The organism is Novosphingobium sp. PASSN1 (assembly GCF_002278815.1).
In genome coordinates, this window is record NZ_NKIS01000005.1 from 230,686 (window position 1) to 288,356 (window position 57,671).

Genomic DNA, 57,671 nt, shown 5'->3' on the forward strand with positions numbered 1-57,671 from the left:
ACTGGCACCAGCTCATCGCCAAGTACGATTGCGTGCCGGTCGCCCACGATTTCATGCTCGACTACAAGCGCTACAAGGGCCGGGAAATGCCCTTCGAGGAGCAAGTCGCGAGCGTGAAGAAGGACATCGACTTCGGCGCCCGCCTCGGCATGAAGTTTATCCGCGCGCTTGTTTCGATCGCCCCCGAAGTGCTCGTCGCCGCCGCACCGCACGCGGAGGAAAAGGGCATCAAGATCCTCATCGAGGTTCACGCGCCCCTGCACTTCGATCACCCCTGGATCATCCGCCACGCCGAAGCCTTTGAAAAATCCGGCTCCGATGCGCTCGGCTTCCTGCCCGACATGGGCATGTTCCTCCACGCCTTCCCGCCGGTCTGGAAGGAAAAGTTCCTGCGCATCGGCGTGCCCAAGGCCATCGCGGACTACGTCGAGAAAGCCTACGCCGACCGCGTCCTCTCGGAATACGTCATCCTCAATGTCCAGCAGATGGGCGGCACTGGCCCCGCCATCGCGATGGCCGAAACCATGCGCCACAACGCTGCGTTCGAGCCGAAGCGGATGCTCGATTACATGCCGCGCATCCACAACATCCACGGCAAGTTCTATGAGATGACGGCCGGCCAGAAAGCTGATGAATTTGTCGAGCCCTCGATCCCCTACGACGCAATCATCAAGGTGCTGCAGCAGGGCGGCTATGATGGCTACATCTGCTCCGAATACGAAGGCAACCGCTGGATCGAGGACGCGATGGAGCCCGACAGCGTCGAACAGGTCCGCCGCCAGCAGGTCATGCTCGCAAACCTCCTCGGCGAGCCCGCCCCCCAGCTCAGCGCTGCTGCCTAAGGAAACGATCCCATGATGGACAACAAGATGATCGTCGAGGGCAGCCTCGAAACCTCCGACAAGGGCTTCGCCTTCTATGGCCGCCTCCCCTATTATCGCGGCCTTGGCCTCTCGATGATCGAGGACATCCAGATCACCGCCGATGGCGAAGTGATCCCCCGCGCGGACGTGCGCTTCCACGTGCGCGGCAAGACCTACACGCTCGACCAGATGGAAACGGTTTACGACGACCGCTGGAACTTTGGCGAGAAGGCCAAGATCATCGCGATGAAGCCTGGCGGCCTCCCCGGGGGCGATCACAAGATCGAATTCGCGGTGCGCATGCGCGTATCCTACTTGCCCTTCGTGCCGACCACGAAGGACACCAAAGTCCTGGCGCTCGCCGCCTGACATGACGCAGCTGTCCCTCGATCAGGCCGCGCTCCTCACGGCAGGGGCTGCGATGTGGGCCACCCCTGCGGTGCCCGAAGCCGGCATTCCGTCGTTCACCATGAGCGACGGGCCGATGGGCATCGCCAGCGGCAAGGTCGATGAACGCGATATCGCCCGGCTTTCCCCTTGCGCCACGGCGCTCGGGGCAAGCTGGGATGTCGATCTTGCCCGGCGCATCGGCACCCTTGTGGGGCAGGAAGCGGCGGCGCGCGGGATCGACATGGTGCTCGCCCCCAATATCAACCTCGCCCGCAGCCCGCTGGCGGGCCGCGCCTTCGAGTATTTTTCGGAAGACCCGCTGCTGGCCGGTCTGCTCGGCGCAGCATGGATCGGCGGCCTGCAATCCACCGGCACCGGCTCCTGCGCCAAGCACCTCGTGTGCAATGACAGCGAGACCGCGCGCGACAGCATGAATGTCGTGATCGATGAACGCACCTTGCGCGAGGTCTATCTCCTCCCGTTCGAATTTGCCGCGCAAGCTGGCTGCGCCGGAATGCTGGCCGCCTACAACCGCGTGAACGGCAGCTACTGCGCCGAGCAGCACCACGTCCTTACCGAAGTGGTGAAGGGCGAATGGGGCTATCACGGCGTCATCATGTCCGATTGGTTCGGCACCCACTCCACCGCGCCCACGCTGGCCGCCGGGCTCGATCTCGAAATGCCCGGCCCGGCGCGTTTCCTCGGCGCGAAAGCCGCCGTTGCGGTCGGCGAAGGCGCGCTGAGCGAAGCCCGCGTGCAAGACGCGGCGCTGCGTGTCGCCCATGCCGCACAGCGCGTCACCGGCCCCAAGTCCCAGCCGCTCGCCGAAGCCGATATCACCGCGCTGCTGGAGGAAGCCGCCGCCGCAGGCATGGTCCTGCTGAAAAACGAAGCCGCCCTGCTGCCGCTCGATCCCACCGCGATCAAGACCCTCGCCGTCATCGGCCCCAATGCCGCCGCCCCCTGCTTCCAGGGCGGCACATTCGCCAAGATCTCGGTCCGCCCGGACCTGCCCTCGCCCATCGATGCGATCCGCGCCCGCTTCGGCGCGCAGTGCGCGGTGTTGTTCGAACCCGGTGTCGATCCCGCCCCGCGCCTGCCGCTGATGCCGGTCACCCCCGCGCACGATATCGGCGATGGCTGCACCAGCGGCATGACGCTGGACTATTTCGCCACCCCCGATTGCAGCGGCGCGCCGCTCAACCGCGAAACGCGCGATACCAATTCGCTCGTCTGGTTTGCCGGAATGCACGATCAGGCCCCGTTTGCGAAAGGCGGCTCGATCCGCGCTGCGGGCCGCTTTACCGCTGGCAAGTCCGGCACCCACCGCTTCCACCTCGGCGCAACCGGCGTCTCGCGCCTCATGGTCGATGGCCGCGAAGTCCTTGCCACCACCGAATGCCCGCCGGGTGACACGATGGGCGTGCTCAAGGCGGGGGACAGCGAGAGCGCCCCTGTTGATCTCGCGGCAGGCCAAACGGTCACCGTCACCGCCGAATTCTCCTTCACCGGCGCGCGTGTTCACGGCTTGTGGTACGGCATCCGCGCGCCCGGCAGCGGCGAGGAACTGCTCGCCGCCGCTGAAACTGCCGCGCGCGCGGCCGATGCCGTCGTCCTCATCGTCGGCGAAACGTCCGACAGTTCGGTCGAAAGCAAGGACCGGCCCGATACCCTCCTCGCCGCGGGCCAGCGCGAGCTCATCGCCCGCGTCACTGCCGCCAACCCGCGCGTGGCCGTCGTCACCAATGTCGGCCACGCCTATGATGCCGCTTGGGAACGCGCCGCCGCAGCCCACCTCGCCACCTGGTATCCCGGCGAAGGCTTCGCCGCCGCGCTAGCCGCCGTGCTGGCGGGCGACCGCGAACCCGGCGGCCGTATGCCCGTCACCATCGCGCGCGAGGAAGCCGATTATCCCGCCTTTGCGCTTAAACCCACAGCAGACGGCGCGCTGCCCTATCGCGAAGGCACTCGCCTCGGCTATCGCGGCATCGCATCGGCGCACCACACGCTTGGCGCAGGGCAAGGCTATGCCCGCTTCGCATGGTCGCAGCCCATAGCCACGGCGGACGGCGTCTCACTCACCGTCACCAACCTTTCGAACCGCGCGGGCGCGGAGGTCGTGCAAGTCTATCGGGATGCGCCCGAACCGACGCTGATCGGCTTTGCCAAAGTCCATCTCGAACCCGGCAAGGCCGCAAGCGTCACGGTCCCGCTCACGCGCCGCCGCTTTGCGGTGTGGGGCGAAAGCGGTGGTGAAAGCGGTTGGCAATTGCTCACCGCCCCGAACCAAGTTCGCATCGCCCGCAATGCCGAAGATCCGGGCTTCGCGCTCGAAGTCGACGCTGCCGCGCTGCCGGACCTCGGCCCGTGATCGCTCAGCCCAGGGCGCGGTAGCGGAAGTCGCGGAACACGCCCTGCCCCTTGCCCGCCGCAAACAGCGCGGGCCGCAGGCTGGCGAGGTCGTCCATCGTGTTGGCATTGTAGCCTGAAACTTCCGAGCGCACGCCGTGGCGCGTCCAGTTCGTGCCATCGAGGCTATAGTAGAACGTCACGATCTGCCGTTCGTTGACGATCCTGAGGTGCATCGTGCGCGCTGCCGGTGCTGGTTCGCGCCAATACATCGGCATGCCGCCGCGATAGCTTGTCATGCCTGTGGCACTGATGCCCATGCCCAGAAACAGCCTCCGGTTGTAGAACAGCAGCAGGCCCGCCTCGCCCTCACCTTCCAGTTCCACCGTCACCGTGATCTCGTAAGCGCGGTCGCCCACCATCTGGGTCAGCACGCTGGCATCACCCGGCCCGCTGCCCTTGCCCGGCAGCACCAGCTTCCCGCCGCCCATCGCGATGCGCGCCGCCTCATCGGGCGATGCGCCATAAGCGCTCCAGCGCATGCCGAGCGAGGATGATGCAAACGCATCGGACCGCGCCATCCCATGCGGCGCGCCCACCTTGCCGCCCCCCGGCATCGGCAGCGCGCGCGACAAATCCCCGCCCAGCGCGCGCGGCCAGCCATCCGCCGTCCATGCAAAGGGTTCGAGCAAAGTCTGCCGCCCCAGCGTGCGATAGCCGTTCTCATAACCGTGGTAGACGAAATACCACTGCCCGCTCGGCCCTTCGACGGCCGTGGCATGTCCGCGCGACCACCACGCCTCGCTGGCATCGTGCGTGCGGATGATCGGATTGTGCGGGCAATGCTCCCACGGCCCTTGCACCGAGCGCGCGCGCGCCACCGTCACCATATGCCCTGTCGGCGGCCCGCTCGTACCGCCCACTGCCGTCACGAGGTAGAACCAATCGCCCCGCCGCGTCAGCTTTGGCCCTTCGAGCGCATAGGCCTCGGTTACCCAGTCGTCGGGGTATTTCCAGCCATCGAAGGCATGAACCGGCGCTCCCACTGCCGAGAGCCCGTCATCGGCCAGCTCGACCCGCATGCCGCCTGAAAGGAACAAATAGCGCGTGCCATCCTCACCCACGATGTGGCCCGGATCGATATAGCCCCGAATGCCAAGATCGACCGGCTCGCTCCACGGCCCCGCGATATGGTCCGCATGGATCACCCAGATCTGCGGCGCGTCCTTCACCGTGTCGGACCACGGCGCGGGGATGAAGGGAATATAGATGAAATAGCGCCCGCCATGCTTCACCAGATCGACTGCAAAACCGATTGCCGCAGGGTGCGCCAGCGCAGGGCCAATCGGCACCCAGTTCACCAGATCGCGCGAATGCCAGATCAGCAGGCCGGGCGCGGCATCGAAGCTCGAATGGGTGAGGTAATAGTCCTCCCCGTCCTTGAGGATAGAAGGATCGGGATAGTCCCCCGCCAGCACCGGATTGCGATAGGTGCCGTTGCCAAGATCCGCGCGGCGCTGCCCCTCGATGCCGCGGCCCCATGCGGCAGGAGCAGCTGCAGCCACCCCCGGCAGGCCTGCGCTCGCCAGCGCTACGCTGCCCAGCGCAAACAGCGAACGGCGATCGAGATCGTGGTCACCCATCGACAAATTCTCCCTTTGAGCGCTCTATCCAGCGCTTGAAATCGCAGATCTAACAAATTAGAACCAAGATTACAAATAAACGGGGAGAATGCAATTTGAGTCGGCTGCGCATGGCCATGATCGGTGGCGGACCGGGTGCGTTCATCGGCCCGGTGCACCGCATCGCGGCAGAACTGGACCGAGAGATTGAACTCGTCGCCGGGGTGTTCTCGGCCGATCCCGCGCGCAGCCGCGCGGGCGGCCTTGCCTATGGCCTCGATCCGGCGCGCGCTTATGGCAGCCTTGCAGACTTGCTCGCCGCCGAACGCGCCCGCCCCGATGGCGCGCAATTTGTCGCGGTGGTGACGCCCAACCACGATCACCTCCCTTCGGCCAAGGCGGCACTGGCCGCTGGCTTTCCCGTCATCGGCGACAAGCCGATGACCGCCACGCTGGCAGAAGCGCAGGACCTGGCCGAAGCCGTCGCCGCCGCTGGCCTGCCCTTCGCCCTCACCTACACTTATTCCGGCTACCCGCTGGTGCGCGAAGCCCGCGCCCGCATTGCCGCAGGCGCACTGGGCGCGGTCCGCAAGGTCGTCGTCGAATACCCGCAAGGCTGGCTCGCTGGCCCGGCGACAGGCAAGCAGGCCGAATGGCGCGTCGATCCCGCGCGCGCCGGGGCGGGCGGCTGCATCGGCGATATCGGCGTCCACGCGTTCCAGCTCGCTGAATTCGTCACCGGCCTTCACGTCACCGAACTGCTCGCCGATCTCGGCGCAGTCGTGCCGGGCCGCATGCTTGATGATGATTGCTCCGTCCTCCTCCGTTTCGAAAACGGAGCGCGCGGCGTGCTGCTGGCCAGCCAGATCGAAGTCGGCGAACTCAATGGCCTGCGCATCCGCGTCTACGGTGAAACCGGCGGCCTTGTTTGGCAGCAGGAAGCTCCGAACACGCTCACACTCCACCACCTCGATGGCCGCAGCGAAGTGATCCGCGCGGGCACCGGCCTGCTCGGCCCCGATGCTGCGCGCCGCACCCGCACGCCGGGGGGCCATCCGGAAGGCTATCTCGAAGCCTTCGCCAACCTCTACCGCGATTTCGCCGAAATGCTGCGTGGGCAGGCTGCCCCGCTGCTCCCCGGTGCGGCGGAGGGCCTGCGCTCCATGGCCTTCATCGACACCGCCGTCCGCGCCAGCGCCGCCCGCGCTGGTTGGACCCCGCTTACCGTCTGAGGACACCGCCCGCATGAAAACCATCAAAGGCCCCGGCATCTTCCTCGCGCAGTTCGCGGGCGATGCCGCGCCGTTCAACAGCCTCCCCGCCATTGCCGAGTACATGGCAGGCCTCGGCTACAAGGGCATCCAGATCCCCAGCTGGGATGCGCGGCTGTTCAACCTCGATCTCGCGGCGGAAAGCCAGACTTACTGCGATGAGATCACCGGCATGCTCGCCGAAAAGGGGCTGGAGATCACCGAGCTTTCGACGCACCTGCAAGGCCAGCTCGTCGCGGTCCACCCCGCGTTCGATGCGCAGTTCGATGGCTTCGCGCCCGCCGAAGTGCATGGCAACCCCGCCGCGCGGCAGGAATGGGCTGTCCGCCAGGTGAAGAACGCCGCCGTGGCCAGCCGCCGCCTCGGCCTTGCCGCCCACGCCACGTTCTCCGGTGCGCTCGCATGGCCCTATTTCTACCCCTGGCCCGCGCGGCCCGCTGGCCTTGTCGAAGATGCCTTCGCCGAACTCGCCCGCCGCTGGAAGCCGATCCTCGACGTGTTCGAGGACAACGGCGTCGATGCGGCTTACGAAATCCACCCCGGCGAGGATCTGCACGACGGCGTGACTTTCGAGCGCTTCCTCGAAGCCGTCGGCCATCACCCGCGCGCCAATATCCTCTACGATCCCAGCCACTTCGTGCTGCAATGCCTCGATTATCTCCAGTTCATCGATATCTACCACGAGCGCATCAAGTGCTTCCACGTGAAGGATGCCGAGTTCCGCCCCAATGGCCGCAGCGGCGTCTACGGGGGCTATCAAGGCTGGGTGGACCGCCCCGGCCGCTTCCGCTCGCTGGGCGATGGGCAAGTCGATTTCGGCGCGATCTTCAGCAAGATGGCGGCCAACGATTTTACCGGCTGGGCCGTGCTCGAATGGGAATGCGCGCTGAAGCATCCCGAAGTCGGCGCAGCAGAAGGTGCGCCGTTCATCGACCGGCACATCATCAAGGTTACCGAACACGCCTTCGATGATTTCGCCGCCGGCGGCGCGGACCGCGCGCTCAACCGCCGCCTGATGGGGATCGACGCATGACCGGCTGGAACAGACGCAGCTTCCTCGGCGCGGCCTCGCTCGTCGCCCTGCTCAGCGCCGCACCCGGCGGAGCAGAAGTGCTGCACGGGCTCGACCCCGCCGAAGCCCCCTCGCCCCACCAGCGCACGCTGATGCGCACTGCGGCCGAACACGTCATCCCGACCACCGAAACCCCCGGCGCTGGGGCACTTGGCGTAGACGACTTCGTGTTCGTCGCCCTCGCTCAAGGCCTTGAAGGCACGCGCCTCCCGCCCGCAGCTGACGCAACCTTCACGCCCTTTCTGCGCAGCGATGGCAGCCTCGATCACATCGCATGGCTCGAAGCCAGGCTCGGTCCCAAGTGGCTCACCCTGCCCCCCGCAAGCCGCCACGCCCAGCTCGCCGCGCTCGATGCCGCCGCCTTCAGCAACGACCCCGCCGCCGCCCCATGGCGCAAGCTCAAGGGATTGATCCTCACCGGCTACTACACCAGCGAGACCGGCGGCTCACGCGAACTCAAATATGAACTGGTCCCCGGCCGGTTCGATCCCAAGGTGCCGGTCACGCCAGAAACCCGCGCCTATTCCAGCGACTGGACAGCGGTGGACTTCGGCTGATGGACGAGACTCTCCACTTCGACGCAATCGTCGTTGGCTCCGGCATCACCGGCGGCTGGGCGGCCAAGGAACTCACACAGGCGGGCCTCAAGGTCCTGCTCCTCGAACGGGGCCGGAAGATCGAGCACCAGCTCGATTACGAGACCGAGATGAAGGCGCCGTGGGAAATGCCCTTCCGGGGTGATGGCGACGCCGACCTCTATGCCCGCGAATACGCGGTGCAGAGCCTCAACCGCCACTTTACCGAGTTCACGCAGGGCCACTTCGTCAACGACGCGCAAAATCCTTACCAGACCGGGCCGGACACCGCCTTCAACTGGTTCCGCAGCTACCAGCTCGGCGGCCGATCGCTGACCTGGGGCCGCCAGTGCTACCGCTGGTCGGACTATGATTTCGGCGCGAACAAGCGCGATGGCCACGGCACCGATTGGCCCATCCGCTACGCCGATCTCGCCCCGTGGTATGACCGGGTGGAAGAGTTCATCGGCGTTGCCGGCGCCGCGGAAGGCCTGCCCCAGCTGCCCGACGGCAAGTTCCTCCCTCCATTCGCGCTCAATGTGGTCGAACAGGCTGCGCGTGAGCGGATTATGGCTAAGTGGCCCGAACGCCGCCTTACCATCGGTCGCACTGCGAATCTCACGGCCGAAAAGGACGGGCGCGGCCCCTGCCAGAGCCGCTCGATCTGTGCGCGCGGCTGCTCGTATGGTGCCTATTTCTCCACCCAATCGAGCACGCTGCCCGCCGCGCAAGCGACCGGCAACCTCACCCTCGTCACCGATGCGGCGGTCGAGCATGTGGACTACGATCCCGCCACCCGCCGCGTGACGGGCGTGCGCTGGATCGACAGTAAGACCAAGACGCGTTTGTCGGCCAGCGCGCGGATGGTGTTCCTCAATGCGGGGGCCTTCAATTCGGTCCACCTGCTGCTCAATTCCGCCAATGAAGCCATGCCGAATGGCCTCGCGAACAGCAGCGGCGTGCTCGGTACGCATATCATGGACCACGCCAACACGCTTTCCGCTGCAGCAATCATGCCCGGCTATGAGCAGTGGACCACGTTCGGCAACCGTCCCACCGGCGTTGTCATCCCGCGCTATCGCAACATGGAGACGATGGACGGCACCGGCCACACGCGCGGCTTCTCGTTTCAGGGCGGCGCGCTGCAATCAACATGGACCGCAGGCAAGCGCGAGGCGGGCATCGGCGCGGACTACAAGCGTCACCAGCAAAAGCCGGGCGCATGGCGCATGGTATTGGTCGGTTTCGCCGATTGCGTGCCGCGCGAAAGCAACCGCCTCACGCTGGATCGCACCAAAACTGACAGCAACGGCATCCCCCAGCTGCGCATCGATTTCGCGTTCGGCGCAGAGGAAAACGCCGCGCTCGCGCAGGCCAAGGCCGATGCGGCCGAAATGCTCACCAAAGCGGGCGGCAAGGTCATCATGGGCTTCGATCGCCCCGGCCCCGGCGGCACCGCGATCCACGAAATGGGCGGCGCGCGCATGGGCAATGATCCGGCCACCTCCGTGCTCAACAAATGGAGCCAGGCGCACGACGCGGCCAACCTGTTCGTGACCGACGGCGCGCAGATGAGCTCGTCGGCCTGCCAGAACCCATCGCTTACGTACATGGCGCTCACCGCCCGTGCTGCCGCCCACGCGGTCGCGCTGCTGAAATCGGGCGCCATTTGATGCCGGATCGCCGCGAAGTGCTTCGGGGCTCGCTCCTTGCCGCTCTGGCTGGAGCCGCCCCCGCGCGCCTGCTCGGTGCAACCGCCGCGCCGCCTTTTTCCGGCGGGTCGTGGCAGCCTCTGTTCGATGGCAAGTCGCTCTCGGGCTGGACCTTCTATCAGGAAGGCAACGGCACCGAGGACCGGAACCGCGTTGTGCGGATCGAGCAGGGCATGCTCCATTTCCTCGGCCCCCGCTATCAAGGCAAGGCCCAGCCCGGCCATATCGCCACCACCACCGCTTGGCAGGACTATCACCTGCGGCTCGACTACAAGTTCGGCCCGCGCCGCTTCGCCCCGCGCGCGCTGCAGCGCCGCAACAGCGGCCTGCTCTATCACATGGGTCCGGAGCGCGACCGCCTGTTTCCCGATTGCGTCGAATTCCAGATCGAGGAAGGCGATACCGGCGATGCGATCATGGTCAACACGCTGGCGCTGCAAGGCCCCTTGCTGGGCGGCACCCCGCTCTGGCCGAACTGGATTCCAGCCTTCCCCAGCGAATACCAGACACCGATCAATGCGGGGGGCTATCGCCGGCAGTGGCACCGCCATTCCGGGCCGTATGAACGGCTGGACGACTGGAACACGCTCGATCTCTATGCCTTTGGCGATTCTGCGGCGCAGCTCGTCAACGGGCGGATCGTCAACACGCTGTTCAAGATGCTGCGCGAGGATGCCGGCGGCATCCGCACGCCGCTCACCAGTGGGCGCATCGCGCTCGAATTCGAATGGGCCGAAGTCTCGTTCCGCAACGTGATGATCCGCCCGCTGGACGCTGCCGCCATCGGCAACCTGACCCGCCAAGGCTCCGAATAAGGCAACTCCCCATGTCCGCTTTCATCAAGAACCTCTGGTACATGGCCGCCTGGGCCGATGAAATCGCGGGCGATGCGCTGCTGGCGCGCACTTTGCTCGGCAAACCGTGGCTGATCTGGCGCAAGGCGGATGGCACCTATGCGATGATCGCAGACCGCTGCCCGCACCGCTTCGTGCCGCTCTCGATGGGCAAGCGCGTAGGTGATACGGTGCAGTGCCGCTACCACGGCCTCGGCTTCGATGGCACGGGCGCCTGTGTCCACTCCCCCTTCCCCGATGGCCCGCCCGCGCATGTCAGCGCGCCCGCCATGCCGATTGCGGAAAAGCATCGCGGCCTGTGGTTCTGGCCCGGCGATCCGGCGCTGGCGGACCCTGCGAAGATCCCGGACTTCAGCTTCCTCGACGAGGATCGCGGGATGCATCGCGGGTGCTTGCGCATCGCAGGCAATTACGAGCTCATCACCGATAACCTGATGGACCTGACCCACGCCGAATTTCTCCATATCGAGACGTTCGGGGTCAACGGCTCGATCTTCCACGGGACACAGACCGTGCGCCACGACGCGGATGGCGCGATCTGGAACAACTGGGACATGACCGACGCGCAATCGCCCGAATGGTCCAAGCCGATGCTGGAGGCGGGCGCGAACATCGACCAGTGGCTCCACATGCGCTGGCACGCGCCTGCCGCCATGGCGCTCACCGTCGGCCTCGCCAAGGCGGGCACGCAGCGCGCGGACCTGATCGTCCCGCCGATGATCAACCCGCACATCATCACGCCCGAGACCGAGACCTCGTCACACTATTTCTACGATCACGAGGACAACGCTGAGGCCGCCGAAATGGCGCGCCGGGTGTTCGTGGAAGAAGACGAGCCGATGATCGAGGCCGCCCAGCGCGCGCTCGGGACACAGGATTTCTGGGACGCGCGCCCCGCCATCCTCAAGACCGATGCCGGCGCGATCCGCGCCCGCCGCGCGCTGATGCAGCTGCGAAAGGCCGAAGAAACCGCAGCGGCCTGAGCGATCAGGCCGCCGCCTTTCTTGCCGAACGCGACAGCACCAGCAGCAACAGCACCGCGCCCACCGCGCTGACGATCCCGGCGACGAGGAACGCGCCTTGCATCGTCCCCACTGCGCCGCGCAGCACCGAAACCAGCAGCGGCGAAGAGAACTGGCCGAAGAAGAACGTAGCCGTCCAGATGCCCATGCCGCGCCCCCGGTGCGCAAACGGCAGTTGGCTTTGCGCCCACGCAATCAGCGTCGGGATCGCCATGCCTGCGCCCGTCTGCTGCAGCGCCATGCCCAGAATCATGCTCTTCCAGTCCGCCGCCAGCCCCATCACGGCCAGCCCCGCGCCGAGGAAACTCAGGAAGATCGCGATCAGCGTCGGCGAACCCGTCCCCCGGCTGCCCAGCCACCAGAACAGCATCGCGCCGACCAGAATGAACAGCGTCGGCAAAGCCGTGATCTGGCCGATGCTCTGCGGATCGGTGACGCCCAGTTCCTGCCAGACGGTCGCGCCATTGACGATGAACACGTAGTAGATCGCCGAGGAGAACAGCGTGAGGCCCGCAATCCCCAGCATCGCGGCCCACGGAAAGCCCTCGCTGCGCTGCTCGTCCATGCCCAGCATCTGCCGCACGGTCGCATCGCTTCTGGGTTCGAACATCCAGCGCAGCATCGCCAGCCAGATCGGCAGGGCCAGCAGATAGAGCAGGAATATCCCGTTCCACCGCCACGCGGTCATCGTACCGGCGAAGAAGATCATGACCGACGACAGCGCCGGGCCGACCAATCCTTGCAGCGCCAGCCACTTGCGGCGGCCCTCATCGGGCCAGTAATCGGCAATCAGCGTGTTGACCGTGGTCAGGATCACCGCCTCGCACAGCCCCAGCAGCAGGCGCGAACCATAGATCACATCGAGGTTTTCGAGGAAGAACGGCGCCGCGCCAATCAGGCCATAGAAGAAGGTCGAGACCAGCAGCAATTTGCGCCGCCCGAACCGATCGACCATCAGCCCGGCAAACAGCGCCACGAGCGCGATCGTCAGCCCCGGCGCGGTGACCATCGAAGGCACCTTCGTCGGCGCAGTCGGATCGGTGGGGGCGAAGTGCCCGATGATCGCCGGGATCGCCGGAAACATCGTGACGATGGCCAGAATCGGCAGGAATCCGGCGATAATGACTGTCAGCCCCTGCGCCAGACCTGCCTTTGGCCCTGCCTGAGAGGCCGATGTCGGTGTGCTTGCCAAGGTATTCTCCCCAAACAACTTTTTTGCTGCAGGTGGGCTGTCATCCCCATGATATCCTGCGCCGTGCGCTTGACCATAGGCGACATGAGGGAATAATAGAAGCGACATTTTAATTTGACCGGGCAAACACGCGCGGCACGTATAGCCGCCACGAACAGGCGGGCGGGACATCGGACAGGCCATGACAGCGCATCAGGCAGCAGCACCTGCTGCCAAAACCGGCAGCAAGCAGCCGCACGAACTGGATGACCGGCAGCGCGCGCTTGCCTTCTTCACCGTGCTGACGGCCGTGGTGCTCGAAGTGGCCGACACCACCATCGTCAACACTGCCCTGCCAGCGATCCGCGATGGGCTCGGCGCATCTCCGGCCGCGATGCAGTGGATCGTGGCGGGCTACCTGCTCACGCTGGGCTCGCTGCTGCTGCTGGGCGGACGGCTGGGCGATGCCTTTGGGCACAACCGCATGTTCCTGGGCGGGGTGGCAGGTTTCGTCGCGGCCTCGGCGCTGTGCGGCCTGGCCCCCACACCCGGCATCCTCGTGCTGGCGCGCGTGCTGCAGGGGGCGGCAGGCGCGATGATGGGGCCGCAGACCATGGCCATCGTCCAGCTCCTCTACACCCCGCTCGAACGCGTGCGCCGCCTTGCCTTCTTCGGCATGATCATCGGCCTTGCCGCGATACTGGGCCCGATCCTCGGCGGCTTCCTGATCGAACTCAACCTGTTCGGCCTCGGCTGGCGGCTGATCTTCCTGATCAACCTGCCCGTCGGCCTGTTCGCGCTCGCCATGGGCCGCCTGACTTTGCCCCGCACCGGCGAAGAGCATCGCGGCCTTGCCATCGATCTGTTCGGGGCCGCGCTGTTCGCCATTGGGTTCGGCCTGATCCTGCTTGCCCTGATTCAGGCGCACGATGACCTCGGCGCCGGACGCGCAGCCGCGATCCTCGGCGGCGGCATCGCGGCTGTCGGCCTTGCCGTGCGGCGCGCCATCCTCCGCCGCGCTGCTGGCCTGCCCGCGATGATCGAACCCGCGCTGTTCGCCCTGCCCACTTTCCGCTGGGGCGTGATCGCGGCGATGGCGTTCAACAGCGCCTCGGTCGGCTTCCTGCTGATCTTCGCGGTCGCGCTCCAACAGGGCCTTGCCCTGAACCCATTGCAAACCGCGCTGATCCACATTCCCTTCGGCCTCGGCGTCATGCTCGCCGTCGGCCTGATGGTGCCGCGCCTGCTCCCCCGATTGGGGCGCGTGCTGCCAATGGCGGGCGGGATGCTGATGGCCATCGGCATTGTCGGCAGCCTCGCACTGATACATGCGGCAGTCGCGGGCGGACCACTCCTTGCCGCCACGCTCGCCCTTGCAGGGATTGGCTTCGGCACGCTCTCCGGGCCGCTCGGCCCCATCGTCGTCTCCGATGTCCCGCGCACCCACGCCGGCACCGCCAGCGCGACGATGCGCACCGCGCAGCAGCTGGGCGGCGCGCTGGGTATCGCGCTCGTCGGCTCGGCCTATTTCGCCGTCGCGGGCCAGGATGCCACCGCACGCCTTGCCGGGCTGCTTCCCGGCGGACTGATGGTATCGGCGCTGCTCACCATCTCGGTCCTCGCCGTCTCGCGCCTTCCGGCCACGCTGTTCGCGGCCGAACGCAAGGCTGCGGCGGATTGACCTGCGGCAAGATCATAGGCATCATTGATTGCAATCGAAACAAACCTATCCGTAAAACGGATGGATATCTATCGCGGGAGATTATATGGACATGAAACCAGTGCGCCGCGTGGTCACCGGCCACGACGCTTCCGGCCGCGCGATCATTCAGGAAGATAGCGCCGCCCCCCGCGTCCAGCGCGTTGGCGGTGCCATCGGCCCGCTGTTCCACGAAGTGTGGAACACGCAGCAGACGCCAGCCTTCATCGACGCCGCTTCGGGCGAGCCGCATGAAGACGGCATCGTCCTTGCCCCGCCCGCAAACGGCACCCGCATCCGCGTGCTGGATATCCCCCCCGAAGGCGACGGCATCCGCAACATGACGCCCGAGGAAGCTGCCGCGCACTTCGCCGAAATCGGTGCGGGCCACGCCTCCAACGCCGCGAAGCAAGGCGCACGCCACGCGCTGATGCACCGCACCGAAACCATCGACTATGGCATCGTCATCGAAGGCGAACTCGTGCTGATCATGGATGAAGGCGAAACCACGGTCTATCCCGGCGACATCGTCATCCAGCGCGGCACCAACCACGGCTGGGCCAACCGGTCTGACAAGAACTGCCGCATCGTCTTCGTGCTGATCGACGGCGAATTCGCACCGGACCTGAAGTCATGAGGCTCGCCACCTTGCGCGACGGCACGGCCGATGGCGCGCTCGTGCTCGTCTCGGCAGACGGGGAGCGCGTGCTGCGCGTCGGCGGCAACCTGCTTGGCGCGATGGAGGACTGGCCCGCGACCGAAGCAAGGCTCAAGGCCGCGCAGGCCCGTCTCGACGCCGGTGAGGGCGAGCCGACCGATGACCTGACTTTCGCCGCCCCCCTGCCGCGCACCTGGCAATGGCTCGATGGCTCAGCCTTCACCACCCACGGCGATCTCATGGCGGTGGCCTTCAAGCACGATCCCCACGAAGGGGACCGCCCGCTGATGTATCAGGGCTTGTCCGACCGGTTCTACGGACCCGCCGATCCCGTGCCCTTCCCCGCGATGGAACACGGCATCGATTTCGAAGGCGAGTTCGGCGTGGTGGTCGATGCCGTGCCGATGGGCACCAGCGCCGCCGATGCGCTGAAGCACATCCGCCTCATCGTCCAGATCAACGACTGGTCGCTGCGCGCCATCGCCCCGGTCGAGATGAAGACCGGCTTTGGCTGGATTCAGGCGAAGCCCGCCTGCTCGATGGCCCCGTTTGCCGTCACGCCCGATGAACTGGGCGCGGCATGGCAGGATGGCCGCGTCGGCCTCGATCTCATCATCGATTGGGATGGCCGCGAAGTGGGCCGCGCCAATGGCGCCGCAATGGCCTTCGGCTTTCACGAACTCATCGCCCATGCCGCCCTCACCCGCGATCTTGTGGCGGGCACGGTGATCGGCTCCGGCACCGTCTCGAACGCCAATTACGCCGAAGTCGGCTCAAGCTGCATTTCGGAGATCCGGGCGATCGAGATCATTGCCCACGGCGCGCCGCAGACGCCGTTCATGGCCTTCGGCGATACCGTGCGGATGACGGCGGTAGAGAGCACGGGCCGCGCGCCCTTCGGCCAGATCGACAGTGAAGTGGTGAAGGCCTAGCAATTTCCGGCCGCCACGGTGTAGGATCAGGGTAACGTTCCCACGACAAGGCGGCCGCAAATTCCATGACCAGACCCAAGCGGTCCACCATCGTCGACGTCGCGCGCATGGCAGGTGTCTCCGCCAAGACGGTCAGCCGCGTCGTCAACAACGAACCCCACGTCACCGAAGCGGTGAAAACCCGCGTGCACGAAGCGATGCGCGAATTGCGCTATCACCCCAATGTCGCGGCGCAAGGCCTCGTGCGCAGCCGCTCCTATCTCATCGGCCTCGTCTACGAAAAACCCAGCCCCAGCTATGTCGTCGAACTGCAGAAAGGCGCGCTGGAGCGGCTCCACGGCGAACGCTTCCGCCTAGTCGTGCTGCCGGTGGAATCTGTCACGGAGCGCGCGGACGAGATCATCGCCCTGCTGCGCTCCGCCGCGCTCGATGCCGTGCTGCTGGCTCCGCCCGCGTCCGATCATGCCGGGCTGATGGCCGAACTGCGCGAAGTGGGCATGCCGTTTGCGCGCATCTCGCCCACGCGCCTCCTCGGCCAAGGGCCGTCGGTCGCGATGGACGATGTCGCCGCCGCGCAGGAAGCGGCCGAACATATCGTGGCGCTGGGGCACAAGCGCATCGGCGTGATCAAGGGCGATCCCAGCCACGCCGCAGCCGATGCGCGGCTGGTCGGCACGATGCAGGCGCTGGCCAAGGCAGGCATCGCGCTGCGCCCCGAACTGATCGAGGCGGGATTGTTCACCTTCGATTCCGGCCTCGCCGCTGCACGCCGCCTGCTCGCGCTCGATCCGCCGCCCACCGCGATCCTTGCCCAGAACGATGACATGGCCGCCGCCACCATGGCCGCCGCGCGCGAGGCCGGGCTGCATGTGCCAGAAGACCTCTCGGTCGTCGGCTTCGACGATTCCGATATTTCCCGCGTCGTCTGGCCTCCGCTGACCACGATCCGCCAGCCGGTGGAGGAGATGGCCTACAAGGCGATGGACATGCTGCTCGATGTGCTGAAGGGCGAACCCGAAGGCGGCGACATCCAGCTTCCCCACGAACTCCTCATCCGCCGCAGCACCGCGCCGCCCAAGGCGGATTAAGCCGCGTCTTCCGCCAGCGCCAGATCATCGAACGACAGCAGCGCCGCGCCTACGGCAGAGGCATCTTCCGCCAGCGCCGCCGCCATCACCGGCGCAATCGCCGGAGCATCCCGCCCGCCGCTGCGCAGCAGCAGATTGGTGCGCTGGGTCAGCCGTTCCAGCAGCGGCATTGGCAGCCGCCCACCCACCAGCACCACACCCGGATTGATCAGCAGGTTCACCGCCACCAGCGGCTGCACCAGCGCGCGCGCGCATTCCTCGATCCACTCATCATGGATGCGTTGCAGCGCGGCATCCGCGCTCAGTGCCTCACCTTGCGCAAAGGGCGCGCGCCCGGCCTGCGTCAGCCGCCGGTTGAGCCCAGCAATGGAAACGATGGATTGCAGCGGCACCATCGCGGCCTGACCGGTCGGGCCTTCACCCGGCACCGGCATGAAGCCAATCTCGCCGCTGCGCCCGTCCGCGCCGCGTTCATGTTGCCCGCCCACGACCAGCCCGCCGCCCAGGCCATAGCTGATCAGCATGTAGAAGAAGTTCGCCTCGCGCTGCCCGCGGCCAAACTGCATTTCACCGATGGCCGCCGCTGCCGCGTCGTTCTCGATGAAGATCGGCTTGCCCAAAGGTTCGGCAAACAGCGCTTCAAGGTTGGTAGCAGACCACTGCGCATAATCGGTCGGCATCCCTGGCAGATCGATCACACCCAGCCCGTCCGGCAGCGCAAGGCCGATCCCGGTGATCGCCTCGGCCTCCACACCTGCCATGCCCAGCAACCGGTCAAGGTTGCGGCGATAGAAGCTGCGCACTTGTTCGGGCAGGGCAAAGGCAATCTCGGTATCGAGCCGCGCTTTCACCGCGCCCGCAAAATCGGCCAGCACCATGGTGATATGATCGCGGTCGACATTGAGACCGATGGCATGCGCGCCCTCGGCATTGATCACCAGCCGCGTGGCCGGCTGCCCGCGCCCGCCGCGCTGCATCCCGGCGGTGCGCAGCAGGCCGCGTTCGATCAGGCGGCGCGTGATGTTGGTCACGGTCGGGTGCGCAAGGCCGGTCTGGCGCGCGAGGTCTGCCTTGGTCAGCATCCCCTGCGCCCGGATCGCACGCAGCACGATCCGCGTGTTGTGCGCGCCTGCATCCTCGATCGTCGCGCCGCGATAGCCGCTGCGCGTCAGCCCCAGATTCACGCCGCCCCCGCTTCCAGCACATTGCGCGCAATCGCCAGCGCGCCCATCGGCCCAGCTTGATCGCCCAGCAAAGGTATACCGATCGTAAACGGCACCTGCGAATAGCCGCCAAGGCTGGCCCGCACCGCCGCATCGACCCGCGCCACCAGCGCAGGCCGCGTGCTGAGCACGCCGCCGCCCAGCGCGACCCGTTCGGGCGCTCCGGTCAGCACGATGGTATGGACGAGGCGTGCAAGAACATGGACGAATTGATCCCATATCGGATGCAATTCGTCCAGTGCCTCACCCGCTTTTCCGGCACGCGCGGCGAGCGCCGGGCCGGAGATCAATCCTTCCACGCAGCCCCCATGAAACGGGCAAATTCCGGGGACACCATCGCCCGGCGCGCGGTCCACGAAAATGTGTCCCATTTCACTGTGTGCGCGGCCCGCCATGGTCCGGCCGCCCACCACCAGCCCCACGCCCACGCCGGTTCCCACCGTCACATAAGCATGGTTCGCCATGCCGATCGCGCCGCCCCAGCGTCCTTCGGCCAGCGCCGCGCCGTTCACATCGCTATCGAGGCCGACCGGCAGGCCGTATCGCTCCTGAAGCTGCTGGACGAGGGCAAAGCCCTGCCAGCCCGGCTTGGGCGTGGCCAGAAAAGTGCCGAAATCGTCCGCCGCAGGATCGGTGCGGATCGGCCCGAAGGCCGCCACCCCGATCGCCCGCACCCGGTGCGCAGCGGTCCATGCATCGAGGATCGCGGTCAGATCGCCCACCGTGGCGGCCGCATCGCGCGTAGGCACGCGGCGCTGGTCCACCACCTCGCGCCCCTCGGCCAGCGTGGCGACGCATTTCGTCCCGCCCAGTTCCAGCCCGGCGATCATGCCCCGCCCCACACTTGTGCAAAATTCGGCCGCCCTTTGAGCGCCGGATCGAGCAGCCGCGCCAGCATGTCCTGATGCGTCGGTGCCGCAGAGCGATAGCGGCCCATCACTTCGGCAATCTGCCCGATCACACCGCGCACCTCGTCAAACGGCGCGGCATCGGCCAGCGGATCGAGCGCTTGCGGTTCGATCCCCATGCCCGCCGCCACGAAGAACCAGCTCACATCGGCAAACAGCTCGCGCCGCCGCGAAACGACCCGCCCTGTCCGCTGAAAAAGCTCCAGCTTCGCCGCCAGACTGTCCGGCAGGGGGGTCGCCCTGATCTCGTCCCAGAACGGCTCGCCAAACCGCCGGTTGGGCACATAATGCAGCAACAGGAAATCGCGGATATGCGCGTATTCGTCCGCCGCCTCGCGGTTATAGGCCGCCGCCAGCACCGGATCGCAGCGCCGGTCCGGGAAATAGTCAAGCAGCCGGTTGAGCGCGGTGTGAATGAGGTGGATCGAGGTTGATTCCAGCGGCTCCAGAAATCCGCTCGAAAGCCCCACGGCGAGGCAGTTCTTCACCCACATCGCCTTGCGGTGCCCAGCGTTGAAGCGCAGGAAACGCGGCTCGGCCAGCGCCTCGCCCGTCACAGAACCGCGCAGCGTCTCCGCCGCCGCCTCGTCGCTCACATGGCGGCTGGAATAGACATAGCCATTGCCCACCCGCGATTGCAGCGGAATGCGCCAGCGCCAGCCCGCCTCGTGCGCGGCGGAAACCGTGTAGGGCGCGGGCGCACCGACGGTCGCGGTCGGCATCGCCACCGCGCGGTCGCAGGGCAGCCATTTCGTCCAGTCCTCATAACCGGCGTGGAGCGCTTCTTCGATCAGGAGGCCGCGAAACCCGGAACAATCAATAAAGAAATCCGCCGCGATCTGCCGCCCGTCCGCCAGCATGACCGCCGCAATCGCGCCGTCCTCAGCCAGCACCGTCCCGGCAATCCGCGCATCGATGTGCTGCACGCCCCGCGCTTCGGCATGGCGCCGCAAATATTGCGCCACCAGCCCCGCATCGAAATGCAGCGCATAATTGAGCGCGCCGCCGGGAAAGCTCCCGTCTGGCGGCGGAAACGCAAACTTGCCATCCTGCGCCAAGGCAATCGCCGGGCACAAATCGCCCATGCTCTCGCCATGCCCCGCCGCCTTGTTCTTCCACCAGTAGTGATGAAACGGCCGCTGGTTTATCGTCACGCCGATATTGCCGAACGGGTGCCAATAGGAATGCCCCTGCTCCAGCCAATCATCAAAGCGGATCGCCAGCTTGAACGTCGCCTGACAATGGCGAATGAAATCAATCTCATCGATCCCGCAGTTCGCGAGAAACGCGAACACCGGCGGGATCGTCGCCTCGCCCACGCCAACGGTGGGCACATCGCTCGTCTCGATCAGCGTGATCGCGGTCCCGGCGGGCGCAAGCACGGCTGACAGCAGCGCCGCTGCCGACCAGCCAGCCGTGCCGCCACCGACGATGAGAATGGAACGCAGGGGATCAGGAGCAGTCATAAGGTTCGCCCAATGCTGGCGGTCCAGCGGCCGCAAGATATGGCCTCAAAAGGAAGGGGGGAAGGCCGGCAAAGGCCCTCCCCCGAAGAGGCCCAAGGCCAAGGCCTGAGGGAGTGGAGCAATCAGAAGTTGAACTTGACGCCCGCAAACACCCGGCGCGAACCGGATTCATACCGGAACGGCAGTTCGGGGAATTGCAGGTACGTCCGGGTGTTTTCCTTGTTGAGGTTGATCCCTTCGACAAACACGTTGAAGTTCGGCGTCACCTGATAGGAGATCTGCCCGTCGATCTGGCCATAAGGCTTCTGGTAGATCCCCAGCGTGCGCGTCACCCCGCCATCGCCGAAGCCGAAGTTGCCGAGGTAGGACTTCGAGCGCCACGAGTAGGAAGCGCGCGCCGCAAACCCGCTCTTCTCGAAATAGACCTGCCCGTTGAACGAGTGCTTCGAAACACCCGGCAGCGGCAGACCCGTCTCGAAATCGTTGCGGAATTCGGTGCTGGTATCGGCAAAGGTATAGTTCGCGGTGAAGCCGAGGCCGAACGGGAAGGCATATTGTGCTGCCACTTCGAAGCCCTTGACCCGGCCGCCCGAACCATTGACCGGCTGCGACACCGGCCCGAGCCGCCCGCCGCCCTGATCGTTGACGAACACCGGCACGGTCTGCGTGACAACAAAGCTGTCCACTTCCTTCCAGAACACGCCCGCCGAAAGCAGGCCCTGCCGCCCGAAGTAGTATTCCACGCCCAGATCGAACTGGTAGGCGCGGAACGGATCAAGGTTAGCGTTGCCCCGGCTGCCGCTGGTGAACAGGAAGTTGTCGGTGGCGGCATCGCGGGTGAAATCGGTGGCAAAGCCCCGGCCCAGATCGAACAGCGGCTGGCGCGAGGTAACTCGCGCGGCCGAGGCACGCACCTTCACGTCCTGCGCCGCATCCACCACCACGTTCAGGCTCGGCAGGAAGTCGGTGTAGGAACGCTGCACGCTCGCCGTGTCGAAGTCCTTGACCACGCCGTTCCAGCTGTCCGTGCCCCAGAACGTCGGGTTCGCGGTGCCCTGATTCTGATCGACCTTCAGCTTGGTATCGACAATGCGCAGGCCGACGTTGACATGGAACCCGTCATCCTTGCCGCCAATATCGGCCATCAGATAGCCGGTCTTTGTCTCTTCCTTCACGAGGAAGGTCTGCAGCGGATCCTGGAAGAAGCTGAACGGCGTATCCGGATAGAGATCCTGGATCCACTTCAGCGCATTGACCATCTGCGCGCGGTTCTGGATCAGCGCCTTGCCGCCCGGAATGTTCGGGTTGACCAGCGTCTCGACCCGGCCCGCATTGCTGGTGAACGTGTCATAAGGCGTGATCAGCGCGGGCGAATTGCCAAACCGGCTGCACCCCTTGAACACAGCGGGCTTGTTGGCTTCGGGAAGATCGCAGATCTTGTAGCCGATTGCGCCGTCCTGGAAGTAGCCGAAGGGGGTGTAGTTGTAGTTGAACCCCGGCACGCGCTCGGCCGCCGGGATCTTGGTGGCGTCGAGTTCGCCCTTGCCTGAATAGTCCGCCAGATAGCGGCCCGAAGTGAAGTCCACCGTGCGCTGGCCATAGCGGAAACCGGCGCTCAGCGTGATCTTGCCCTGTTCCGAAGGATCGACATCCCACGCAAAATCGGTGCGGATCGAGTGGCCCTTGATCTTCGAGCGGTCACCGAACGCCCAGTGCGACTTGAAGAAGCCGTTGGCCGGGTTGCTGAACAAGTCCTGCGGGCTGTTCGGGGCAATGCCGAAGTTGGGCAGATCGCCGTTCTTGTAGGTGAAATCGAAGGTTGCGGGGGCCGCGCTGTTGAGCGCCACGCCATCGGCCAGCGGACCGCCTGCCGTGCCCTGCCGCACGGTATACCTGGTGTAGCGCACGTCGTTGTTGGCCACATCGCGGAACAGCGTGCCGTTCGAATACGTCGCTTCGAGATTGGCGCGGAAGTTCGAGCCGTTGTCGAACTTGGTGCCGAACTGCACGTTGTCAGACCGGATCGTGCTCACGTCCACCACCGAGATCGCTTCGGCAGACTGGGCGCGCACCGTGCCGCTTTCCAGCACGCCGTTGCTGTTGATCTGATAGCCCGGCAGCAGGCCGAGCGACTCGCCCTGGCCAAACGGGAACTTCACCGAACCCTCGCGCGTGTCCACCTTCAGATCGGAGTGGAAGTACTGCAGGTCCATGCTCAGCGTATCGGTCGGGCGATAGGCCAGCCCCGCCGAAACGCCCCAGCGCGTGCGATACTGGTCGCGGTCGGTCATGTAGCGGTATTCGGGCGCGTAGTAGTTGGTCGGAACGCTCGCGCTGTCGCGGCGGCCCGCGCCGAACGCCCAGTTGCCGCGGTTTTCGCCGCCCAGAATATCGAAGTGGGCGTTGGTCTTGCTATAGCTGCCCGAAAGAATGATGCCGAACTTGTCGTTGAAGTTGTAGCTCGCGACCACTGCGCCGGTCGGCTTCCAGCCGTCGATGCCGTTGGCCTTGTTGAGCCGCGCGTTGCCCGCCACGGTCAGGCCGTTCTTGAGATCAAGCGGATTGCGCGTCTTGAGGTTGACGATACCGCCCAGCCCGCCTTCGAGCAGCGAGGCATTGGGTGACTTGTAGACCTCGACCCCGCCGATCAGTTCGGAAGGCACGCTTTCCAGGCTGTCGGTGCGGGTGAAGTTGCCCTCGCCCACCTTGAACACTTCCTGCCCGGTCACGAACAGTTCGTTGTTGAGCACGGTTAGGTTCTGTTCAAGGCCACGAATCCGCACTTTGGTGCCCTGGCCATTTTCGCGGTCGATCTGGATACCCGGCAGGCGCTGGAGCGACTCCGTGATGTTCTGATCGGGGAACTTGCCGATATCTTCGGCGCTGACCGATTCAAGGATCAGGGTCGAATTGCGCTTGGCATCCAGCGCGGCGGCCAGCGACTGGCGGAAGCCGGTGACGACGATGGGCGCGGCGGCCTCATCGCTCGTCGCAGTATCGACCGCCTGCTGCGGTGCCGATTGCGCAGCGGCATTGCCTGCCACGAACAGTGCCAGCGTCGAAGCCGCGCCGAGCAGTACAAACCGCCCTCGGGCGTTTCCTTGAGACATGAACCTTCCCCTCCTTGAAGCGCGGCAGCACCCGGTTCGGGGCATCTGCCGCATTTTCGGTTTTCCGGCCTCCGGTGCAAACCCCCTGTGACGAAGCTTGCGATGCGAATGAGCCCGGATGCGTGTGGCACGGTTGAAATACGATCACCTTGTCCGTATTGTCAACGTTGTCATTCAATTTATATTATCATCTTTTATTATTAAAGAAACCCGGAATGGTCAAGCCAGCCGGAAAACCGAGAGGAAAGCCAAGGAATGAAGCGGATTTCGCCCCCTGCAGGCCCCGTGGCCGCAATGGCTTGCGCCTTGGCCCTCGCGGTGAGCATGACCCCGGCTGCGGGTCTTGCCGCCAGTCCTGCGCCTGCTGCCGAATCGACCAGCACCGTCCATCCGCAGCAATGGCCGCGAATCGCTTGGCCCAAAGTCGTGACCGATGCGGACGAGGCGAAAATCCATCAGTTGCTGGGCGCGATGGATGCAGCCTGCAAAGTCGGTCAGGTCATCCAGGGCGATATCGCCAGCCTCACGCCCGACGATGTCGCGCGCTACAATCTCGGCTCGGTGCTCAATGGCGGCAATTCCGGGCCTTATGGCAATGATCTCGCCCCCGCCGCCGATTGGCTGAAGCTGGCAGACGCCTTCCACGCCGCCTCGATTCGCGGCCGCCCCGGCTGCCCGGCGATCCCCGTGATCTGGGGCACGGACGCGGTCCACGGCCATTCCAACGTGATCGGCGCCACCTTGTTCCCGCACAACGTCGGCCTCGGCGCGATGCGCGATCCCGATCTGATCGAGAAGATCGGCGCCGCCACCGCCGCCGAAATCCGCGTCACCGGGCAGGAATGGACTTTCGCCCCCACCGTCACCGTCCCGCAGGATTGGCGCTGGGGCCGCGCTTATGAAGGCTATGCCTCCAATCCCGCGCTCGTCGCCAGCTATGTCGGCCGTATGGTGCGCGGCCTGCAAGGCCCGCCCACCACGGACCGCGTGCTCGCCGGCGCGCATGTCATCGCCAGCACCAAGCACTTCCTGGCAGACGGCGCGACCGAAGGCGGGCGCGATCAGGGCGATGCAAAGATCGACGAGACCACGCTGCGCCTCGTCCACGGCGCGCCCTATCTCCCGGCGATCGAAGAAGGCGTCGCCACCGTGATGACCAGCTTCTCCAGCTGGAACGGCGTGAAGATCGCGGGCAACAAGGGCCTCGTCACCGATCTCCTCAAAGACCGCCTCGGCTTTGGCGGCTTCGTCGTGACGGATTGGAACGCCCACGGCCAAATCCCCGGGTGCACCAATGCTAGCTGCCCGCAGGCGCTGCTTGCCGGGGTGGACATGTACATGGCGCCCGATAGCTGGAAGCCGCTGCGCGAAAGCCTGCTGGCGCAAGTGCAAGGCGGTGCCGTCCCCATGGCCCGGCTCGATGATGCAGTCGCCCGCATCCTGCGCGTGAAACTGCGCCTCGGCCTGTTCGAAATGGGCGCGCCTTCCACGCGGCCCCTCTCCGGCAAATGGCAGGAACTGGGCAGCCCCGATCACCGCGCGATTGCCCGCGAAGCCGTGCGCAAGTCCTTGGTCCTGCTCAAGAACACCGGCGTCCTGCCGCTAAAGCCGGGCGCGCGCCTGCTTGTTGCGGGCGACGGGGCAGACGATATCGCCCGCCAATCCGGCGGCTGGACGATCAGCTGGCAAGGCACCGGCCTCTCGAACGACTTGTTCCCGGGTGCGACCTCACTCTGGCAAGGTCTGAAGTCTGCTGCACAAGCCACTGGCGGCACTGCCGAACTTGCCCCCGATGGCCGCTTCAGCCAGCGCCCCGATGCCGCCGTCGTCGTCTTCGGCGAAACCCCTTATGCCGAGTTTCAGGGCGATATCCGCTCGCTCCAGCTGCGCGCGGACCTCACCGGCCCAATTGGTACGATGAAGGCGCTCAAGGCGCAGGGCATCCCCGTCGTCGCGGTCATGCTGACGGGCAGGCCTCTGTTCGTGAACGCTGCTCTCAATACCGCCGATGCGTTCGTCGTGGCCTGGCTCCCCGGCTCCGAAGGCGGCGGCGTGGCAGACGTGCTTTATGCCAAGGACGGCGCGGACTTCACCGGCCGCCTCCCCATGGCCTGGCCGCGCAGCGCCCGCACGGATGACGAAGCGCAGTTCCCGTTCGGCTACGGCCTCTCCATGAAAAATGGCCCAGCCCCTTGGACCATGCTGAGCGAAGACCCTGGCGTCGCGGCGGAAGCGGTGCCCGGCGTCTATCTCCAGCGCGGGCAGGCCGCGCCCGGCTGGCGTCTCGTCCTCACCGATCCCGCCGCCGCGCCGAACACGGTCGGCCCGGTTCCCGCTGCCACGCCGGGTGGCCGCGTCACCATCGCCGCCATCGACAAGGACGTGCAGGAAGGCGCGCGCCGGATCGTGATCGCACCGGGCAAGCAGCCTGTCACGATCGCGCTCGAAAGCGATAGCCCCGTCGATCTCAGCCGCGAAACCAATGGCGATGTCCTGCTGCTGCTGACCGTGCGCCTCGAAGCGAAGACCGCTGCCCCCGTCACCATCGCCGCGCGTTGCGGCCAAGGCCCCTGTGCCGCGCCGGTTCCCTTGCCTGAACTCGCCGCACTCCCCATCGGCCAGTGGCAGACGCTGGCAGTGCCCCTGAAGTGCCTGCTTCCGGCGGGTGCAGACAGCAGCAGGGTCACCGCCCCCCTCATCCTCGCCAGCCCCGGCCCGCTTGCCCTCGGCCTCGCCAGCGTTACGCTGGGCACCAAAGCGGACGTGACGGCGCGGTGCAGCTCACCTTCGCCTTAATGCATTTATTATGCATTTAAACTGAAGTACCGTGCGCAAAAATTGACCGCGTTGTCATACGCAAGACCGGAAGAGAGAATGCCCGTGCCCGCCATCACCCGCCGTATCCTGCCCGCGCTCCTCGTCACCAGCGCGCTGCTGACAACTGCCGCGCGCGCTCAAATGCCAGAGGGTGGTGGTCCCTGGAATATCAGCAGTCTCGAAGGCGGCATCGGCAGCGAACGCCCGCTTCCCGCAAGCAGCCCCGTCCTGAACGCCGCCGCGCCGTTCACTTTCGTCGCATGGGTCAAGCCGGACCGCATCCAGCAAGGCGAGGCCGCGCTGATCCTCCAAGGCGATGATGCCTGCGCGCCGTGCCGCGCGCTCGTCCTTGCCGATGGCCGCCCCGCCCTGCGCAGCGGCCCCATGCAGCTCACCGCCGCGCAGCCGCTCCTCGCGGGCCAATGGACGCACCTTGCCGCCACCTATGACGGCACCACAGCCCGCCTGTTCATCAATGGGAAGCTCTCTGCCCAGCAGGCGCTGGCCACAACCACCACCCCCCCGCGCCTCGCCATCACCCCGCCGATCCCCGGCAAGCCCCACTTCGCCGGATCGCTCGCGCAGGCCCTGCTCGATGAAACGGCTCTCAATCCCGCCGCGCTCTTCGCCCAGCGCCCCGATTTTGGCTCCGTCCAGTTCCGCGAAGTCGGCGTCGGCTGGCCGCTGCAGCGCAAGGCCAATATCGGCCTAACCGAACAGCAGGACGCGTGGCTCCTCCCCCGTTCGAACACGCCTCCCAGTGCCCCGGCCAGCCCCCCGCGCGCCATACCCGTCAAACCCCGGCCCGCGCTCGCCCCAACCGCTCCTGGTCAGTGGCAGCTGAACGGCTGGAAGCTGATCCCGGCACCGGATCTCGCGCAATCAGACGGCGCCGCCCTCTCCCGCCCCGGCGTCGATACCGCCAAATGGCTCGCCGCCCGCGTCCCCGGCACCGTGCTGGCCACCATGGTGGATCGCGGCATCTATCCAGACCCGTACTACGGGCTCAACAACCTCAGCATTCCCGAAAGCCTCGCCCGGCAGGACTACTGGTATCGCACCAGCTTCACCTTCCCCGCCGAGGCTTCCGGGAAGTCCCTCGCCCTGCGCTTCGATGGCATCAACTACGCCGCCGAAGTGTGGATCAACGGCACCCGCATGGGCGCGATGAAGGGCGCCTTTGCGCGCGGCCGCTTCACTTTCACGCCGCAAGCCGGGGAGAATGTCGTCGCGGTCAAAGTCAGCCCTCCGCCGCACCCCGGCATCCCGCACGAACAATCGGTCAAAGGCGGCGTCGGCGAAAACGGCGGCCAGCTCGCCATCGACGGCCCCACGTTCGTGGCCACCGAAGGCTGGGACTGGATCCCCGGCATCCGCGATCGCAACACCGGCCTGTGGCAAGGCGTCACCCTCGAAGCCACCGGCCCCCTCCGCCTCGGCGATCCGCACGTGATCACCGACCTGCCGCTGCCGCGCACCGACAGCGCGGACGTCACCATCACCGTCCCCGTCTTCAACAGCACCAGCGCGCCGCTTGCGCTCACCGTCACGGCGAAGATCGGCGAGATCGCCCTCACCCGCACACTCACTGCCGCCCCCGGCGAGACCACCGTCACCTTCTCGCCCGCCACCGATCCCGCGCTCCGCCTTGCCAACCCGCGCCTGTGGTGGCCCAATGGCTACGGCGATCCTGCGCTCTACACGCTCACCCTCACCGCCGCCGCCGAGGGCCAGCCGTCAGAGACGCGATCCTTGCGCTTCGGCGTGCGCGAACTCAGCTACGAACTCGCCCTCTTCGGCAGCGATGGCCGCCTGAACCGCGTCGAAGTCGATCCCACCGATGCAAGGCCGGGCGAGCTGCCGCTGATCGACGTGCGCCATCAGGCGATCAAGCAGACCCCGCTCGGCTGGGCGCAAAGCCTGACGCCTGCGGGCGAAAAATCCCCCGCCGTCCGCCCGGTCGCGCCGTCTACCCCGCTCCCCCACCTCACCTTGCGCGTCAACGGCGTGCGGATCGCCGCGCGCGGGGGCAACTGGGGCATGGACGATGCGATGAAGCGCTTCGGCCGCGCCGAGCTGGAGCCCTATTTCCGCCTCGAACGCGAGGCGCACATGAACGTGATCCGCAATTGGATGGGCACCAACACCGAGCCTGCGTTCTACGATCTCGCCGATGAGAACGGCATGCTGATCCTCAACGATTTCTGGCAGTCCACGCAGGATTTCCAGATCGAACCGCAAGACCCGCAGCTGTTCCTCGCCAATGCAGCAGACACCATCGCCCGCTACCGCAATCACCCCAGCATCGCCTTGTGGTTCGGCCGCAACGAAGGCGTGCCCTATCCCGCGCTCAACGAAGGGCTGGACGCGCTGGTCACGAAGCTCGACGGCACCCGCTGGTACACCGGCTCGTCCAACATGGTGAACTTGCAAGGCAGCGGGCCCTACAACTACCGCCCGCCCGAAGGCTATTTCACCAATCTTGCTTCAGGCTTCTCGGTCGAAACCGGCACGCCTTCGCTCTCCACGCGCGAAGCCATCGAAGCCAGCGTGCCCGCCGCCGACCGCTGGCCGCTCGGCGATACGATGGCGTACCACGATTGGCATTTCGGCGGGAACGGCGACACGCGCACCTTCATGGAGACGCTGGCGGCCCTATTCGGCCCCGGCACCGATCTGGCCGATTTCGAGCGCAAGGCGCAGATGATGAACCTGGAGACGCACAAGGCGATGATGGAGGGCTTCGTCGGCCACCTCTGGACCAAGAATTCCGGCCGCCTGTTCTGGATGACCCACCCCTCGTGGCCGTCGAATGCGTGGCAGCTCTACAGCTCGGACATGGACACCTCCGCTGCGTATTATGGCGCGCGCGCCGGGGCGGAGCCGGTGCATATCCAGCTCAACCTGCCCGATAACGCGCTGATGGTGATCAACACGACCCGCGCCGATCTGCCCGCGCTCACCGCAAAGGTGCGCGTCACCGATCTCGCCGGGCGCACTCTGCTTGCGCGGGAACAGCCGCTCACCGCCCCAGCCAACACCGCCACGCCCGCAGGCCAAGTCGATCTCGCGCCGCTCATGGCAAACGGCGAGATGGTTCTCGTCGCGCTCGATCTGGTGGATGCAAACGGGGAAACCCTCAGCCGCAACTTCTACTGGCGCGGCCGCGATCCCGCTGCCACCCGCGCGCTCAACGCAATGCCCGCCGCCGCAATCAGCCTCACCGTGAAGTCTGGCGCGGCGCAGGGGGCTGACCGCGCGCTGGCGCTCACTCTCGCCAATACTGGGAAGACCCCTGCCCTGGCTGTAAAACTCACGGTGCTCGACAAGGCGGGAGCGCGGGTTCTGCCAGCGTTCTTCGAGGACAACTACGTCTCGCTGATGCCGGGGGAAACCCGCACGCTCACCGTGCGCGTCCCCGCCTGCGCCAAGCCGGCCACCATCGCGATCCGGGGCTGGAACACGCCAGAGGGTGCGGTAGCCATCCAACCTTGAGCCCTCTCCCCTTAAGGGAGAGGGAAAAACGCCGCTAACGCGGGAGGGAAACGGCCTCAAGCCTTCGCCTGGTCCTTGATCGGCAGGTTGCGCACCCGCTTGCCCGTCAGCGCAAACAGCGCATTGGCCAGCGCAGGCGTCGCGGGCGGCAGACCCGGTTCGCCGATCCCGCCCATCTCCGCGCCGCTATTCAGGAAATGCACGTCCACGCTCGGCGCATTTGCGAGCTTCAGCACCTCGTAATCGCTGAAGTTGCTCTGCTGCACCACGCCCTTGTCCAGCGTGATCGCCTCGCCGATGCCGGAGGAAAGCCCCATGACGAGACCGCCGAGGATCTGCCCTTCGGCGGCGGTCGGGTTCACCACCGTGCCGCAATCGACCACGGCGGTCGCCTTGTGCACCTTGGGCATCCCGTCTTCGCCCAGCGAAGCCTCGATCACTTGCGCCACGATCGTGTTGAAGCATTCGACCATCGCCACGCCGCGCGCCCGTCCGGCTTCGACCGGCGAACCCCAGCCGCTGCGCTTGGCCACTTCTTCCAGCACCTTGCGATGGCGCGAACCGGCCTTGAGGTGCCGCAAGCGGAACTCCACCGGATCGACGCCCGCCGCGTGGGCCAGCTCGTCCATGAAGCTCTCGGTCGTGAAGCCGTGCTGCGTTGCATTGACCGAACGCCATGCGCCGACCGTCTGGTTGGAGACCTGCTTGAAATGCCGCCGCGCTACGGCGGGCACATCATAGAAGAACGGCACTTCGCGCAGGCCGTCTTCCGGCTGGGCAAAATCGGTGCGCCAGGCGGCGATCTTGCCGTCCTGCCCCAGCGCCGCCGTCAGCCATGCCGAGCTCTGCGGGCGGTACGCGCCTTGCGAGACTTCCTCCTCACGCGACCAGATCAGCTTGACCGGGAACGGCACCTGCATGGCCACGCGCGCCACCTGATCGACCACTTCCATGTACATCGGCAGGCGGCGACCAAAGCTGCCGCCGATCAGCATCGGGTGGAACGTGACCTTGTCTGCGCCGAGGCCAGCCGCGCTGGCAGCCGCCGCCTTTGCGCCAAGCGGGTCCTGCATCCCGCCCCACACATCGAGGTGGCCGTCCTTGTAGTGCGCGGTCAGCGCAAACGGCTCCATCATCGCGTGGTGCAGGAACGGCATGCGGAATTCCGCCTGGAGCACCTTCACCCCGCCCGCCTTGAGCGCGGCATCGACATCGCCCTCGCCCACGGTCTTGTCGGGCTTGTCCCCGCCGCGCAGCTTGTCCTGCTCGGCAAAGATCGTCGCGGTCGAAATCAGGCCATTGCCGCCATCGCTGAACTTGGGCGCGAGCGCCCGCGCGCCCTTCAGCGCCTGCCAATAGCCCTTGGCGACGACGACGACCGCGCCTTCAAGGCTGATCACTTTCTCCACGCCCGCCACGGCCATCGCCGGTGCCGGATCGACCGATTCCAGCTTGCCCCCGCGCACGGACGCGGCGATCACTGTCGCCACACGCATGCCCGGCTTCATCACATCCATGCCATATTGCGCGGTGCCGTTGACCTTGGCCGGAATGTCGAAGCGCGGGATCGACTTGCCCATGTGCTTGAAGTCTTTGGGATCCTTCAGCGCCACATCGCCGGAAAGGCTGTGCGTCGCCGCCTCTGCGGCGAGTTCGCCATAGCGCAGCGCCTTGCCGCTTTTCGCATGAAGCACTTTGCCATTGGCGGTCGTCAGTTCGCCCGCAGGCACACCCATGCGCGCCGCCGCCGTCTCGATCAGCGCCGCGCGCGTGCCCGCGCCCAGCACCCGCAGCCCGTTCTGTCCGGTAAAGCGCAGCGCGGAGGAACCGCCGGTGATCTGCAAGTTGAGCTGGCGCGCGAGCATGCCCAGCAGCGACATCGGCAACGCGCCGATGATGCCGGGATAGCCGCTCATGTCCGCCATGAAGCCCTTGCCCAGCACCACGTTGGCAAACGCCGCTTCGGCAGGCGCGGAGACCACCGCCAGCTTGCTCCAGTCAGGGTCCAGCTCTTCGGCCAGCATCTGCGCAAGGCCGGTGTTCGAACCCTGCCCGATATCGGTGTGCGGCGAATAGAGCGTGACGGTATCGTCCTCGCCAATGCGCAGCCAGGTGCCGAAATTGTGCCCGCCCTTGCCGTCGGTCAGCTTGGCCGCCTGCGATCTTGCCGCCTTGTCGCCATACTGCACCGCGAAGATGCCGCCGCCGATGGCCGCGACGCCGCCAATCAGGAATGCTCTGCGGATCATGCCCATGTGCTTGCTCCTCAGGCCTGAACGGCGGGGCTGTTGCCCGTAACCGAATGGATCGCCGCGCGGATGCGGGGATAGGTCCCGCAGCGGCAGATATTGGTCATCGCCGCGTCAATGTCGGCGTCCGTCGGCTTGGGCGTCTTGGCCAGCAGCGCAGCGGCGGCCATGATCTGGCCCGATTGACAATAGCCGCACTGCGGCACCTGATGCGCAATCCACGCCTGCTGCAAGGCGGTCAGCGTGCCCTCTGCGCCCGAAAGCCCTTCGATCGTGGTGATCGACTTGCCCGCCACATCGCTGATCGGCACGCTGCAAGACCGCGTGATCTCGCCGTCGATATGCACGCTGCACGCCCCGCAGGCAGCGATGCCGCAACCGAACTTGGTGCCGGTCATCCCCAGTTCCTCGCGGATCGCCCACAGCAGCGGCGTATCCGGTTCGCCCGCAAAGCGCACCGGCTTGCCATTCACCATTGCCTCGATTGCCACGCCGCGTGCTCCCCCTTCGAACGAACCAATACGTTTCTTGTAGCAACTGATTACGCGCCGCGCCACTGTGAAGACAGGTAGCGGCCCTGCGTCCCGATCAGGCCCCGCGCAGCATCCCCACCAGCGCCTCACGCCCGCCTGCCCCGGTCCGCGCGTAAACCGATTTGAGATAGGTCCGCAGCGTTGCCAGCGAAATCGCCATGCGCGCCGCGGCTTCGGCAGGCGAATGGCCCAGCGCCAGCAGCACCGCCAGTTCCCGCTCGCGCGCGCTCAGCGGCAGCGCCGCCGCCCGCCCCAGCACGACCGCGCCAAGCGGAGGCCGCCGCTCCAGGCAGATCATGTAGCGCGCATCACCGCTGTCATCCGCCTCCAGCGCGGCACTGCTGCGCAGGCAGGGCATGACCCGCACGGCAATTTCTCCATGCGGGGTGCTGCGCGCATCGAACGGGGGCGGCGATGGCAGGCCGCGCGCGATGGCAATCGCCCGGTCGAGCAGCGCGTGCAGCGCCGGGGTCAATCGCTCACCCAGCGCGCCCAGCATGCGGCCCGGCGCAATGGGGATGCCAGCGTGCTGTGCGGCCAGCGCAATCGCGCTGCCGGCATGATACTCGACCCGCCCCGCCGTATCGACCAGAAAGCAGCCGCTCTGGTCTGCGACGACGCTGCATTGACCAACGCTTTTGGCACAAGGTCCTGTAATCGCGGCCAGGACATGATCGTGCAGCGAGGCTATCAGCGCCCTTTCAGCCTGGCTCCAACCGCCGCTGCCCGCCGCCCGGTTCACCATCAGCACGCCGCGCGCCGTGCCGCCGCCATCACGCACCACAAGATCGATCGAACCGGCAATGCGATAGGGCCGGAACACTTCGTTATAAACCACCGTGCGCGCGAATCCGGGCGCAGCATAAAACGCCTCACCCGCCCCGACGCGCAGGCCCGCCGCCACGAACTTGTCGAGCGTCGGCTCGTGCGGATCACGCTCCAGCGCGGCGTGATTGCCGACAAAGGCATCCATGGCCGCCGGGATCACCTCGCGCATCCACGCATCCACCGGGCGGCCATCCGGACCAAGCCAGAAGAAGTTGGCGAACGCGCAGGCGATCATCCGCTCGATCTCCGCCACCATCAGCCCGATAGACTGGTGCGCGGGCAGGCCCAGCGCGGCGATCAGGCGCAAGTGCTTCAGGTGGGTCTGGGCCGAAGACATGGGACCGGGCTTGCTCCAGGGGTATTTGCGTAAACAGACGACAGCATCGTTGTGCTGGGGAGCGGCCCGTCAGCGTTGAATGGCATGCAAAAGTGGCAGTACGCAAGCCAGATTACCCTAACCCGGGGGTATTTGCTGATAGCGCATGGGCCTATCCGATCCTCTGCCGCGCTCCATGCTTGAGCATCGCCTGAAGGAACAGGATTCATGGCCGATACGCTTTCCGATCTGAAGGACAACTGGGGCACCGGTCCCGGCGGCGAAGATATCGTCCTGCTCGATCCGGCCACCTTCGGCATCGGCCTCTCGCGCTTCACCGATGCGCAGATCGACAGCATCATTTCCTACATTCCCTTCACCTCGCACACCCCCGGCGCAGATTATATCGACATCAACGCCAGTGCTGCGGGCTTTGGCGCAAAGGCCAAGTTCTTCGCCGATTTCAGCTTCGGCCTTGCGCTCAACTACACCTTCAATCTCGGCCAGACCCAGGCCAGCGCTTCAGGCACCAAGGCGTTCGACGCCACTTTCGATGCCAATGCCGATGGCCGTGTCGATCTCTACGGCGCCTACAATCTCAACACCGCCAAAGCGCAGTTCAACTTCGGCGTGCACAATGTCCTGCCTCAAAATGGCGAAAGCGTGCTCGGCCTCGGCGTCAAGACGTCCGGCAATTTCGGCATCGGTTTCAAGGACATCGATGTCTACACCCCGCTGGGTTCGGTCTATACCAATGCGTCCGATTTCTATTTCTCGAAGGATCTCTCGTCTTACACGAGCCTGTTCGATCTCAAACAGGGCGATCCCCCCGCGACCTATTCGACCACCGGCATCTTCGGCTCGCTCACCGCCCCGCGCCTGCCCGATCTTGCGGTCTCGGCCTCAGGCGGGGTGGGCGCCAGCAACACTGCTCATGGCACCGGACCCGATATCGGCTTGCTCAAGATCATGCCGCTCGAATTCGTCCCGCTGATCGGCCAGGTCCTGCGCGGGGGCCAGCAAGTGCTCGCCAGCGAGGCGCTCGACGTCATCGTCGAATGGGATCTCCTCCACCTCTCGCTCAACATGCACCTCGGCCTCGCGCAGGATCTCAAGGTCACGCTCGCCGGGGTCGATAGCGCGGTGAAGGTGGAGGAAAAGGTCGCAGGCGGCGGCTACACCACCATTTTCAACCAGAGCGTCGCGTTCGGCAGCATCGTCACCCTGCCATTTTCGCAAGGGGACCGCCTGGGCACGAAAATCACCGAGAGCTATACGCTGCACATCCATTCCGACAGCACCGTGGCCCTCGATGCGCGCGCCACGATGGAACTGGGGCTGCTCTACTTCAAGCTGATCGTGAACCCGATCTTCATCGACGAGAAGAAGTTCGAGCACTGGCTCTACCACCCGGACGAGTTCCCGCTGTTCGATATCACCCAGACCATCGGCGAGAAGGGCTCGGACTACACCATCACCCTGCCCGACATGGTAACCGTGGTCGATACCCACGTCGCAGTCACCGGCACCGATGCCGCTGAAACGCTCGACATGGCCGACCAGCAGGTAATGGTCGATGCTCTGGACGGCAACGACACGGTCAACGGGAATGCAGCCCGCAACCTGATCTACGGCGGCAAGGGCAACGACACGCTGATCGGCAACGGCGGCAACGACGAGATCCACGGCGGCTTGGGTTCGGATACGATCGACGGCGGCGCGGGCAACGACCAGCTCTACGGCGAGCTGTCTGTCCTTTCTAAGAGCGAACTGATCACCGGCGGCACGGGCAACGACGAGATCGAAGCCATCGGCCCCGGCACATACGATGGCGGTGCAGACAACGATATCCTGCGCATCTTCGTCTCGCTCAAGGGCGGCCAGACCATCCGCGGCGGCACTGGCACCGATCAGCTCAATGCCGATTTTGCGATCTACACCACAGGCCTCACCGTCACCCTCTCAGACAGCGGCAGCGGCACCCTGCTCGCCGCCACCGCAACGCGCGCCGCCGTGACATATGAAGGCTTCGAGAGCTATGACCTCAGCGGCGGGCTCGGCAACGACACCTTCACCGGCAGCGACAAGTCCGACTACATCGATGGCCAGGGCGGCAATGACAGCATCGACGGCGGCGCAGGCGATGATTTCATCGGCGGCCAATCCGGCGCCGATACCTTGCGCGGGGGCGCGGGCAATGATGTCGTCGCGGGCGATGGCGGCGACGACAAGCTGTTCGGCGATGCCGGCGATGATGGCATCGACGGCGGCTTCGGCAACGACACGATCCGCGCCGGCACCGGCGAGGATATCGTCAGCGGCGGCGAAGGCGATGACACGATCCTTGTCGATGATAACGACGGCGTCTTCGATGAAGCCGTCGGCAACGATGGCGACGACATCATCCGCGGCGGCACTGGCAAGGACGAACTGAACGGTGTCGCGGGTAACGACCGGCTCTATGCCGGCTCCGATGGCGGCACGCTCTATGGCGGCGACGGCGATGACCAGCTGTGGGGCGCGGCCACCGCGATCCTGAACGGCGGCGCGGGCAGCGATACCTTCACCGTCACCGCCAAGATGAGCGGCATGCAGATCTTCGGCGAAGGCGCCAAGACCAGCATCTCGCCGCTCGGGCAGGACCGCCTCGTCCTCGGCGCCGGGGTCGTTGCGGTCAAGCAAGCCGCACCCGCTGCCTACCAGTTTGCCGATTTCGCCCGCGCGCAGGCGATGGTCTACGATGGCAACGTCACGCTCAGCAACGGTACCACCGCCATCGGCATCGAAAGCTTCGATGTGCGCGCCACCAGCGCCGCCGATGCAATCATCCTCGGCAAGGGCGACGACACCGCGCGCGGCGGCGCGGGCAACGACTACCTCGACGGCGGCAGCGGACGCGACGAACTGTTTGGCGAGGGAGGCGACGATGTGCTCGTCGGCGGCTTCTCCGGCCACTACTATGGCGGCAGCGGCAGCGATACGCTCTATATCAAACTGCCGACCGCCGCCGGGCTGGGTGCCAAGCAAGGCTTTCACCTAGATGCCGGATCGGGCGACAGCCTGTTCCAGTCCACCGTCGGCGGCATCACCACCACCGTCCTTCTCCCCGGCGAAGGCGGCGGCAGCTTCGGCACGGTGCTCTCCAGCATCGAGGCGATCCACATGACCGGCGGGGGCACCGGCAACGATCAGATCGGCGGCGGCATCGGCGAGGACGTGCTCTATGGCGGCGGCGGCAACGACAACCTCAGCGGGCGCGGCGGCAACGACAGTCTGGTCGGCGGCGCGGGCCGCGACAAGCTCTACGGTGATGCGGGCGATGATTTCATCGATGTGCGCGATCTGTCCACCCCCGGCGGGCTGGCCGCGCAAGGCGGCGATCAGGCCTCGGGCGGAGACGGCGACGACACGATCCTGGCCACCAATTCCGCCAGCCGCCTCGAAGGTGGGCTCGGCGATGATGTGATTTCCGTGACCAAGGGCGGCAATTACGGCGCATTCATCACCCGGATCAACGGCGATGGCGGCAATGACCAGATCCAGGGCAGTGATCAGGCCGAAGTGATCTTCGGCGGCCCGGATGATGAAACCACCCCCGCCGACTTGCGCGGCGGCATCGATCTCACCCAGCCGGACGACGATTTCATCCACGGCGGCGGCGGTGATGATGTGATCCGCGGCGGCATCGGCAACGATGTGATCTTCGGCGATGCAGGCGCAGACCGGCTCTATGGCGGGCGCGGCAACGACGAACTGAGGGGCGATTGGCAGGACAGCTATGCAGGCGGCATCGGCAACGATCTGATCGTACTGGCGCGCTCCGCCGCCGAACCGGGCGGCCGGGCCAGCGTCAACGGCGGCAGCGGCACCGATACCGCGCGCTTCGCTTATACCGGGCGCACCGGCCCGCTCGCTTTCACGCTGGCCGCCTCCACCACGGTCGCCCCGGACCTCAAGCTCGCCAGCATCGAAGTGCTCGATATCGCCTTGTCTGACGGCGATGACACCGTGACGTCCGGCGCAGGGGCCGACGTTATCCGGGGCGGCCTGGGCAGTGACACGATCCGGGGCGGCGGCGGCGGCGATACGCTCTACGGCTTCGGCGTGAAGAACCGCACCGGCAGCGCGCTCACCGGCGCGGATGCGCTTGAAGGCGGCGATGGCAACGACCGGCTGGTGTTCGAAACCGGCGGCCGTGCCGATGGCGGCACCGGCGCAGACGTGCTCGAAGTGCGCGGACTGAACGCAGCGGTGGGCCGGGGCGTGTTCGTCGCGGGCGGCAGCGGCACATTTGCGGACATTGCCTACAGCACGCTGGAATCGCTCGACTATACCGCCGATCTCGCGGGCGGCGCGGTCACGCTGCAGGCCGGCGTCAATGCCGATCGGCTGCAGGGCAGCGACTTGGGCGACGACCTCGATGGCGGCGGCGGCAACGATGTGCTGCTGGGCATGGGCGGCAACGATACGCTCAAGGTCCGCGCTATAACAGGTCAGGCCGTGATCGATGGCGGCAGCGGCTTCGATACGGCAGAGGTCGATCTGGCCGCCGCCACCGCCGCGCTTTCAGTGCAGATCACCGCGCTGCCTCTCCCCGGGATCGCATCGGGCGCGCGTCCAGCCACGCCCGTCCGCTTCACTTCGATCGAGGCGCTGATTGTTACCACCGGCTCGGGAGGCGATCTCGTCACCGGCGGCGCGCGGGCAGACCGCATCACCACCAGCGCGGGCGACGACCGCGTCAACAGCGGGCTCGGCGCAGACACCGTCGCGCTCGGCGATGGCAACGACCAGTTGACCGATCTTGGCGGCAACGGCGATGTCATCGCTGCCGGGCGCGGCGACGACCGGGTCACCATTGGCACGCAGACCGCTTCAGTCGATGGCGGCGAAGGCACGGACCGTATCACTGCCGATCTCTCGCTCACCAGCGGCCTCAACCTTTCGCTCACGCTCGGCGGCACAGTAAGTCTGCCCACGCGCGGGTACGGTTTCCGGGGCTTCGAGGAATACGTCCTCACTTTCGGCAGCGGCAACGATACCATCCGCGCCGATTATGGCTTGCACGACCTCGATGGCGGCGCGGGCAACGACAGGCTTGTCGTGGTCGCCGATGATCTCGTCACCTTCACCACCCGCACCAGCGGCGCAGTCACCACCTACACGTTCGCCAATGGCATGATCGCCACCGGCTTCGAGACTGTGACCATCGAATACCGCCCGCGCACCATCGTCGGCACCGATGCTAATGATGTGCTGGCGGGCGGACCGGGCGACGACACCCTTTCGGGCGGCAAGGGCACCGATAAGCTGACTGGCGGGGAAGGTTCGGACTCCTTCCTCATCGACCTGATCCCCTCGCGCACCGCAGGCGGGGCCGATACGATCACCGATTTCCGCCCGGGCGAAGATCACATCGTTCTCGATAGCCGGGTGTTCACCGCGCTGGCAGCTTATGCGGGTGGCGCGCTGCCGCAGGACGAGATCGGGGCCCACTTGCTCTATGATGCCGCCAGCGGCCGCCTCAGCTATGATGCCGATGGCGCGCTCAGCGGCTCGCCCGTTGCGATTGCCGCGCTGCTCAGCGAGCCGGACCTCGTAGCCGCAGACGTGCTGGTGATCTGAAGACGTAGGCAAGGCGGAGGGGGAAACGCCCTTTCGGGCTAGGAGCGCTGCACCGCAGCAACGGTTGCGCTTGGTCGGCGCCGCCCATACGAAGGTTAAGTGCGTCGAATCATTGCTCTCCCCCTGCTCGCCCTGCTGCCCCTCGCCGCCTGTTCCCCGTCTGCGCCCCCGCCACCGCCAAAACCGCACGTCTCCGCTGCCGTGCCCTTGCAGCGTCAGGTGGTGGATTGGGACGATTATGTCGGCCGGTTCGAAGCGGTACAGGATGTGGAGATCCGGCCGCGCGTCTCGGGCACTGTCGATAGCGTGAATTTCCGCGAAGGCGTCGAAGTCGCCAAGGGTCAGGTGCTCTTCACCATCGATCCGCGCCCCTATCGCGCCGCCACAGCCCAAGCCCGCGCCGAACTTGCCCGCGCCGAAACGCTCGTGACCAACGCCCGCACCGAACTCGCCCGCGCGCAGAAACTGGTCGATGCGCAAGCCATCAGCCGCGAGGAGTTCGAAACCAAGCAGGCCAACTTGCGCAGCGCCATCGCTGCCGCCGGGGCCGCCCGCGCCAGCCTTGATGCCAAGGCGCTCGATCTGTCCTTCACCACGATCCGCGCGCCGATCACCGGCCGCATCTCGGACAAGCGCGTCTCCATCGGCACGTATGTTTCCGCAGGGCAGACGGTGCTCACCCGCGTCGTCAGCGTCAATCCGATCCGCTTCGCCTTCGAAGGCGCGGAAACCTTTTACCTCAAATATGTCCGCCAGGCGCAGACCGGGGAACGCGAATCCTCGCGCTATGCCCCCAATCCGGTCGATATCAAGCTGGCGGACGAACAGAGCTACCGCTGGCACGGGCTCATGAAGTTCGTCGACAACGCGATCGACCGCAATTCGGGCACGATCCGCGCCTTTGCCGAGGTGGACAACCGCAACGGCTTCCTCGTCCCCGGCATGTTCGGCCGCGCCCGCCTGCTGGGTTCGGGTGCCTACAGCGCGCTGCTCGTGCCCGATGAAGCCATCGTCACCGATCAGACCCGCCGCTTCGTCTACGTGATCGGCCAGGACGGCAAGAGCCTGCAGCGCCCGGTTGAAACCGGCCCGCTGGTCGAAGGCCTGCGCGTCGTCCGCTCGGGCCTTGCGCCGACCGAAAAGGTCATCATTGATGGCCTCGCGCGGCTCCAGCCAGGCACGGCGGTCGATGCCAAGGTCATCGTGCTGAAGCCCCGCGCCGCCGCCGATTCCCCCGCCTCATCGGCGATCAACGCCCCCGCCGCCGCCGAAGCCACGGCCCAGTAATGCGCTTGCCGCATTTCTTCATCGACCGGCCGATCTTCGCGGCGGTACTGTCGATCCTGATCGTGATCATCGGGGCGATTGCCTATCCCTCGCTCCCCGTCGGCCAGTACCCTGAAATCGCGCCCCCGACCGTGGTCGTCTCGGCCAACTATCCGGGCGCAACCGCCGAAACGCTGGCTGAAACCATCGCTGCCCCGCTCGAGGAATCGATCAACGGCGTCGAGAACATGATCTACATGCAGTCGTCCTCCACGGGCGACGGCAATGTCTCGATCACGGTCACCTTCAAGGCGGGCACCAACGTCGATTCCGCGCAAGTCCTCGTGCAGAACCGCGTCGCCACAGCCGAACCCCGCCTGCCCCAGGAAGTGCGCCAGATCGGCGTGACGGTGCGCAAGAATTCGCCCGACCTGCTGATGGTCATCAACCTCTATTCGCCGGACAAGTCGCTCAGCCACCAATACGTGGCGAACTACGCCACCCTGCAGGTAGTCGACCGGCTGAGCCGCATTCCCGGTGTCGGCGGGGTGCGCATCATCGGCGCGCGCGATTACAACATGCGCGTATGGATCGATCCTGATGCCGCCGCCAGCCGCAACCTCACGGTGGACGAGATCATCGCCGCGATCCGCGCGCAGAATGCACAAGTCGCGGCGGGGTCGGTCGGGCAGGCGCCGTTCAACCAGGGCGGCACCGCCTTCCAGCTCGGCATCCAGACCGAGGGCCGCCTCACCACGCCCGGTCAGTTCGGCGATATCATCCTCAAGCGCGACGAGCAGGGCCGTCTGACCCGGCTCAGCGATATTGCCCGCATCGAACTGGGCGCGCAGGATTACGGCACCAACGCCTACCGCGACAAATACCCCTCGATCGGCCTCGGCATCTCGCAGCTCCCCGGCTCGAACGCGCTCAAGACCGCCGCCGCCGTCGATGCGGAAATGGAAGCGCTGAGCAAGTCCTTCCCGCCGGGCCTGATCTATTCGGTGCCCTTCCACCCGACAGAATTCATCAGCGCCTCGATCAGCGCGGTCGAACACACCCTGTTCGAAGCCATAATCCTCGTCGCACTCGTCGTCCTCGTCTTCCTGCAAAGCTGGCGCGCCTCGATCATCCCGATCATCGCGATCCCAGTTTCGCTGATCGGCAGCTTCGCCGCGATGGCGGCCTTTGGCTTCAGCCTCAACAACCTCTCGCTGTTCGGCCTCGTCCTCGCCATCGGCATCGTTGTCGATGATGCCATCGTCGTGGTCGAAAACATCGAACGCCTGATGGAAGAGGAGGGCCTCCCTCCACGCGCCGCCGCGCACAAGACGATGGACGAAGTGTCCGGCGCGCTCATCGCCATCGCGCTGGTTTTGTGCGGGGTGTTCATCCCCACTGCCTTCATCCCCGGTATTTCGGGCGCGTTCTACAAGCAGTTCGCGCTCACCATCGTCAGCGCCACCGCGATTTCCGCGTTCGTCTCGCTCACCCTCTCGCCCGCACTCGCCGCGCTCATCCTCAAACCGCGCGATCACGGCGAGGTCCCCGCTCCGCCCGGCTGGCGCGGCCTCCCCGTCCGCTTCGCGCGCGGCTTCAACGCGCGCTTCGAAGCCCTCTCGCAGCGCTATGGCCGCCTCACCGCGCGCCTCGTCCGCTCGCTCGGGCTGATCTCCATTGCCTATATCCTGCTGCTCGCCATCGCTGGCTGGCGCTTTTATGAAACGCCCACCGGCTTCATCCCGGCGCAAGATCAGGGCTATCTGATCGCCGCCATCCAGCTGCCGCCCGGCGCATCGCTCCAGCGCACCGACGAGATCGTGCAGCAAGCCGCGAAGGTGGCGCGCGACAATCCCAACGTGAAGACGACCATCGCCTTCGCCGGGTTCGATGGCGCGACGTTCACCACCGCGCCCAATGGCGGCGCGATCTTCATCACGCTCAAGGATTTCGCCCAGCGCAAGGCCACGTCCGATCAGGTCGCGGGCGAACTGCGCAAGGCCTACGGCGCGATCACCGCGGGCAATGTCATCGTTGTGCCTCCACCGCCCGTGCGCGGCATCGGCACCGGCGGCGGCTTCAAGATGATGATCCAGGACCGCTCCGGCGCAGGCTACGGCGCGCTGGAGGCTGCCGCGTTCAAGATGATGATGGCCGCTAATCAGGAACCCGGCCTCAATGCGGTGTTCACCACCTTCAACACCAAGACCCCGCGCCTCAAGGCCGAAGTGGACCGCGAGCGCGCGGAGCAGATCGGCGTCCCCGTCGAACGCGTGTTCTCCACGCTCGGCACCTATCTTGGCAGCACATACGTCAACGATTTCAACTTCCTCGGCCGCACTTTCCGCGTGACGGCGGCGGCAGACGCGCCCTACCGCGATGATGTCGGCGATATCCTCCGCCTGAAAACGCGCTCTGCCTCGGGCACGATGGTCCCGCTTGCGGCGGTGATGACGCTCAAGAACGACAGCGGCCCCTACCGCGTCGTGCGCTTCAATCTCTATCCCGCCGCAGAGCTTCAGGGCGATACCAAGCGCGGCTTCTCCTCCGGCCAGTCGCTCATCACGATGGACCGCCTCGCCAAGGCCAATCTCCCCGCCGGGCTCACCTATGAATGGACCGAACTGGCCTATCAGCAGCAACAGGCGGGCAATACCGGCATCCTCGTGTTCGGTCTCGCGGTCGTGTTCGTGTTCCTGCTCCTCGCCGCGCAGTACGAAAGTCTCGTGCTGCCGCTGGCGGTGATCCTGATCGTGCCGATGTGCCTGCTGGCCGCGATCGTCGGCGTGGACATCATGGGGCGCGACAACAACATCCTCACCCAGATCGGGCTTGTCGTGCTGATCGGACTTGCCGCCAAGAACGCTATCCTCATCGTCGAATTCGCCCGCGCTGGCGAAGATGACGGGCTGGAGGCGCGCGCCGCAGCCGAACGCGCCGCGCACCAGCGCCTGCGCCCGATCCTGATGACCTCGATTGCCTTCATCCTCGGCACGCTCCCGCTCGTCATTGCCACCGGCCCCGGCGCGGAAATGCGGCAGGCGCTGGGCATCGCGGTGTTCTTCGGGATGATCGGCGTGACCTTGTTCGGTCTCCTCTTCACGCCCTCGTTCTACATCATCAGCCGCAAGTTCGGAGACCGCGTCAACCGCTGGTTGCGGCGCAAGCCAAGGCAGGCACCGGCTTCCGGTGGGGAGGACGAAGCATGAAGCGTCTCCCTGCGCTCCTCCTCCCCCTCACGCTGGCCGCCTGCGCGGTCGGCCCGGATTATCAGCGCCCCGCCGCGCTCCCGGCAGAGCAGGTGCGCCTTGCCGAAGCACTCGAAAACGGCACGGTCACGCCTTCCCCCTTGCCGGACCAGTGGTGGCACCTGTTCAACGATGCCGAACTTGACCGGCTGGTGGCGCAGGCGCTCACGAAGAACACCGATCTGCGCGCCGCCGCCGCCAATCTCCAGCGCGCCCGCGCCATGCTCTCCGAAGCCGGAGCCGCGCGCCTGCCCACTTCGGGCACATCCGCGCAGTTCTCGCACAGCCAGCAAGTCATCCCCGCACTTGGCCGCACCGTCACCAACGATTTCTTCTCGCTGGGCTTCGACGCGTCCTACGAGGCAGACTTGTTCGGCGGTGTCAGCCGCAGCATCGAAGCCGCCCGCGCCGATGCCGCTTCGGCGCAGGCCGCTGTCGATGCCGCGCGCGTTGCGGTCGCGGCCGAAACCACCCGCGCCTATGCCGCCGCCTGCGGTTTTGGCGAACAGGCCGATGTCGCACGCGAAACCGAAAGCTTGCAGGCCCGCACCCTCGATCTCACCGAACGCCGCCTTGCCGCCGGGCGCGGCACGCGCGCCGAAGTCGATGCCGCCACGGTGCTGGTCGAACAGGCGCGCGCGCAAGTGCCGGTGTTCGAGGCGGAACGCCGCGCCGCGCTCTATGCCCTCGCCGTGCTGACCGGCGATGCCCCCTCCGCGATCATCGACTCCCCCGCCGCCCGCTGCCGCACCGTCCCCGCCGCGCCGCAGCCGCTGCCGGTGGGCGATGGGCAGGCCCTGCTCGCGCGCCGCCCCGATGTGCGGCAGGCCGAACGCACCCTTGCCGCCGATACCGCGCGCATCGGCGTCGCCACCGCCGCGCTCTATCCCTCGATCACGCTGCTCGGCGGCGTCTCCTTGGGTGCAACGCGGTTCAGCAATCTCGGCAATGCGGGCTCGGTCGGCTATTCGCTCGGCCCGCTGATCAGCTGGAACTTCCCGCTCAATGGCGCGGCCCGCGCCCGTGTCGAACAAAGCAAGGCCGTGGCCGAAGGCTCGCTCGCGCGGTTCGATGGCGCAGTGCTCACGGCGCTCAAGGAAGCCGAACAGGCCCTCGCCCGCGCAGGCGGCGCGGCCACCCGCGAGGACGCCCTGCGCCGCGCCATGACTGCCAGCACCGATGCCGCCCGCCTCTCGCGCATCCGCTTCGATTACGGCGCAGACAGTTTCCTGCAATTGCTCGACGCCGAACGCCAGCGCGCTGCGGCCCGCGCCGCCCTCGCTCAGGCCGAAGCAGCCCGCGCAGATGCCCAGATCAGCGTGTTCAAGGCGCTCGGCGGGGGCTGGGAAACGGCCAGCCCACCTAACTAGGCCAAATCCCGCTCCAGCATTCGCCGCGCCGAGCGCTGCACATGCTCGGCAATCACCCGAAACGCCGCTTCCATGCTCGTGCCCCGCCGCCACGCCAGCGCCACCGAACGATGCGCCCGCCAGCCTTCGACATCGACCACCGCAATCCCCGAAAGCCCGCCCACGTCGCTCTGCAGATAGAGGCGTGGCAGCACCGTCAGCCCCAGCCCCGAAGCGGCCATCATGTGCAGGCTGTCGAGGCTGGTTCCCTCGTAATCCGGGCTGAGCGCCATCCCGTGCGCTTCGGCGATGTCGCGCGTCTCGCGGTGCAGGTGGTGCCGGGTATCGAGCGAAAGCAGCACCTGCCCGGCCAGCGCATCGGGCGCAACCGTTCCTCGCGCCAGATCGCTGTCCACCGCCGCCACGAGGTCGAGCGGCTCGCGAAACAGCGGTTCGATCTCCAGATCATCGCCCCGGATCGGCAGCGGCCCCAGCATAACGTCGAGCTCCCCGCGCGAAAGCGCCCGCGCCTGCTCGTCGGGAATGCCCTCGCGCACATAGAGCCTGAGGCCCGGGGCCGCGCGGTGCAGATCGGCAATGATCGGGGATAGCAGATAAGGCCCCAGCGTCGGCGTCGTGCCCAGGCGCAAGGTGCCCGAAAGCCCCGTCGCCGCCGAACGCGCCAGTTCCGTGATGGCGCGCACCTCGCCCAGCACACCCCGCGCCTTGGACACGATGCTCCGCCCGATTGGCGTGAGGATCGCACCCGTGGTCGAACGATCGAGCAGCCGCACCCCAAGCCGCTCTTCCAGCGCCTTGATCTGCTGGCTCAGCGCGGGCTGCGAGACATGGCTGATCCGCGCGGCTTCGGCAAACGAGCCCGTGTCGGCAAGAGTCACGAGGTATTGTAGCTGGCGGATCGTGGGCATGGGCAGGTTATAACCACAGCCTATAGCGCCTCCGCAAGACTTCTGATTGGCGCTGCGCTGCACAATGCCTTAGATATGCGCTTACCGGTATCGGATTATCAGAGCTCTCAGGGAACTTCATGGCGGGACCAACGCGGGTCGAATTGCGCGATGCAATACGATGGCTGACCGAAATCATCGGGCCTGATGCTGGCTATCTGCGCCTGGCTGCCGTCTATGGCATTGCTATCAGCCTACTTTCGCTGGCCATGCCCATTTCGGTGCAATTGCTGATCAACAGTGTGGCATACACCGCGCAGCCCGCCCAGTTGTGGACGCTGGCGGGGTTGCTGTTCACGCTGCTGTTCGTCGTGGCGATGCTCAGCACGCTGCGGGTCTATGTAATGACCCTGTTCGAACGCCGCCTGTTTGCCCGGATCGTTGCCGAAATCACCATCCGCGCCGTCCATGCGCGCGATCCCTTCTTTGGCGATGCGCGCCGGGCTGATCTGTTCAACCGGTTCTTCGATCTCACCGTCGTGCAGAAAGCAGTGCCCAGCCTGATCATCGGCGGCTTCACCATCATGCTGCAATCGGCGGTCGGCCTCGCCGTCACCAGCTTTTATCACCCGTTCTTTCTGGCGTTCAACGTTGTGCTGCTGCTGGCGCTGCTGATTGTCTGGCTGCTGTGGTCGCGCGGTTCGATGACCCACGCCGTCGCGCTGTCCCATGCCAAGCATGATACCGCGCGCTGGCTGGAAAGCGTTGGCGGCTCCAATGGCTTCTACAAGTCCAGCCGCCATGTCGGCTTCGCGATGGACCGGTCCGAAGCAATGACATCGAACTATATTGCGAAGCACAAGGCCTATTTCCGCTACAGCTTCGCCCAGACGTTCACGTTCTTCATGCTCTATGCCGTTGCATCGGCTGCGCTGCTCGCGCTGGGCGGCAATCTCATTCTCGCGGGCGAGCTCACCATCGGCCAGCTCGTCGGCGCAGAGCTGATCCTCTCGGGCGTGTTCTACGGCGTCAGCCAGCTCGGCTGGTATCTGGATACCTTCTATGATCTCGTCGCCAGCTGCGAGGAACTCTCGCTGCTTTATGGCATCGCGCAGGAAAAACTGCCGATGCCCAGCACCACTGGCCCGCGCGATGGTGCCATTGCCTTGCGGGATGTGCGCCTTGGCGAAACCCGCCTCAACTTCTCGCTCGCCGCGGGTGAACGCCTCGTCACCGTTCCCGAACCAGGGGTCGAACGCACGCTCTCGATGCTGCTCAAGCGCCATGTCGCCCCCGATCACGGCCTCGTCACCATCGGCGGCTCCGATCTTGGAGGGCTCAACATGTACCTGCTGCGCTCTGAAATCATCGTGCTGGACCGGCCGACGATCGTCGAAGTCACCATCCGCGAATACCTCAACCTGGCCGTCTCCGACCTTAGCCCCGCCAGCATCCTCGATGCGCTCGATGCGGTTGGCCTCAGCGAACGCATCGCCATGCTGCCTGAAGGCCTCGATACCCCGCTCGCCTCCTCCGGCTGGCCGCTCACCGTGGGCGAAGTGATGGAACTCAAGCTCGCCAACGCCCTCCTCGCCTGCCCCAAGGTGCTTGTCCTCGCGCCGGTGTTCGATGTGATGCCCCCCGCCCAGTTGCTGCGCGTGCTCGAACGGTTGAAAGCCGCCGGCACCACCGTGCTCGTCTGCACATCGCGTCCGGGGCCGATGGCGCTCGATGGCTGGCTGTGGCTGGGCCGCAATGAACAGATCCGCTTCGCCTCCGCCGCCGAACTTCAGGCCCACGTCAAGGATCGGGAGGCCGCGCGTGCCATATCGTCTTGAGCATCTTGACCATTTCCCCACGCTCGCCTCGATGCGCTCCCCGCGCGTCGTCGTCATCACCGCATGGCTCGTCGCGCTGGCCATCGCCGCGGCTGTGCTGGTCATGGTCTTCGTGCCGTGGGTGCAGACCGCGAACGGCGATGGCCAGGTCGTCGCGCTCAATCCCGATGACCGCGCCGCCGATGTCTCCGCCCTTGTCGGCGGCCGCATCGCCGAATGGTATGTGAAGGACGGCGAACTCGTCGCCGTGAACCAGCCGATCGCCCGCGTCGTCGATCTCGATCCGGAATACCTCTCGCGCCTCGCCGCCGAACGCGCGCAGATCGAGGCGGAAATCGCCTCCGTCACCCAATCGCGCGCCACCGCCCAGCTCGACGTAAACCGCGCATCGGCACTCTGGCGTGAGGGCCTGATCGCCCGCCGCGATGTCGAACTCGCGCAGATAAAGGTTGCCGAAGGCGGCGCCAAGCTGGCGGAATCGCGTGCAAAGCTCCAGCGCATCGATGTGCAGGTCGCTCGCCAATCCAGCCAGCTCGTCCGCGCCCCCCGCGCCGGGCGCATCCAGACCGTCAACGCCGCGCTCAGTGGCGGCGTCGTCTCTGCCGGCACCATCCTCGCCACCGTCGTCCCCGAAACCGCAACCCGCGCCGTCGCGCTCTATGTCGATGGCCGCGATATCGCGCTCGTCCGCCCCGGCCAGCACGTCCGCCTTGAATTCGAAGGCTGGCCCGCGATCCAGTTCAGCGGCTGGCCCTCGGTCGCGCAAGGGATCTTCGATGGCCGCGTCCGCGCGCTCGATCCCACCTCCGGCCCCAGCGGCCTGTTCCGTGTGATCATCGATCCCGATCCCGCCGCCAAGCCCTGGCCCGATCTGCGCTTCACCAAGCTCGGCGCGAAAGTGCGCGGCTGGATCCAGATGGAAACCGTCCCCGTCGGTTACGAACTGTGGCGCCAGCTCAACGATTTCCCGCTCGAATTCAGCAAGGACCTCAAGGCCTCGATGTCCGGCAAGGATTCCGGCGGCACCGCCAAGGACGACGATGCCACCGTGCGCAAAGCAGGCAAGCCCAAGTGAGCGCAGCATGATCCGCCGTCTTCTGGTCCTGTTCGCGCTGCTCTGGCCGCTGCCCGCGTTCGCGCAGGCCGCGCCACTCACGCTGCCACTCACGCTGAACGAAGTGCTTGCCAGCTCGGCGCAGCAAGCCCCCCAGATTGTCGAGGCGATGGCCCGAGTCCGTCAGGCCGAAGGCCGCGCGCTTTCCGCGCAAGGCTCGTTCGACACCGTGTTCGATGTCGATGTGCAAACCCGCGTCCTCGGCTATTATTCGGGCACGTATCTCGAAAGCAAGGCCACGCGCCCGCTCACGGGCAACGGCGGCTCGCTCTATGGCGGCTACCGTGTCAGCAGCGGCACTTTCCCGATTTACGAGGACAAGGCCTATACCGACCGCCTTGGCGAACTGAAGATCGGCGGCCTGTTCGCGCTGCTGCGTGACCGCGCCATCGATGATCGCCGCGGCCGCATCGCCATGGCCGCGCGCGATATCGATGCCGCCCGGCTCGAACGCGAAATGGTCGCCATCGGCGTGCAGGCCCGCGCCGCCGCCACTTATCAGAACTGGGTCGCCGCGGGCCTGCGCCTCAAGGCCTATCAGGGGCTCCTCGACCTGGCCGAGCAGCGCCGCGCCGGCATTGCCCGTCAGGTCCAGCTCGGCGCGCGCCCCGCCATCCTCCTCACCGAGGCTGACACCAACATCGTGCGCCGCCGGGCCCTCGTCGTCCGCTCGCAGCAGGAATACGATGCCGCCGCCAACGCGCTCTCGTTCTTCTACCGCGACGATAATGGCGAACGCCTGATCGCTGGCCCCGAACGCCTGCCCGCCTCGCTCCCCGGCTTTCGCCCCACACGCCCCGGCCAGCCACTTGACCGGCCCGACGTCCAGACCCTCAGCGCCCGCCTCGTCCAATCCGAACTGAAGCTCGCACTCGCTGAAAACGAGCTCAAGCCCCGCCTCGATGTGCGCGGCGAACTGTCTTACGATGTCGGCGCCACCGGCAGCGGCGGCAAATCGCGCAATGGCGAAGATGCGATGGTCGGCATCCGCTTCACCGTCCCGCTCCAGCGCCGCACCGCCAAGGGCAAGATCGCCGAAGCCCGCGCCGAAATCGATGGCCTGCGCACCCGCCAGCAGTTCGTGCGCGAACAGATCGCCGTCGAAGTCAAAGGCATCGCCATCGCCGTCGACGGCGCCGCCAAGACCGCCCGCCTCGCCGCCGACGAAGCTGCACTGGCCGCCGATCTCGCCGCCGCCGAACGCCGCCGCTTCGAACTCGGCGCCAGCGACTTCTTCCTCCTCAACATGCGCGAGGAAGCCGCCACCGATGCCGGCGTCCGCCTGCTCGACGCACAGGCCCGCGCGGCACTGGCCGGGATCGATCTGGCGGGCGCAACGGCTGACCGGGCCGCGCTCGGCCTGCCGGATGGACCGCTTCCGTAAGAACGGAAAGATGCCTCCGGCGGGCAAGGGCCATGGCCCGTGCATCCCGTGACCTTGGCACTGCTAAAAAAGCCCCTCCCCGTTCGGGGAGGGGTTGGGGAGGGGCGCACTGCGCCAGGCATCAAAAGCCGCAGATCAGCCCCGAACCGCCGCCTCGCGAAACGAAACCATCACGCGCCGCTCCTCGTCCCATAGACCGAGCCGCAAGGTACCCCATGCCTCCACCGCCGTGAACCGGTTGAGCTCGCGCAGTTTGGGATGCTTCTCCAGCACTTCGGGCAGGCGATAAAACGGGATCCGGCTCGCCAGATGATGGACATGGTGGATCCCGATATGGCCGGTGAACCAGCCCAGCACGCGCGGCAGATCGAGGTATGAACTGCCATGCAGCGCCGCCTCGTGAAACGACCACTCGTTCGCCTGCTCCCAATAAGCATCCGGGAACTGGTGCTGCACGTAAAACAGCCAGACGCCGAGCGACGCCGCGCTCAGCAGCACCGGGAAGAACACCGCCGCCGCCACGCCAAGGCCGAACGTGTAAATCAGCAGCGCCAGAACCAGCGCCGTCGCCAGATTGGTGGCCATCGCGCTGACCCAATAGAGCGAGCCGTCCTTCATCAGGCCGACCGGCAGCCGGTGGCGAACCAGAAACAGATAGGCCGGGCCAAGCCCCAGCATTACCAGCGGATGACGATAAAGGCGGTAGCCCAGCCGCGCCAGAAACCGGCGTTCGCGGTATTCGCGCACCGTCAGCGTATCCACATCGCCAAATCCGCGCGCATCGAGATTGCCCGTAGCCGAATGATGCAGCGCATGGGCGCGCCGCCAGCAATCGTAGGGCGTAAAGGTCAGGACACCCAGCACGCGCCCGATCCAGTCATTGCCCGCCCGGTTCGGCAGGAATGAGCCATGCCCGCAATCGTGCTGGATGATGAACAGCCGCAGCAGAAACAGCCCGGCCAGCGGCGTGGCGGCCAGCGCCAGCCAGTAACCGGCCTGAACGGCCAGCGCGATTCCGACAAACAAGGCCAGAAAGGGCACCAGGGTGATCGCCAGCTCCCACCCGCTCCGGCGCGGGTGCGGATCGCGAAACGCCTGCAGATCGCGCATCAGCTGCCGGGGATCAATCCCCGCAGGCGCGGGAGGGTCGATATGGCCAAGGCCGGGCTTCAGGAGTTCACTAACGGTCACCTGCGAACCGCTAATTGCCTCCGCCGAATTTGTCACCCCGGTTCGATCAACTTTCACACTCCGCCAACATCAAAGGGCATGCCGCCAGCCCAAAAAAGTCTCTCACCAGCCAAATACCCTCTCCTCCCCGTCGTCCCACCAGCGCGCGGACCAGAACCGCCCCCGAAATTTTCTCCCCAAGACCGCATCAACTGTGTCAACCTGATCTGAATTCAGATGGGAAGCACAGCGTATGAAGGCCCCGATCAAAACAGCCCCAAAGCTCTTTCTTGCTTTGGCCCTCACCCTCCCCGCCGCCGCCAGCGCAGAACCGGTCCGCACTCTGCTCCGCCCCGCGCAAGTGTTCGACGGCACCGATCCCGCGCCCCATCCCGGCTGGCAGGTGCTGGTGGAGGGCGACAAGATCGCCGCCGTCGGCCCGAACCTTGCCGTACCGCCAGAAACCACCACCCTTGATCTTCCCGGCCAGACGCTCATGCCCGGCATGATCGAAGGCCACGGCCACTTGTTTCTCCACCCTTACAACGAGACTGACTGGGACGATCAGGTCCTCCACGAACCCCTCGCCCTGCGCACCATCCGTGCTGCGAAGGCGGCTGAAACCACGCTGAAAGCCGGCTTCACCACGGAGCGTGATCTCGGCACCGAAGGCGCAGGCTATGCCGATGTCGGCCTGAAAAAAGCCATCGACAGCGGCCTCACCCCCGGGCCCCGCCTGCTCGTCACGACCCGCGCCATCGTTGCGCAAGGGGCGTATGGACCCAAGGGGTTCGAGCCGGGCATGACCATTCCCCAAGGCGCAGAAGAAGCCAGCGGCGTGGAAGGCATCGTCCGCGCGGTGCGCAGCCAGATCGCGGCGGGCGCGGATGTCGTGAAGCTCTATGCCGATTACCACTACCGGCCGGGTGAACCCAGCCTGCCGACCTTCAGCCAGGCCGAAATGGACGCCGCCACTGCCGCAGCGCACGATGCGGGCCGCACGGTCGCGGTTCATGCCGCAACCGCCGAAGGGATGCGCCGCGCCATCGCCGCAGGGGTCGATACTATCGAACACGGCGATGAAGGCACGCCCGCCGTTTTCAAGGCCATGGCGGCCAAGCGCATCGCCTATTGCCCCACGCTCGCCGCCTCCGAAGCCATCGCGCGCTATCGCGGCTGGAGCGGCGCGGAGCCTGCACCGGCCAGCGTGGTGCAAAGCCGCGCCGCCTTGCGTCTCGCGCTCGCCGCTGGCGTGCCGATCTGCATGGGCGGCGATGTCGGCGTGTTCGCCCACGGGGAGAACGTGCGCGAGATCAATGCGATGGCCGCCGCCGGAATGACTCCCGCCGCCGTCCTGATCGCCGCCACCTCGGGCAATGCGCAGGCCTTCCGCCTCACGGATCGCGGCGCGGTTAAGGCAGGCCTGCTTGCCGATCTCATCGCCGTCGAAGGCGATCCAACGCGCGACCTTTCAGCCCTCACCCGCATCAAGCTGGTGATGAAAGGCGGCGCGCCAATCCGCTAGGAAGGCGCGCCTTGATCAGACGAGGTTGTTGCGCGCCAGCGTCGTCCCCGCGCGCCACGAAGCGCCTACTTCGTGCCAGTATCCGGCGATCTTTTCCTGCGGCGCGATATCGAGCAGTTCTTCCACCGGCGAATCGAAATAGGTGAGGTCAAACTCGCCCTTGAAGCAGCGGCCCAGCTCCACGTTGAAGCTCGACATGGTGACGACCTCGTTCAGGCTCTGCGTCCCGTCGGTCTCGATGGTGGGCAGCCAGCGGTTGTGCGCCATCGGCAGGCCGTTGACGAAGCCGGGCTTCTCCGCCGCCTCGGTAATCGTGAAGCGCCCTTCGGCCAGCCGCCGGTCAAACGCCGCCAGCGTTACGCCGAACGTCCCGCCCGGCTGCAAACGCGGTCCCGCCTTGCCGACATAGACCGGGCGGCTCATCTGGATCGAGCCGAGCTTCTTCGGGTATCCCTGATGCTGGCCGCGCAGCATCGCGAATTCCTTGTCCACCCAGATGTAGACGCAGCGCGACCAGGTCTTGCCCTGGAACTTGCAGCGCACGACGATGAACATTTCCTTGTACTGGACTCGCACCGGATCAAGCAGCTGTGCCGGATCGTCCCCGGTCGATTGCCAATCCGCCCAGATCGCCGCCACTGCGCCGGGATCTTCATCGGCCAGCGTGAAGCCTTCGGGCAAGAGCGCGGCGACCTTGGCCGGATCGGTGCGGTATTCCAGCGTGATCAGCTCGCCCGAATAGTGCCACGGCACCGGCGGCACGATGCTCGCCTTGCCGCTCGGCGTGCGCGGATAGAACAGGCCCTTCAGGTCGCTCATGGATACCTCGTATGAATGTCTCGTCCGTCCTTCTAGCGCCCCTGCCCTCCCAAGCTTGGCCGCAGCGGCCAATGCCTGTGGCGCTTGGGACCGCTAAGGCGTAGCACAACTGGAAACGAGGGCCTCACGATGACCACCGAATACCGCCGCATCCTGCTCGATGGCTACCCCATCCTCACCACGCGCCACGGCGACGAGCTCGTGACGAAAGACGGCCGCAGCATCGGCGTCGATGAAGCGGTGCACCTTGCCCCCTGCAACCCCAGCAAGATCATCTGCGTGCACCTCAACTACGTCAGCCGCGTGAACGAGTTCATCACCAAGCTACCGCCCGCGCCGACCTATTTCCACAAGCCGATCACCGCGCTCAACACGCACAAGGGCGCGATCGTGCGCCCCGAACGCTGCAAGTACCTCAACTACGAAGGCGAGATCGCCATCGTCATCGGCCGCAGCTGCCGCAACATCTCGCCCGATGAAGCGGCGGACTACATCCTCGGCTACGCCCCCGCCAATGACTACGGTCTCCACGATTTCCGCGATACCGATGCCGGATCGATGCTGCGCGTGAAGGGCTCAGACACGCTGTGCCCCATCGGCCCCGGCCTCGTCACCGGCTGGGATTTCCGGAACAAGCAGATCCGCACCATCGTCAACGGCGAGGTCAAGCAGGACGGCAATACCAGCGAGATGGAGTGGGACATGCACTACCTCGTCGCCGATATCGCCCGCACGATCACGCTGGAGCCGGGCGACGTGCTGCTTTCGGGCACGCCCGCCAACAGCCGCCCGGTGCAGCCCGGCGATGTGGTGGAAGTCGAAGTCGAAGGCCTGGGCAAGCTGACCAACACCATCGTCCACGGCCCCACCCCGATCCGCGACGATTGCGGCGCGCAGCCGACCGAGTCCGAAGAAGTCATCTCCACCGCGATGGGCGGCGATTGGGAATTCCGCGGCAAGCGCGCAGCAGGCGGCCAGGGCGCGGCTTTTTATGAATCGGCGCTCGACAAGAAGTGATGTGGTTCGGGGCGGCTTGTCTGCGCCGCCCCGCCTGATACGCTGAGCGGATGGCCGAGCCTCAGATCGCCGCGCAGTTCCTTCGCCACGTGGCCAATTGTGTCGAGCTGACCGGCCATTCGGCGGCAGGCCTGCTGGCGCGGATCGGCGTCACGCGCGAAGTGCTGGAAGACCCGGACGGCCTGATCCCGCTCGCCAACTTTGTCTCGTTCTTCGAGGACGCGGCGGAATTGGTGCGCAATCCGCATTTCGGCCTGCATGTTGGGCGCCTTTCCGGATCGGACAGCCTCGGCCCGTTGAGCTTCCTGTTCCTCAGCGCGCCAGACCTGCGCACCGCCTTCACCAGCTTCACCCGCTACCTTTCGGCCATGCAGCAGGCGAGCCGAAACCAGTTCATCGATGAAGGTGGCTGGGCAACGTTCTCCTACGGTGTGCTCGATCAGTCGCTCACCCGGCGCAGGCAGGATGCGGAATACTCCATCGGGGCAATGTTCAGCCTTGCCCGCCATTTCACCGGCGGGGAAATCGAGCTGCGCGAAGTGCGCTTCGAGCACGAACGCGTCGGCGATTATGCCCGCTACCGTGACTACTTCGGCTGCGACGTGTTCTTCGAGCAGGATTGCAACGCGATTGCGATGGACGGCCGCTACCTCGATTTGCGCGGCCGTGTGCTCAGCCCCAGTCTCCATCCCATTCTGGAGGAGCACTTGCGCCGCCTTGCCGGGCGCAAGGGCAGCGGCTCCCTGGCGGACGCGGTGAAGGCCCTGATCGAAGACGCCCCGCTCGATGCGCCGCCGCCGCTGGCAGAGCTTGCCGCACAACTGAACCTTTCCGTGCCCACCCTGCACCGCCGCCTTGCCGCCGAAGGCACCAGCTGGCGCGCGCTGGTGGCTGCGAACCGCATGGAAACCGCGGCCCGCTTGCTGCGCACCAGCCGCCGCAACGTGAGCATGATCGCGCTCGATGTGGGCTTTGCGGAAAGCGCCAGCTTCACGCGCGCGTTCGCCCGGCATTTCGGTGTCTCGCCCGGGCGTTACCGCAAGGGCGAGACACCGCGCAGCGGTTAGCCCGCCACGCGCCGCATCACGCCGGTCAGCCGCTCCATCGCCTCGGCCAGCAGATCGTCCGGCATGGTCAGCGCAGGCAGGAAGCGCACGACATTGCCGCGCATCCCGCACGAAAGCAGCAGCAGCCCGTCCTTCGCGCCTTCCTGCACCACGGCCTTGGTCAGTTCCGGGTTCGGACGATCCGGATCGCCATCGTGGACGAGTTCCATCGCCACCATCGCGCCGGGGCCGCGCACATCGCCGATCACGCGCATCCCGCCCTGTTGCAACGCGCGCAGCGTGCCCTTGATCGTGTTGCCGATGGCGACGGCGCGTTCGCACAGGTTGTCCTCGGCAATGATCTTGAGGACTTCGAGCCCCGCCACGCACCCCAGCGGCGAGCCGCCATAGGTGCCGCCAAGGCCGCCCGCATCAGGCGCGTCCATGATCTCAGCCTTGCCCATCACGCCCGAAATCGGGAAGCCGCCCGCCATGGCCTTGGCGATGGTCATGATGTCCGGCGTCACGCCGGTCGCTTCACGCACCCAGTCCATCGCGAACATGCGGCCCGTGCGTGCAAAGCCCGATTGCACTTCGTCGGCGATCAGCAGGATGCCGTGCTTGTCGCAAATCTCGCGCAGCGCGCGGAAGAAGGCGTAGCTTGCGGTGTAGAACCCGCCCTCGCCCAGCACCGGCTCGATCACGATGGCCGCGACGGCGGACGGTTCGATGGTGGCAGCAAACAGCGCCTGCAGCGAAGCGACGGCCTGCGCTTCATCGAAGCCGTGGTACGGGATCGGAAAGCGCGTGTGGTGCACATCGCCCGGCAGCGGGCCGAACCCGGCCTTGTAGGGAAGCACCTTGCCCGTCATTGCGAGGGTCAGCAGCGTGCGGCCGTGGTAGCCGCCCTGGAACGTCACGATCCCGCGCCGCCCAGTGGCCATGCGCGCGATCTTCACTGCATTTTCCAGCGCCTCTGCGCCCGTCGTCAGGAAGATCGTCTTCACCGGCCCTTCGATGGGCGCGGCGGCATTGAGTTGTTCGGCCAGCGCAATGTAGCTTTCGTAAGGCGTCACCTGAAACGAGCAGTGCGAGAACTGATCGAGCTGGCGCTTCACCGCATCCACGATGCGCGGGTC

The 57,671-nt window shown here is 66.1% G+C and carries 38 protein-coding genes (2 of these 38 only partly in view); 25 read left to right on the top strand and 13 right to left on the bottom strand.

What is annotated here, in order from left to right:
- The 3 genes in view from CFE35_RS10720 to CFE35_RS10730 are tightly spaced (at most 12 nt apart) and all read left to right on the top strand, a layout consistent with a single transcriptional unit that may run on beyond the window.
- A protein-coding gene (locus CFE35_RS10720) for a TIM barrel protein (RefSeq protein ID WP_292930588.1) crosses the window boundary here: on the top strand, positions 1 to 842 show its 3' portion. Its footprint begins 181 nt before the window's first position; the window shows 842 of its 1,023 coding nt (coding positions 182-1,023); the start codon falls outside the window, past its left edge; it ends in the stop codon at positions 840 to 842.
- A 12-nt stretch (positions 843 to 854) separates the two neighbouring features.
- Positions 855 to 1,232, top strand: a complete 378-nt coding sequence (locus tag CFE35_RS10725) for a DUF6379 domain-containing protein (RefSeq protein ID WP_292930589.1) — start codon at positions 855 to 857, stop codon at positions 1,230 to 1,232.
- Position 1,233: 1 nt separating this feature from the next.
- Complete coding sequence (locus CFE35_RS10730; protein ID WP_292930590.1) at positions 1,234 to 3,624, top strand: glycoside hydrolase family 3 C-terminal domain-containing protein; 2,391 nt, start codon at positions 1,234 to 1,236, stop codon at positions 3,622 to 3,624.
- Between the two features lie 4 nt (positions 3,625 to 3,628).
- Here CFE35_RS10730 and CFE35_RS10735 read toward each other — a convergent pair whose 3' ends face one another.
- On the bottom strand, positions 3,629 to 5,245 hold the full coding sequence (locus CFE35_RS10735) for a family 43 glycosylhydrolase (RefSeq protein WP_292930591.1): 1,617 nt from the start codon (positions 5,243 to 5,245) through the stop codon (positions 3,629 to 3,631).
- Between the two features lie 110 nt (positions 5,246 to 5,355).
- Between CFE35_RS10735 and CFE35_RS10740 the strand changes: the two genes are divergently transcribed.
- From CFE35_RS10740 to CFE35_RS10765, 6 genes are read left to right on the top strand one after another with little or no spacing between them, the layout of a single operon-like run.
- A complete protein-coding gene (locus tag CFE35_RS10740) occupies positions 5,356 to 6,456 on the top strand; it encodes a Gfo/Idh/MocA family oxidoreductase (RefSeq protein WP_292930592.1) in 1,101 nt (366 codons plus the stop codon).
- 13 nt (positions 6,457 to 6,469) lie between these two features.
- Entirely contained in the window at positions 6,470 to 7,528 is a 1,059-nt protein-coding gene (locus CFE35_RS10745) for a sugar phosphate isomerase/epimerase (protein ID WP_292930593.1), read from the top strand.
- A complete protein-coding gene (locus CFE35_RS10750; protein WP_292930594.1) occupies positions 7,525 to 8,124 on the top strand; it encodes a gluconate 2-dehydrogenase subunit 3 family protein in 600 nt (199 codons plus the stop codon). Before CFE35_RS10745 ends, CFE35_RS10750 begins: the two co-directional genes overlap by 4 nt.
- Positions 8,124 to 9,815: a GMC family oxidoreductase gene (locus tag CFE35_RS10755; RefSeq protein ID WP_292930595.1), complete on the top strand. Its 1,692-nt coding sequence runs from the start codon at positions 8,124 to 8,126 to the stop codon at positions 9,813 to 9,815. The genes CFE35_RS10750 and CFE35_RS10755 overlap by 1 nt, the downstream gene beginning before the upstream one ends.
- Positions 9,815 to 10,669 (top strand): DUF1080 domain-containing protein, encoded by an 855-nt coding sequence (locus tag CFE35_RS10760; RefSeq protein WP_292930596.1) that lies wholly within the window; start codon positions 9,815 to 9,817, stop codon positions 10,667 to 10,669. The genes CFE35_RS10755 and CFE35_RS10760 overlap by 1 nt, the downstream gene beginning before the upstream one ends.
- Before the next feature lie 11 nt (positions 10,670 to 10,680).
- Entirely contained in the window at positions 10,681 to 11,691 is a 1,011-nt protein-coding gene (locus CFE35_RS10765; RefSeq protein ID WP_292930597.1) for an aromatic ring-hydroxylating dioxygenase subunit alpha, read from the top strand.
- A 4-nt stretch (positions 11,692 to 11,695) separates the two neighbouring features.
- Here CFE35_RS10765 and CFE35_RS10770 read toward each other — a convergent pair whose 3' ends face one another.
- A complete protein-coding gene (locus tag CFE35_RS10770) occupies positions 11,696 to 12,922 on the bottom strand; it encodes an MFS transporter (protein ID WP_292930598.1) in 1,227 nt (408 codons plus the stop codon).
- Positions 12,923 to 13,103: 181 nt separating this feature from the next.
- On the opposite strand from CFE35_RS10770, the gene CFE35_RS10775 reads away from it, so the two are divergent.
- The 4 genes from CFE35_RS10775 to CFE35_RS10790 all read left to right on the top strand — a co-directional run bounded on the left by CFE35_RS10775 (position 13,104) and on the right by CFE35_RS10790 (position 17,278).
- A complete protein-coding gene (locus CFE35_RS10775; protein ID WP_292930599.1) occupies positions 13,104 to 14,582 on the top strand; it encodes an MFS transporter in 1,479 nt (492 codons plus the stop codon).
- 85 nt (positions 14,583 to 14,667) lie between these two features.
- Positions 14,668 to 15,237, top strand: a complete 570-nt coding sequence (locus CFE35_RS10780; protein WP_292930600.1) for a cupin domain-containing protein — start codon at positions 14,668 to 14,670, stop codon at positions 15,235 to 15,237.
- On the top strand, positions 15,234 to 16,190 hold the full coding sequence (locus CFE35_RS10785) for a fumarylacetoacetate hydrolase family protein (protein WP_292930601.1): 957 nt from the start codon (positions 15,234 to 15,236) through the stop codon (positions 16,188 to 16,190). Before CFE35_RS10780 ends, CFE35_RS10785 begins: the two co-directional genes overlap by 4 nt.
- Positions 16,191 to 16,255: 65 nt before the next feature.
- Positions 16,256 to 17,278, top strand: a complete 1,023-nt coding sequence (locus CFE35_RS10790; RefSeq protein ID WP_292930602.1) for a LacI family DNA-binding transcriptional regulator — start codon at positions 16,256 to 16,258, stop codon at positions 17,276 to 17,278.
- Here the strand turns inward: CFE35_RS10790 and CFE35_RS10795 are convergent.
- The 4 genes from CFE35_RS10795 to CFE35_RS10810 all read right to left on the bottom strand — a co-directional run bounded on the left by CFE35_RS10795 (position 17,275) and on the right by CFE35_RS10810 (position 23,985).
- A complete protein-coding gene (locus tag CFE35_RS10795) occupies positions 17,275 to 18,462 on the bottom strand; it encodes an ROK family transcriptional regulator (protein ID WP_292930603.1) in 1,188 nt (395 codons plus the stop codon). The genes CFE35_RS10790 and CFE35_RS10795 overlap by 4 nt on opposite strands.
- Positions 18,459 to 19,331, bottom strand: a complete 873-nt coding sequence (locus CFE35_RS10800; protein ID WP_292930604.1) for an ROK family protein — start codon at positions 19,329 to 19,331, stop codon at positions 18,459 to 18,461. Before CFE35_RS10800 ends, CFE35_RS10795 begins: the two co-directional genes overlap by 4 nt.
- Positions 19,328 to 20,875, bottom strand: coding sequence for a tryptophan halogenase family protein (locus tag CFE35_RS10805; RefSeq protein ID WP_292930605.1), 1,548 nt, complete (start codon positions 20,873 to 20,875; stop codon positions 19,328 to 19,330). The genes CFE35_RS10800 and CFE35_RS10805 overlap by 4 nt, the downstream gene beginning before the upstream one ends.
- A 122-nt stretch (positions 20,876 to 20,997) precedes the next feature.
- A complete protein-coding gene (locus tag CFE35_RS10810) occupies positions 20,998 to 23,985 on the bottom strand; it encodes a TonB-dependent receptor (protein ID WP_292930606.1) in 2,988 nt (995 codons plus the stop codon).
- Between the two features lie 255 nt (positions 23,986 to 24,240).
- Between CFE35_RS10810 and CFE35_RS10815 the strand changes: the two genes are divergently transcribed.
- On the top strand, positions 24,241 to 26,781 hold the full coding sequence (locus CFE35_RS10815) for an exo 1,3/1,4-beta-D-glucan glucohydrolase (protein ID WP_292930607.1): 2,541 nt from the start codon (positions 24,241 to 24,243) through the stop codon (positions 26,779 to 26,781).
- A 78-nt stretch (positions 26,782 to 26,859) separates the two neighbouring features.
- Entirely contained in the window at positions 26,860 to 30,297 is a 3,438-nt protein-coding gene (locus CFE35_RS10820; protein WP_292930608.1) for a LamG-like jellyroll fold domain-containing protein, read from the top strand.
- A 56-nt stretch (positions 30,298 to 30,353) separates the two neighbouring features.
- Here the strand turns inward: CFE35_RS10820 and CFE35_RS10825 are convergent, their stop codons facing one another.
- From CFE35_RS10825 to CFE35_RS10835, 3 genes are all read right to left on the bottom strand, one after another.
- Positions 30,354 to 32,546 carry a molybdopterin cofactor-binding domain-containing protein gene (locus tag CFE35_RS10825; protein WP_292930609.1) on the bottom strand — a complete coding sequence of 731 codons (2,193 nt, stop codon included), beginning with the start codon at positions 32,544 to 32,546 and terminating at the stop codon, positions 30,354 to 30,356.
- 17 nt (positions 32,547 to 32,563) lie between these two features.
- A complete protein-coding gene (locus tag CFE35_RS10830; protein ID WP_292930654.1) occupies positions 32,564 to 33,022 on the bottom strand; it encodes a (2Fe-2S)-binding protein in 459 nt (152 codons plus the stop codon).
- 112 nt (positions 33,023 to 33,134) lie between these two features.
- Positions 33,135 to 34,244, bottom strand: a complete 1,110-nt coding sequence (locus CFE35_RS10835; protein WP_292930610.1) for a helix-turn-helix transcriptional regulator — start codon at positions 34,242 to 34,244, stop codon at positions 33,135 to 33,137.
- A 207-nt stretch (positions 34,245 to 34,451) separates the two neighbouring features.
- Between CFE35_RS10835 and CFE35_RS10840 the strand changes: the two genes are divergently transcribed.
- The 4 genes from CFE35_RS10840 (at position 34,452) to CFE35_RS10855 (ending at position 45,732) form a co-directional block, all read left to right on the top strand.
- Positions 34,452 to 39,848, top strand: coding sequence for a hypothetical protein (locus tag CFE35_RS10840; RefSeq protein WP_292930611.1), 5,397 nt, complete (start codon positions 34,452 to 34,454; stop codon positions 39,846 to 39,848).
- Between the two features lie 99 nt (positions 39,849 to 39,947).
- Positions 39,948 to 41,135 (top strand): efflux RND transporter periplasmic adaptor subunit, encoded by a 1,188-nt coding sequence (locus tag CFE35_RS10845; RefSeq protein WP_292930612.1) that lies wholly within the window; start codon positions 39,948 to 39,950, stop codon positions 41,133 to 41,135.
- On the top strand, positions 41,135 to 44,323 hold the full coding sequence (locus CFE35_RS10850) for a multidrug efflux RND transporter permease subunit (protein WP_292930613.1): 3,189 nt from the start codon (positions 41,135 to 41,137) through the stop codon (positions 44,321 to 44,323). The genes CFE35_RS10845 and CFE35_RS10850 overlap by 1 nt, the downstream gene beginning before the upstream one ends.
- Positions 44,320 to 45,732: an efflux transporter outer membrane subunit gene (locus CFE35_RS10855; protein WP_292930614.1), complete on the top strand. Its 1,413-nt coding sequence runs from the start codon at positions 44,320 to 44,322 to the stop codon at positions 45,730 to 45,732. The genes CFE35_RS10850 and CFE35_RS10855 overlap by 4 nt, the downstream gene beginning before the upstream one ends.
- Here the strand turns inward: CFE35_RS10855 and CFE35_RS10860 are convergent.
- Positions 45,729 to 46,640, bottom strand: coding sequence for a hydrogen peroxide-inducible genes activator (locus CFE35_RS10860; protein ID WP_292930615.1), 912 nt, complete (start codon positions 46,638 to 46,640; stop codon positions 45,729 to 45,731). The two genes, CFE35_RS10855 and CFE35_RS10860, sit on opposite strands and share 4 nt — an antisense overlap.
- A 119-nt stretch (positions 46,641 to 46,759) precedes the next feature.
- Between CFE35_RS10860 and CFE35_RS10865 the strand changes: the two genes are divergently transcribed.
- Genes CFE35_RS10865 through CFE35_RS10875 form a run of 3 tightly spaced genes read left to right on the top strand, consistent with a single transcriptional unit; the run spans position 46,760 to position 50,955 of the window.
- On the top strand, positions 46,760 to 48,457 hold the full coding sequence (locus CFE35_RS10865) for an ABC transporter ATP-binding protein (RefSeq protein ID WP_292930616.1): 1,698 nt from the start codon (positions 46,760 to 46,762) through the stop codon (positions 48,455 to 48,457).
- Positions 48,441 to 49,532 carry an HlyD family efflux transporter periplasmic adaptor subunit gene (locus CFE35_RS10870; protein WP_292930617.1) on the top strand — a complete coding sequence of 364 codons (1,092 nt, stop codon included), beginning with the start codon at positions 48,441 to 48,443 and terminating at the stop codon, positions 49,530 to 49,532. Before CFE35_RS10865 ends, CFE35_RS10870 begins: the two co-directional genes overlap by 17 nt.
- 7 nt (positions 49,533 to 49,539) lie before the next feature.
- Positions 49,540 to 50,955 (top strand): TolC family protein, encoded by a 1,416-nt coding sequence (locus CFE35_RS10875; protein WP_292930618.1) that lies wholly within the window; start codon positions 49,540 to 49,542, stop codon positions 50,953 to 50,955.
- Between the two features lie 135 nt (positions 50,956 to 51,090).
- On the opposite strand, the gene CFE35_RS10880 is transcribed toward CFE35_RS10875, so the two are convergent.
- Positions 51,091 to 52,146: a fatty acid desaturase gene (locus tag CFE35_RS10880; protein WP_292930619.1), complete on the bottom strand. Its 1,056-nt coding sequence runs from the start codon at positions 52,144 to 52,146 to the stop codon at positions 51,091 to 51,093.
- A 232-nt stretch (positions 52,147 to 52,378) separates the two neighbouring features.
- Between CFE35_RS10880 and CFE35_RS10885 the strand changes: the two genes are divergently transcribed.
- Positions 52,379 to 53,650 carry an amidohydrolase family protein gene (locus CFE35_RS10885; RefSeq protein ID WP_292930620.1) on the top strand — a complete coding sequence of 424 codons (1,272 nt, stop codon included), beginning with the start codon at positions 52,379 to 52,381 and terminating at the stop codon, positions 53,648 to 53,650.
- A gap of 15 nt (positions 53,651 to 53,665) precedes the next feature.
- On the opposite strand, the gene CFE35_RS10890 is transcribed toward CFE35_RS10885, so the two are convergent.
- Positions 53,666 to 54,469 (bottom strand): acetoacetate decarboxylase family protein, encoded by an 804-nt coding sequence (locus CFE35_RS10890; protein ID WP_292930621.1) that lies wholly within the window; start codon positions 54,467 to 54,469, stop codon positions 53,666 to 53,668.
- Between the two features lie 129 nt (positions 54,470 to 54,598).
- On the opposite strand from CFE35_RS10890, the gene CFE35_RS10895 reads away from it, so the two are divergent.
- Together CFE35_RS10895 and CFE35_RS10900 are read left to right on the top strand one after the other, a co-directional pair.
- The gene (locus tag CFE35_RS10895) at positions 54,599 to 55,486 is read left to right on the top strand and encodes a fumarylacetoacetate hydrolase family protein (protein WP_292930622.1); all 888 of its coding nucleotides are present in this window, start codon (positions 54,599 to 54,601) and stop codon (positions 55,484 to 55,486) included.
- Between the two features lie 50 nt (positions 55,487 to 55,536).
- On the top strand, positions 55,537 to 56,553 hold the full coding sequence (locus CFE35_RS10900) for an AraC family transcriptional regulator (protein ID WP_292930623.1): 1,017 nt from the start codon (positions 55,537 to 55,539) through the stop codon (positions 56,551 to 56,553).
- Here the strand turns inward: CFE35_RS10900 and gabT are convergent.
- Positions 56,550 to 57,671: the 3' portion of a 4-aminobutyrate--2-oxoglutarate transaminase gene (gabT, locus tag CFE35_RS10905; protein WP_292930624.1), read on the bottom strand. Its footprint extends 174 nt past the window's final position; only the last 1,122 of its 1,296 coding nucleotides appear in the window; its start codon lies off the right edge, out of view; the stop codon is at positions 56,550 to 56,552. The two genes, CFE35_RS10900 and gabT, sit on opposite strands and share 4 nt — an antisense overlap.

Coding starts and splice junctions, on each gene's coding strand:
- CFE35_RS10775 (WP_292930599.1), top strand. CDS start 13,104: ATGACAGCGCATCAGGCAGCAGCACCTGCTGCCAAAACCGGCAGCAAG.
- CFE35_RS10765 (WP_292930597.1), top strand. CDS start 10,681: ATGTCCGCTTTCATCAAGAACCTCTGGTACATGGCCGCCTGGGCCGAT.
- CFE35_RS10730 (WP_292930590.1), top strand. CDS start 1,234: ATGACGCAGCTGTCCCTCGATCAGGCCGCGCTCCTCACGGCAGGGGCT.
- CFE35_RS10895 (WP_292930622.1), top strand. CDS start 54,599: ATGACCACCGAATACCGCCGCATCCTGCTCGATGGCTACCCCATCCTC.
- CFE35_RS10725 (WP_292930589.1), top strand. CDS start 855: ATGATGGACAACAAGATGATCGTCGAGGGCAGCCTCGAAACCTCCGAC.
- CFE35_RS10790 (WP_292930602.1), top strand. CDS start 16,256: ATGACCAGACCCAAGCGGTCCACCATCGTCGACGTCGCGCGCATGGCA.
- CFE35_RS10900 (WP_292930623.1), top strand. CDS start 55,537: ATGGCCGAGCCTCAGATCGCCGCGCAGTTCCTTCGCCACGTGGCCAAT.
- CFE35_RS10780 (WP_292930600.1), top strand. CDS start 14,668: ATGGACATGAAACCAGTGCGCCGCGTGGTCACCGGCCACGACGCTTCC.
- CFE35_RS10810 (WP_292930606.1), bottom strand. CDS start 23,985: ATGTCTCAAGGAAACGCCCGAGGGCGGTTTGTACTGCTCGGCGCGGCT.
- CFE35_RS10750 (WP_292930594.1), top strand. CDS start 7,525: ATGACCGGCTGGAACAGACGCAGCTTCCTCGGCGCGGCCTCGCTCGTC.
- CFE35_RS10785 (WP_292930601.1), top strand. CDS start 15,234: ATGAGGCTCGCCACCTTGCGCGACGGCACGGCCGATGGCGCGCTCGTG.
- CFE35_RS10820 (WP_292930608.1), top strand. CDS start 26,860: ATGCCCGTGCCCGCCATCACCCGCCGTATCCTGCCCGCGCTCCTCGTC.
- CFE35_RS10740 (WP_292930592.1), top strand. CDS start 5,356: ATGGCCATGATCGGTGGCGGACCGGGTGCGTTCATCGGCCCGGTGCAC.
- CFE35_RS10860 (WP_292930615.1), bottom strand. CDS start 46,640: ATGCCCACGATCCGCCAGCTACAATACCTCGTGACTCTTGCCGACACG.
- CFE35_RS10850 (WP_292930613.1), top strand. CDS start 41,135: ATGCGCTTGCCGCATTTCTTCATCGACCGGCCGATCTTCGCGGCGGTA.
- CFE35_RS10735 (WP_292930591.1), bottom strand. CDS start 5,245: ATGGGTGACCACGATCTCGATCGCCGTTCGCTGTTTGCGCTGGGCAGC.
- CFE35_RS10890 (WP_292930621.1), bottom strand. CDS start 54,469: ATGAGCGACCTGAAGGGCCTGTTCTATCCGCGCACGCCGAGCGGCAAG.
- CFE35_RS10805 (WP_292930605.1), bottom strand. CDS start 20,875: ATGACTGCTCCTGATCCCCTGCGTTCCATTCTCATCGTCGGTGGCGGC.
- CFE35_RS10835 (WP_292930610.1), bottom strand. CDS start 34,244: ATGTCTTCGGCCCAGACCCACCTGAAGCACTTGCGCCTGATCGCCGCG.
- CFE35_RS10815 (WP_292930607.1), top strand. CDS start 24,241: ATGAAGCGGATTTCGCCCCCTGCAGGCCCCGTGGCCGCAATGGCTTGC.
- CFE35_RS10855 (WP_292930614.1), top strand. CDS start 44,320: ATGAAGCGTCTCCCTGCGCTCCTCCTCCCCCTCACGCTGGCCGCCTGC.
- CFE35_RS10760 (WP_292930596.1), top strand. CDS start 9,815: ATGCCGGATCGCCGCGAAGTGCTTCGGGGCTCGCTCCTTGCCGCTCTG.
- CFE35_RS10745 (WP_292930593.1), top strand. CDS start 6,470: ATGAAAACCATCAAAGGCCCCGGCATCTTCCTCGCGCAGTTCGCGGGC.
- CFE35_RS10825 (WP_292930609.1), bottom strand. CDS start 32,546: ATGATCCGCAGAGCATTCCTGATTGGCGGCGTCGCGGCCATCGGCGGC.
- CFE35_RS10800 (WP_292930604.1), bottom strand. CDS start 19,331: ATGATCGCCGGGCTGGAACTGGGCGGGACGAAATGCGTCGCCACGCTG.
- CFE35_RS10830 (WP_292930654.1), bottom strand. CDS start 33,022: ATGGTGAATGGCAAGCCGGTGCGCTTTGCGGGCGAACCGGATACGCCG.
- CFE35_RS10755 (WP_292930595.1), top strand. CDS start 8,124: ATGGACGAGACTCTCCACTTCGACGCAATCGTCGTTGGCTCCGGCATC.
- CFE35_RS10885 (WP_292930620.1), top strand. CDS start 52,379: ATGAAGGCCCCGATCAAAACAGCCCCAAAGCTCTTTCTTGCTTTGGCC.
- CFE35_RS10840 (WP_292930611.1), top strand. CDS start 34,452: ATGGCCGATACGCTTTCCGATCTGAAGGACAACTGGGGCACCGGTCCC.
- CFE35_RS10865 (WP_292930616.1), top strand. CDS start 46,760: ATGGCGGGACCAACGCGGGTCGAATTGCGCGATGCAATACGATGGCTG.
- CFE35_RS10875 (WP_292930618.1), top strand. CDS start 49,540: ATGATCCGCCGTCTTCTGGTCCTGTTCGCGCTGCTCTGGCCGCTGCCC.